Here is a 56,936-nt window from a genome sequence, read left to right as displayed (position 1 = left end):
GGCCACCCGCAGCATGACCATCTTCATAATCAGCACGCCCGGCGGCCACAGCGCCCGCTGATGCTTTGCAAGCGCCGCGATCAGCACGACCGCGAACAAGCCGCGCACCAGCATGATCTGACCGAAATTCATCTCGGCCGAGACAGCCTTGGTGATCGCGTCATTAATTGTGAAAGCGGCCATGGCCGAAGCCATCAGCAGGCTTCCGCGAATGTTCAGGGAAAGGGTCAAATCGGTCTTCCAGGTCGGATCACTTCGCGGCTGTCTCTCCAGACGACCGCCGTTAACGGTAACCCAGCTGAGGTCCTTCCTGCTAGAAAAGAATACGGTCGATCGTATTGACATGTAATTTTGTAGATCCTACGCTGGCATGTGAGTTCAACAATCTCCGGGAGAGCCGACCATGACGGCAACGACTGTGTTGAGAACCGCAGCCACCAAGTTGGACATCGCAGCGATCGCGGAGCGCTATGCTGCCGCCTGGATAGCCCACGATCCGGCTGCCATCCTCGCACTGCATGCGCCGCAATCCACGTTTCAGGCGCACGGCCGGACCGGCGCGATTCGTGGAATCGACGCATTGCGCACCGAGTTCACCAAAGTCTTCGAGCGCTACCCCGGTTTCGGCGTCGAGACGCATCGTCTCCTGCTCGGCGAACGGCACTGGACACTCGATTGGACGCTGACATTCGAACCACCCGGCAAGACTCGCCGCCAATTTCGCGCGCTCGACGTTGTCGAGGTGGACGATAACGGGCTCGTCACACGCAAGGACACGTTCTTCGATTTTGCCCAGGTCAAGGCAGCGCACGAAGCAGCATGATGGAGGCGAACATGACGAACGCAAACGCTCTCGGCGCCGTGCAGAAGAAGCCGCTGTTCGATCGGACGCTGATCGATGCGTTGCCGGTCGAGCATCTGTGCGATCTCAGCATCGACCTGGAGCTCGGCCAGGTGATCCCGACTCCCCTCGGCACTCGTTTGACCTATGTCGTGAAAGGCGGCCGCTTCGAAGGTCCGCGCTTCCGCGGCGAAATGCTTCCGGGCGGCGGCGACTGGGTCTCGCTCGGCGCCGACGGCACCAGTCGCATGGATGTTCGGGCAACCATGCGCACCCATGATGGAGTCCTGATCCGCTACGAGTCGCATGGCGTCCTCAGATTCCCGGGAGATGGCCGCCAACGTCTGGCCCGCGGCGAGCGGGTGTCCTTCGACGAAAGCTATGTGCGGCCGACGCCCAGGTTCGAGACCTCGGACGAGCGCTATGCGTGGCTTTGTGGAATCGTCACCGTCGGCTACGGCGAGTACGGTCCGGGCCGCATCGATCATCGGATGTTTAGCATCCTCTGAGCCTTGGAATGACGCGGCACGGTGCTTGGGCACATCGGCCTCGAATGTACCATTAGGAGATTTGTGCTAGAATTATGCAATGCGGGCGCCACGCTCACCAAAAGTCAAACCCATGCGCAGTCCATTGACGTTGAGCCCGGCCACCTCGGGCCAGCGGCCTGTCGACGAGACCATGGACAAGCGGCTGCTTCGCGGCGTGCGCTCGCGAAAGTTGGTGCTGGACCGCGCCGTCGATATCGCGTCCCTGGAAAACCTGGACGGCTTGAGTTTCGGGCGGCTTGCGACCGAAACCGGAATGAGCAAGGCCGGCATTCAGGCCCTGTTCGAAACCAAGCAGGCTCTTCAGAAAGATACCTTCGCCCATGCCCTCGATATGTTCCGCGACTTCGTCGTTCGTCCCGCCGAAGCTAAACCGCAAGGCGTAGCTAGATTTCGGGAGTTGATCGATCGATGGCTGCAATATGCCGAACGGCCCCTTTTCGCCGGCGGTTGTTTTTTTGCAGCCAATCTGACCCAATTCGACTCCCACCCGGGGCCGCTACGCGACCTGGTGGCCGGCGCTCAAAGAGCGTGGATCACTCGACTTTCCACCGAGTTGAAGCATGCGATCAAGCACGGGGACATCGTCAACTCCGATCCCGAGCTCTCCGCGTTCCAGATCGAAGCCGTGCTCCGTTCGGCGAACACCGCGTTGCGGCTCGGCGAGCCGGCCGTTACGCGGAAGGTGTGGCGCGTCGTTGATAGCTTCTTGACCGCCGCCGACAAGTAACGGGTTGTTCTGCGGTGCGCTGAATACCGGGCCGCCGATCTTCAGGACCTCGCTAGATCAACCGCATCCCGCGCAGGCTCGCATGCCCGCTCTTGCCGACGATGATGTGGTCGTGCACAGCGATGCCGAGCGGCTTGGCGATGTCGATGATCGCCTTGGTCATCTGGATATCGGCCTGCGAGGGCGAGGGATCGCCGCTGGGATGGTTGTGCACGAGGATCAGCGCGGTCGCGGATAATTCCAGCGCGCGCTTGATCACCTCGCGCGGATAGACCGGGGTGTGGTCGACGGTGCCGGTCTGCTGCACCTCGTCCGCGATCAGCTGGTTGCGCTTGTCGAGGAACAGCAGGCGGAACTGCTCCTTCTCGGCAAACGCCATGCTGGTGCGGCAATAGTCGATCACCTCATTCCAGGACGACAATGCGTTGCGGCTGTTGACCTCGCCCTTGGCGACGCGATGCGCCGCCGCGGCGATCAGCTTGAGCTGGTGGACTGCGGCCTCCCCGATGCCCTCGACCTCGCGCAACCGAGCCACCGGCGCGTGCACGACCTCGGCAAACGAGCCGAAAATCTTGATCAGCGTCTTTGCCAGCGGCTTGGTGTCGCGCCGCGGCAGCGCCGGAAACAGGGCCATCTCGAGCAACTCGTAATCGCTCAGCGCATCCGCCCCGGCGCTGTAGAAGCGCTCCCGCAGCCGCTCGCGATGGCCGAGATAGTGCGGCGCGTCCTCGGGCTTGTTCTTGTCGTGGTTGGCTTTGGCGGGCATCGGCCGCCAGCATTGCCGGGGAACCTCGGTTTTGCAACCGTCAATTGCGGCCGCAAATCCGGTTCTGGCAAGGCCGGGACCCCTGGAAAATCACCCGATCTGCTTCTCGCCGTGTCTTTCCGACAGCGTGAAAATCTCGACGCCCGTTGCAGTCACGCCGACCGAATGCTCGAACTGCGCCGACAGCGAGCGGTCGCGGGTCACCGCGGTCCAGCCGTCGGACAGGATCTTCACGTGCGGCTTGCCGAGATTGATCATCGGCTCGATGGTGAAGAACATGCCGGGCTTGAGCTGCACGCCTTCGCCAGGCCGGCCGATATGAATGATGTTCGGCTCGTCGTGGAACATGCGGCCGAGGCCATGGCCGCAGAAATCGCGCACCACGCTCATGGCTTGCGGCTCCACAAAACTCTGGATGGCGTGGCCGATGTCGCCGGTGGTGGCGCCGGGTTTTACGGCGGCGATGCCGCGCATCATCGCCTCATAGGTCACCTCGATCAGGCGCTCCGCCTTGCGGGCGATCGGGCCGACCGCATACATCCGGCTGGAATCGCCGTACCAGCCGTCGACGATGAAGGTGACGTCGATGTTGACGATGTCGCCCTCTTTCAGCGGACGGTCGCCGGGCATGCCGTGGCAGACCACGTGGTTGAGCGAGGTGCAGGTCGAATAGCGATAGCCGCGATACATCAGCGTCGCCGGATAGGCATTGTTGCTGAAGGCAAAATCGCGGACGAACTGGTCGATGCGCTCGGTCGGCACGCCGGGCCCGACGATGTCGGTGAGCTCGTCGAGGCACTTCGCCACCAGCGCGCCCGCCTTGCGCATGCCGGCAAAGGCGCTCGGCCCATGCAGCTTGATCTGTCCGGTCTTGCGCAGGGAGGTGTCGGAGGCTTCAACGTAGCTCATACGGGGCGCAATCTTCTAAGGGTGGCTCTACATCGCGGAAAGGCTTGATTTCAGGCCCAATTTAATGATTGCGGGCCTTCATGCAAGCCGAGGTGCCAGCCTTGCGCCCCAAAGCGGCCTAATTCGGGACTTCTACGGCGGTTTCCACCGGCAGGGCGCCGCCGCGGATGCGGATCTCGCGGACGGGATAGGGAACCCGGATGCCCTCGCGCTTGAAGGCGTCCCATAGCGCCAGCATGACGTCGCTCTTGACGGCATCCATGCCGTCGGGGTCTGCGATCCAGAAGGTCAGCGAGAACTTCATCCCGGCTTCTGCGAACTCGGTCAAAATGCTGTTCGGCGGCTTGCCCTTCTGCGCGCGGGGATGGGCGGCGGCGGTTTCGGCCGCGAGCCTGCAGACCAGCCGCGGGTCGGCGTCGTAATTGGTGCCGAAAGCGATCTTCACCAGCGTGTTCTTGTCGGTATAGGTCCAGTTGACGACCTTCTGCGTCACGAGATCCTCGTTCGGCACCAGGAATTCGCGGCCGTCGCCGGCAGCGACGGAAATATAGCGCGTCTTCATCGCGCTGATGCGTCCGGTGTTGTCGCCGATGGTGACGAGATCACCGGGCTTCACCGATTTGTCGGCGAGCAGGATGATCCCTGAGATGAAATTGGCGACGATCTTCTGCAGGCCGATACCGATGCCGACGCCGACCGCGCCGGAGAATACCGCAAGCGCCGAGAGATCGATGCCGACCGCGCCGAGCGCGATCACGATGGCGACCGCAAGCAGGCCGATGCGGATGATTTTCACCAGCAGCACCTGCACCGACGGCGTCAGATCGGTGGTCGAGTTGATCCGGCTCTCGGCGAAATTGCTGGCGATATTGGTGGCCCACAGCGCGATGAGCAGCAGCGCGCCGGCCTTGATCACCAGCAGCGGCGTCAGCCGCAGGCCGCCGAGCACGATGGCGAAGGAATCGAGCAGCTCCACCGTCGCATCGAGCTGGCCGAGGATGGACAACGCGGCGACGAACCAGGCCGTGATCGACACCAGCTTGACGATGAAGGCGTTGCGCAGCACCGAGGTCACGAGCCGGATCACGAGCCAGGCGAAGCCCAGCTTGGCAGCGACCATCAGAAGATAGGAGCGGCTCGGCCAGGTGGCGTGATACATCACCACGCGGGAGACGATTACGAGCAGCGTGAACACGGCCGTCGAGGCGCTGGAGACCATCACCCGGGCGAAGTGCCGGAGCGGCAGCGGCCAGCGTATCGCCAGCGACGTCATGTCGATGCGGTTGCGAACGGCGGCCTCCGCGGCATAGGCGATGCCGGCCGCGGCCAGGATCAGGCCGAATTGCAGGTAGAACCAGGGTGAGGAGATTTCCGCTCCGACGCTGCGCGCGGTCGTCTGCACGAACTCCATGAAATCTTTGAGGTCCATGTCCATCGGTCTCGTCGGGAAGCGGGCGGGAGCAATTGATTCGAAGGAGCCGCAGAATCCCACAAAGGCAGCGGCCCGGCCATCGATACACCGCGAAGTGAAGCGCGTTAAGGCCGCAAAACACGGCCAGATTGCCGCGAGCGGGAGAAAATGGGTTGGCGCGGGAGTCCGCCGACGATAAGGATGCGAATTCCAGCAATTTGTACCCGGAAGGTGGATGGCCTCCCTCGACTCTGTCAGCCTCGCCATATTGCTCGGCGCCGTCCTCGTCATGGCCGGTATCCTGTCGAGCCTGCTCGCGCTGCGCTTCGGCGCCCCCTTGCTGCTCGTCTTCCTCGTCATCGGCATGCTCGCGGGCGATTCCGGCCCCGGGCAGCTCCAGTTCGACGACGTCCGCACCACCTATCTGGTCGGTTCGGTGGCGCTCGCCCTGATCCTGTTCGACGGCGGCCTGAAGACGCGCTTTGCCAGCATCCGCACCGTGCTCGCGCCGTCCGTCGTTCTCGCCACCGTCGGCGTGCTGCTGACCGCGCTGATCACGGCGCCGTTCGCCAAATACGCGCTCGACCTCAACTGGACGGAGTCGCTGCTGGTCGGCGCCGTCGTGGCCTCGACCGACGCCGCCGCCGTGTTCCTGCTGGTGCACACCCAGGGCCTGCGCCTGCGGCCGCGCGTCGGCGCGACGCTGGAGGCCGAATCCGGCACCAACGATCCCTTCGCCATCTTCCTCACCTTGATGCTGGTCGAATACATCACGCTCGGATCGAGCTCGGCCGGACACGTGGCGATGGAGTTCATCCAGGAGGCGGTGCTGGGCGCGGTCGTCGGCGTGATCGGGGGGCGTCTCGTCGTCATCGCGCTCAACCAGGTTGCGCTGCCGCAGGGCCTGCATGCGCCGTTCGTGACCACGGGGGCGCTCGTGATCTTCGGCGGCTCGCAGATCATGCACGCCTCCGGCTTCCTCGCGGTCTATCTTGCCGGCATCATCATCGGCAACCGGCCGACGCGCGCGCATAATTCGGTGGTGGCGTTCCTCGATGCGGCGACCTGGCTGGCGCAGATCGTGATGTTCGTGCTGCTCGGCCTCCTGGTCTCGCCGAGCCGGCTCGGCGCCAGCGTGCTGCCGGCGGTCGGGATCGCATTCGTCCTGATGCTGGTGGCGCGGCCGATCGCCGTGTTCGTGTGCCTGGCGCCGTTCCGCTTCAACTGGCGCGAGAAGATCTTCATTGCCTGGACCGGCCTGCGCGGCGCGGTCGCGATCTTCCTGGCGTCGATCCCGATGCTGGTCGGGCTGTCGAAGGCCTATCTCTATTTCGACGTCGCCTTCGTCGTCGTCATCATCTCGCTTTTGCTGCAGGGCTGGACGCTGGCGCCCGCCGCGCGGAAGCTGCACGTCGCGCTGCCGCGCGCCGAGCGCGGCCCGCGCCGCGTCGAGCTCGATCTGCCCGGCCAGCTCGAGCAGCAGCTCGTCGGCTATCCGGTGCGGCCCAAGAGCCTGTATTTCCGGCGCGGCCTGATCCCGTCCTGGTCCAAGCCGACCCTGGTGATCCGCAACGAGAACATTTTGACGCCGGCGGAGGCCGATCCGGTCGCGCCGGGCGACTACATCTATTTGCTGGCGCCGCCGGAAAAGGCCGAGTCGCTCGACCGCTTCTTCGTCGACATGCAGCCGAGCACCGCGCCCGACCCGCATCTGCTCGGCGACTTCATGGTCTCCGGCGATCACACGCTGGCTGAGCTCGCCGAGATCTATGGCGTCAGGGTGAGCGAGGACGAGGGCAAGCTGACGCTCGCCGACTATTTCGACGTCCATCTCGATCGCGCGCCGAAGGAGGGTGCCGAGCTTGCGCTTGGCGAGATCGTGCTGGTCGCGCGCTCGATCTCCGGCGGCCGCGTCAACCTCGTCGGTCTGCGCCTGCCGGAAGACGAGGAGAAGCCCGCGCCGCTGACGCGCGGCCAAGCGCTGCGGCGCAAGCTGGCGGATTTGTGGACATCGGTGGCGGGTGTTTAGGCGCTGCGCTCGCGACAACGGAGTTTGTTGAAGCGCTATACCTCAAGAGCGCGAGCATGGCCCTCGGGAACGGAACAGCGGGCGCCAGACAACCGCCACCAAATCGCCGCAACCGCCGAAGATTTGCGCGGCTTCGTGACTTCTGCATTCGGAACGCTCCGCCGCGCTGCTCGTTTTCAGCCGCGTAATAGTCAACGCATCTGACAGGAGCAGCCCATGCGGAAACTCATCTTGCCCGCCATCGTCGCCATCGGCTTGGGATCGGCGGCGCCGGCCATGGCCTACGACACCGGTGATCAGATCTCGATGCAGGCCGCGCTCGACGTCGCGACCGATCTTGGTGTCGTCACGGTTTCGCACACGAACTTCCTTGGCGATGAATGGCAGATCGAGGGCCGTGACCGTGTCGGGCGCTGGATGGAAGTCGACGTCGACGCCCGAACCGGCGAAGTGCGCAACGTCGATCGCGGCTGGTAGCTCTGATGATCGCGTGATGGCCCGCTCACGTCAGCACCTTCACTCCGCCGAACGACGTCACCCGTCCCTGGCGCAGCATCACGATCTGCGTTGCGAGCTGCCGCAGCTCGGCGGCGTCGTGGCTGACATAGACCATCGGGACATTGGCCTCGTCCCGCAGCCGCACCAGATAGGGCAGGATCTCGAGCTTGCGGCCCTCGTCGAGGGCGCCGAGCGGCTCGTCGAGCAGCAACAGGCGCGGCCGGGACAGCAGCGCGCGCCCGAGCGCCACGCGTTGGCGCTCGCCGCCGGAGAGCTTTCCGGGGCGGCGGCCAAGCAGCGCGCCGATGTCGAGCAGGTCGATGACGCGCGAGTGCTGGGCGGGATCGGGCGCGAGGCCGTTCATCCGTCTTCCATAGTCGAGATTCTGCGCGACATTGAGATGCGGAAACAGTCGCGCGTCCTGGAACACATAGCCGATGCGGCGGCGCCAGGCCGGCACGTGGATGCCGGCCGCGGTGTCGTCGACCGTCTCGCCGTCGATCACGATGGTGCCGCGGTCGGGCCGCAAGAGCCCTGCGATCATGTTGACCAGCGAGGTCTTGCCGGCGCCCGAGGCGCCGAACAGGCCGATGACACGGCCCTCGCTGCTGAAGGACGCGGACAGCGAGAATTCGCCGAGCTGTTTTTCGACGTCAACCCGCAGCATGGTCAATTCCCGTGCAGGCGTTGCGTGGCGCGGCGGGCGAACCATTCGGCGGCGATCAGCGCGCCCAGCGCCAGCACGATTGAGACGATCACGAGCCGGCCCGCGGCGGCGTCGCCGTCGGGCGTCTGGATCAGCGAATAAATCGCCGAGGAAATCGTCTGGGTCTCGCCGGGAATGTTGGAGACGAAGGTGATGGTGGCGCCGAACTCGCCGATCGCCTTGGCAAAGCCGAGCACCATGCCGGCGAGCACGCCGGGCAGCGCCAGCGGCAGCGTCACCGTGACGAACACTTTCCACGGCGCGGCGCCGAGTGTCTCGGCCGCCTGCTCGAGCCGCCGGTCGATCGCCTCGATCGACAGTCGTATCGGCCGCACCAGCAGCGGAAACGACATGATGCCGCAGGCGAGCGCCGCGCCGGTCCATCGGAATGAGAAGACGATGCCGAGATGATCGGCGAGGAATCCGCCGACTAGGCCGCGGCGGCCGAAGCTGAGCAGCAGAAGATAGCCGGTGACGACCGGCGGCAGCACCAGCGGCAGATGCACCAGCGCGTCGAGCACCGACTTGCCCCAGAAGTCACGCCGCGCCAGCAGCCACGCCAGCGCGATGCCGAATGGCGCTGCCACCAGCGTTGCAACGACGGCGACCTTGAGCGAGAGCAGGATCGCGGTCCATTCGGCCGGAGAAACCTCGGACATCACGTTGCAAGCATCAAGTTGTCGGGCTGACCAGGAACTTGAAGCCGTGCTTTTCCAAAATGGTCTTGGCGGCGGTCGAGCGCAGGAAGGCGAGATAGTCGCCGGCTTCGGGCTTTGCGGTCGTGGTCGCGGCAACGGGATAGATGATCGCGGGATGGGAGTCCGCCGGGAAGGTGCCGACGATCTTCACGCCGGGCTCGACCCTGGCGTCGGTAGAATAGACGATACCGAGCGGGGCCTCGCCGCGGGTCACCAGCGTCAGCGCGGCGCGCACGCTCTCGGCCATGGCGAATTTCGGCTCGGCGGCCTGCCACGCACCCAGCTTCTCCAGCGCGGCCTTGGCATATTTGCCGGCCGGCACGGACTTCACGTCCCCGGTCGCGATCCTGCCATCACCGGCGAGCCTGGCGAGGTCAAAACCCTCCGCGATGGCGACGTTGTCGATCCTCGAATCCTTCGGCGCGATCAGCACAATGCTGTTGCCGAGCAGATTGACCCGGGTCGGCTCGTTGATGGTCTTCCTGGAGATCGCATAGTCCATCCAGTCGGTGTCGGCGGAGACGAACACGTCGGCCGGCGCGCCTTGCCCGATCTGCCTGGCGAGCACCGAGCTTGCGGCATAGCTGACGCTGAACTTGACGCCGGTCCTGGCGGTGTAGGCGCCATCGACCTCGTCCAGCGCGTTCTTCATCGAGGCAGCCGCGAACACGGTGATGCTCTTGTCCTCGGCGACGGCCGGCGAGAGCGCCGCGCTCGCGAGGAGGACGAACGCAGTGAAAAGTCCGGCGATACGAATCATGGATGCGCTCCGTGCGAGCTCGCGCGCACACATGCACGCGCAAATCTGGCGTTGGGTTAAGTCAGGCCTGCGACGGGCGGAAGCGCTGTTCCACGGGGCCTTGCGACGGCTTACGGCCGGCACGGCTATCGCAGCTGCGAAGATAGCAGGCCGGCGCTCCAGGTCAAAGGGCGACGCGTCAACGAGGTCGGAGCCCCCTCGTTCGTCATCCCGGACTCGCTTCGCGCCCCCGGGGACGACACTGGCCGGCAGGCGGCAGCACACCTTACGGCTTCGCGTCGCCTGCGTGCAGCACCACCTTGCAGGCGGCCGGCATCTGCGCCAGCGTCATCGGCGGTTTCGGCTTGGGCGGCTCCGGTGGCGGCTTCGGGTGCAGCACCGCATCGCTGAACCAGTAGGCGAGATCGGAATCCTTGCAGCCCTCGTCCTCGGACTGCGACGGCTGTCCCTCGCATTCGCTCGCACCCGTCGGGCAGTGCATGCGGATGTGGAAGTGATAGTCGTGGCCCCACCACGGCCGGATCTTCGACAGCCAGGAGCGGTCGCCCCTGGCCTCGCGGCACAGCGCCTTCTTGATCGCGGCGTTGACGAAGATGCGCTGCACCGCCGGCTCCTGCGCCGCATCGCGCAGCACCAGCACATGGCCAGGCGTGAACACTTTCGGATCGATGTCGAGCCGGTCCTGCCGCACCATCATCACCGCCGACATCTCCTCGCGCTCCTCGCGCGAGAGGCGATGATCCGGCATCGGCGTCAGCCAGATGTCCGCGTCGAGGCCGATCTGATGGCTGGCATGGCCCGACAGTGCCGGCCCGCCGCGCGGTTGCGCGATGTCGCCGACCAGGATACCCGGCCATCCCGCGTCCTTGTGCGCCCTGGCCGCAAGGCGCTTGATCAGCGCGATCATCGCGGGGTGACCGTAGCTGCGGTTGCGCGACAGCCGCATCACCTGCCAATTGTCGCCGTTGAGCGGCATCTGCACGGCGCCGCCGATGCAGCCCTTGGTGTAGGAGCCGACGACATGCGCCGTTCCCTTCGACGGCAGCAGTTTTCGTGCGAACAGCTCCTTGGCGCCGAGGCTGGGATCGTTGGGATTGGCGAGCGGCGGCAGCGCTTTTGGGGTGACGCTGCCCTTGTCCTGGGCCAGCACGCCGCCTGCGGACAGGAGCGTCACGAAAAGCAGGAGGGGGGCGATGCGGCGGCGACTCATGCTGATCTCCTTATAGCCCAACACCGCCTCAGGGGTAAGAATCAGGCTTTCATGGCGGCGCTACCTCGCGGCGTCTTGACAGGCCGTTGCCTCACGGGATCGGCCGCTTTCTTAACGGCGCGATAACCGTGTCCTGCGTTGACCAAAATTCGTGCGTGGAACGAGCTTCGTCTCCAGCCTGCATGCAATCGGACGCGTTTACGGAATTGATTCATGGGGAACGCGCGCTTTTGCATCGCCTTCGTTTCCGATTGCGCCACGACACCAGGTTTGCCGCGCCCTTTCAGGCCTCGGCGCCTCCCAAACGGGCAAAGCCATCCGGCTCACGGCCGCCGCAGGACGCAGCCTCGGCCGGCGAGACCACCAGGATTACTTTTTTTTCAGACACTTGCTCCAAAACTTGCGGTCCTGGGCACGGCTAGGACGAGTGAAGTTGAGTTTGGGGTCTCGAAGAACAACGAAGCGAAAACGAAGCGTGCTCGCCCGAGCCGGCCGACAGCCGCGCAAGCCGCGCTTCGCGAGCGCGCCTCATCCGGCCACCGAGCGCAACCAGCTCGTGCAGAGCCGTGCGGAAACCGAGGCGGCCGTCGCCGAGGCGCGCAAATCGCATGAGCGGCTGCGGCAGGCCGTCGACATGCTTCCGCAAGGCATCGTGATCCTCGATCCCGAGGGCCGCTACGTGCTCTGGAACAAGCAATATGCCGAGATCTACAGCAAGACCGCCGATCTGTTCGAAGAAGGCGCGCGGCTGGAAGACACGCTGCGCGTCGGCGTTGCGCGCGGCGACTATCCGGAATCCGCCGGCCATGAGGACGAGTGGATCGCCGAGCGGCTGAAGCGGCTGTACGAGCCGGGCAAGCGGCACGAGCAGAGGCTGTCGGACGGCCGCGTCATCCTGATCGAGGAACGCCGCACCGACGACGGCGGCGTGGTCGGCCTGCGCGTCGACATTACCGAGTTGAAGCAGCGCGAGGCCTCGTTCCGTCTGCTGTTCGACGGCAATCCCGTGCCCATGATCATCTGCGCGCTGGACGACGAGCGCATCCTCGGCGTCAACGATGCCGCGATCGCGCATTACGGCTATAGCCGCGCCGAATTCGAGCGACTGAAGATACGCTCGTTGCAGGCCTTCGACAGCGAGCCGCCCTGGACCATCGATCGGTCCAGCGACGAGCAGGCCGGGCGCACATGGAAGCACGTCAAGGCCGACGGCGCGCTGATCGACCTTGCGATCTATTCGCGCGAACTGACCTATGCCGATCGGCCCGCGGTGCTGCTGGCGCTGATGGACATCACCGAGCGCAAGCGCGCCGAGGCGCGGCTCGCCTTCATGGCCCAGCATGACGGGCTGACCGGCCTGCCCAACCGCAATCTGCTGCGCCAGCAGGTCGACGAGATGCTGCTGCACACGCGGCGCAGCTCCGACAAGGTCGCGCTGCTGATGCTGGGGCTGGACAATTTCAAGGCGGTCAACGACACGCTGGGGCACGCGGTCGGCGACAAGCTGCTGCGCGGCGTCGCCAAGCGGCTGCGCTCGACCTTGCGCGAGGACGACGCGCTGGCGCGACTCAATTCCGACGAGTTCGCCATCGTGCAGAGCGGCCTGGCACGTCCCGAGGACGCGGTGCTGCTGGCCAAACGCCTGCTGGAAGCCATCGCCGATCCCTATCTGCTCGACGGCCATTCCGTGGTGATCGGCGCCTCGATCGGCATTGCGATGGCGCCTGGCGACGGTGATGATTCCGAAAAGCTGCTCAAGAGCGCCGACATGGCGCTGTCGCGCGCCAAGCTGGACGCCCGCGGCACCTTCGCCTTCTTCGAGGCGGCGCTGGATGCGAAAGCGCAGAGCCGCCGCAAGATCGAGGTCGAGCTGCGCGACGCGATCCAGAACGACGTGCTGCGGCCCTATTACCAGCCGCTGGTCGACCTCCAGAGCGGCCGCATCACCGGCTTCGAGGCGCTGGTGCGCTGGCCGCATGCCGAGCGCGGTATGGTCTCGCCGGCCGAATTCATTCCGATCGCGGAGGAAACCGGCCTGATCAATCCGCTCGGCGGGTTGATGCTGCGCCGGGCCTGCCTGGACGCGGCGACCTGGCCGGACGACGTCCGCGTCGCCGTCAATCTGTCACCGCTCCAGTTCCGCAGCGGCAATCTGCTCTCGGTGGTGACGGACGCGTTGAAACATTCCGGCCTGCCGGCGCGGCGGCTCGAGCTCGAGATCACCGAGACGCTGCTGCTCGAGAAGAGCGCCCAGGTGCTGGCGACGCTGCACGCGCTGCGCGCGCTCGGCGTCCGTGTCTCGATGGACGATTTCGGCACCGGCTATTCCAGCCTCAGCTACTTGCGCAGCTTCCCGTTCGACAAGATCAAGATCGACCAGTCCTTCGTGCGCGATCTGGGGGCCAACCGCGAGGCCCAGGCGATCATCCGCTCCATCGTCAGCCTCGGCAAGGGCCTTGGCGTCACCATCACCGCCGAAGGCGTCGAGACCGAGGCCGAGCTGAGCTGCCTGCGGGCCGAAGGCTGCGATGAAGGCCAGGGGTTTCTGTTCAGCAAGGCCCGGCCGAATTTCGAGATCATCAGCCTGCTGAAGGCGCAGCGCGGCATCGACGGCGATGACGACGCCGCCGCACTGGTGGCCTAGGGTACGGATGCAGCTTGCGGCTTGAGTTGCGCACAGTCGAAAGCTCAGCGACCGACAAGTGTTACTTGCTCCTCGGCAGAAGCGTTCTCATTGGCCCGCACGAATACAAACCGGGATGCTGCGGGAATCTGTGCGTCGGCGCCGCCATCCTGGCCGATGAGAATGAGTCCCGCTCCGCCATTGGCTACATTCAAGATGACAGGGGCGCCCTGCCAGGTCCTGATTGGCTCCATTCCGATGATGAGAAATTCGCCGATCGGCTGGTCAAAGTATTGAAGCCTCAATTGTGGTCCGACTTCTGCCGCCGCCAGGCCGAAACCCAACTGTCTGGCGCGCGCATAAATGTCTGCCAGCAACGCATTATCGGTTTGAAAACCCAGTTCGGCTGCCGACACCGCAAGAAGCTCGACGCTTTTTTTCGTGGAGCTAAGGGTAAAGGCCGGTCGCGCGAGGATTTCGCCGGCCGAGCTTCCGATGCCGCAACCTGCCGCATGCAACGCGTTAGCGAGGGCGAAGAAATTTGCAAACGTCCCGATCTCGATCGTCTTCCACGTGGGGAGGTCGACGGCGGATTTGATCGGGATTGGCGCCCTGTCGGCGTGAGCTTGCTTGAGCTTCAGGTGATTCCGCAGGGCGTCTCGCGCCGAGCATTGGGCCACGGCTTCGCCCGCAAATAGCAGAGTGCATGCGGTGCAGATGATGGCAATCGTGAGAATGCCAGGATGGCGCCATCCCGGGGAATGACGCTGGATGGCAGGACAATTGACCTTTTTGCCAGCTGTTCGGCCCATAACGGACCTCCCTTGCGCAAATGCAGCGCGCTGAAATCAATCCTCAACTGTCACTTCACAATGGTCGGCTCGGTTCACAGCGGAAAAGCTGTCGTTCCTGTCGCTATAGAAATTGGTCCGGGAAAACCTGGAAAGGTTCAGCGACGATGACGCCGGATGCTGACCTCAATATAGGTCAGCGTGGGTGCACTTCTGGCAACTTGTCGACGTCAGCGATCCCCTGAAAGGATCATCTTGCCCAGATCCTCGTAATGCGTATCCCGCGCCTGGATCTGCTGCGCGATCGCGTGCATGTCGCGAAACCGCCGCTCGAACGGATGGCTGCGGAATACGGCTGTCGCGCCGGCCATGTGATAGGCGGTGTCGACCACGCGTGCCGATTGATGGATGGTCCAGGTCGCGGCGAGGCGCACTGCGCTCCGATGCGCCGCGCTGAACTCGCCGGTGGCGCTGAGATCGCGCCACATCGCATTCACTGTGGCATAGAGATAGGCGCGAGCGGCCCGCAAATCGCCCTCGGTGCGGCCGATCAGGCCCTGAATGGCGGCATTGTCGCGCATCGCGCCGGCCGCAAGCGACTGGTGCTTTGCGCGTGCCAGCGCGATCGCCGCTTCCAGCATGGCTCGCGCGACACCGAGCGACACCGCGGCAAAGCCAAGGCTGAAGGTCGAGCCGGTCCCGATCCTGTAGAGCGGACCCTTCTCGACCAGCGCCGACGGCACGTCTCGAAACGCCGTGAACCGCTCGGGGATGAAGAGGTCGCTGACTTCATACGAGTCCGTGCCGGTGCCCGCGAGCCCAATTGCCTGCCAGACGTCGTGCAGCACGGCCCTGTGGGCTGGAAACAGAATGGTGCGCACCTCCGGCGATCCGTCGGCAGTCTTGCGTGGCGTCCCGTCGGCATTAGTGATCCGCACATGCGCCTCGAGCCAGCTCGCCTCCCGCGAGCCCGAGGCAAAATCCCAGCGCGCGGTGACGCGATAGCCGCCCTCGACCGCGCGCGCCTCATGCGCAATCGCGCCCCAGGCGAGGATGCCGGGCGGCGTGTTGAAGATCTCATGCGCGGTGTCGTGACCGAGCGAGGCCGCAATCGTCGCGCAGACGCTGCATTGGCCAAGGCACCAGGCGGTCGAGGCATCGGCCTTGGCGATCTCCTCCAGCATCTGCATGAAGCTTTCGGGGGGAGCTTCCGTGCCGCCAAGACTTTGCGGCAGCAGCGCGCGGTAGAGCCCGTTCTCGATCAGCGCGGAGACGACGGCCGGCGTCAGCCGCCGCGTCCGCTCGATCTCGTCAGACTCGGCCGCAATCAGCGGTGCGATCGCGAGCGCTCGTTCGACCAAGCCAACTCCGGGGGTTGCGTTCATGCGCGTTTCCTCGCCCCTTCTGCCGTGAGCGGTAAGAGGGGGCGATGGTGGTCTATCCGGCGGAGAGGATCAAGATGCCTTCCCGACACTTCATCCGGGCCGGCTACTTGGGGGAATCGTGGAGCAATCGCTCCATGATGATCGTGCGCTCGTCACCGTGATAGCTGCCGCGAACGGCACTGAACCCAATCCCGACGTAGAACGTCTCGGCCGTGACCGAGGAAGAAAGGGTCAACCAGCGGATGTTGCGCTCGCGCGCGGTACGCTCGATCTCGGCCATCAGCAGCTTGCCGATGCCGCACGCCTGAACGTCGGGAGCGACGAAGACGGTGCGGACGACGTTTCCGTCCAGACTTGCGGTCGCAACGACGCGGCCGCGGATGGTGGCGACGAGGCGGTGCGTTGTCCGATCAGCTGCCGTACGGCATCCGGGCTGAAGCTATGCGCGATCCTTTCGATGATCTCGTCCGCATAGTCTCTCGCGTTCGTTTCCCGCAGCGGCCGCAAGATCACCGCGCTGATGTCATCGGCATCATCTGCGAGTGCGGGCCGGATTGCGCATTCCATGGGACGCTCCAGCCGTCGATGGGAACGAAGGCACATCGCCCTGAACCACCAATCTCTGCCAGGGGCGACACGTCGCAATGGAATGCTTCGTCAGCGAGTGCCGGCAAGTTCAATGGACCTGAAATGTCGACGTACGATTGGCATGGCTCAGTTGCATACTTCTCTCGTGCGGCCAGCCATCGGGGAGGTCTGATCGCTGACGGGTGCGGCCTCTACTCTGCATCCCTTGCCGACAGGACGGCAGCCGGCGGAATTACAGAATAGTTGGCCCGAGGCTTGCGGCTTGTTGGATGGTGCGGCTTCTATCGGTCTCCGCTCCCCGTCCCGCTTTCTTGTATCATCGCGCGTCGCAACAGGCTTCTTGTCAGGTATTCTCTCGCACTCGTTGCCATCGCTCAAACGATACCCCGCGCGGCAGGTTATCTTCACGCAGGCGTCACCGTCAGGCTTGGAACCGTGCTCGCAGACGAGCGGGCAGACGCGGTTTGGCTTGGCTCTGATCGCATCGAGCACGTCGAGGCTCGCCAGCTTCGCGTCGAATTTCGTCCCGGCATACTTGTTGAACAGCGTCAGCGAGCGTTCCGACGAAGCATTCCAATGGCGATCTGCCGAGATGGTCAGGCAGCCGACGCGGCGGAGCTCCGAGTGCACCAGCTTCGTCATCTCCTGAGGCGACATGGTCGGCAAGGTCGATGTGGGTGCGACAACGGCGACCTTCTGCTCCGTGTTGGCGGCTTGCTTCTCTGCAGCCTGCCTTCCAGCCGGTTCGGCAGTCGCCCTATCGTTCGCGGTCTTCTCGGCAAGCGCCTTCTCGGTGGCTTGTTTGTCGGTGATTGCCTTTGCGGCGGCCGCCTCAGCTTCCCTCCGCCGCTGCTCGGCTGCGGTCGCCTTGGCCTCCTCCATCTGCTTGGCTTTCTCCGCCGCCATCCGGGCGTCCTCGGCCGCCTTGGCAGCAACCGCCGCCTTCTCCTGCTCGATCTTCTTGGCTCGGTCAGCCACCAGCCGCGCCTTCTCCTCCTCGGCCTGGCGAGCCTTCTCGGCTGCGGCTGCCCGTGCCTCCTCGGCCGCGATCTTGCTCAACTGACCTTTGGCGAGATCGGCATAGAAGCCGCCGGGATATCGGTTGAGAAAGGCTGTCCATCCTTCACGCGTGCCGAGCTGAAGAGCCAATTCGTAGTCGCGTCGAATGTCGCTGTCGGGGTTTGGCTGCGGTCCGGTGACGACGGGCTTCGCAGGAACCAGAGGCACATCAGCGCCGCCCAGTGAGCCGTAAACATACGGCTCCTGCTTGTACCCGGTGTTCTTCAGGACATCGTCGCGTACAAAGCCGAAGGCCTTGCGAAGATCGAGGCCTGGCGTGGGGAGGCGATCGACAAGAGCCACCGCGAAGGGACTGTTTTTCGCGTCTCCGTCAAAAGCGGTAGAGCCCGCCTTCGCCGCGAAGGCGATCATGGTGTTTGGGCTGGTTAGCTCAACCTTGGCGAGCCCGCGACCGATCGCACGGGACGCCACGGTGCGCTTCATCGACTTTGCGAACGGATTGTCGCGGCAGGCGTCCAGAATGACGAGGCGCAGCTGCTTGGCCGGCTCAATGGCAAAAAGTACCCGGTCGAGCGGAAACGCCTCGTCGAGGACATCAGTATCCGTCTCCAGCGCAGCGTCGGTGGGAATCAGATAGTTGTTGCCATCCAGCTCGATGCCGTGGCCGGCGTAGTAAATGACGGCGACGTCGGCCTCGCGCGCCCTGGTGCCGAATTCGCGCAGCGCTTTGCGCATATCGACCACACTCAGATCAAGCTTCGTATCGACGACGTCGAAGCCGGCCTTCTTGAACATGCCGCCTACGAGCGTGGCATCGTTCGCGGGGTTGGCAAGCCGCGGCACGCTCTTGTAGCTGGAGTTTCCGATGACCAGCGCGACGCGGCGCTCGGCATGGGCCGAACCGCAGGCCAGGCCAAGGAAAAAGATCAATGAAAACCAGCGAAGCGCGCCCATCATAACCCCAGAATAACGTATGCGCAGCGTAGGCAGAGCCTGCCGAAAGGCAAGCGTCAGCTCTGTGATGCCGGTCACTCTGGACAACGACCAGTTCGGGCCGGGAAGCGATCTTGGAGGAGAGGCGCTTGACGATCGGTTTACGGCTCGAAGCCGCCGCAACCCGATCCTGCGGCGCTTGATCGCAACATGACCGAGTGCGGGCCGGGACATCCCATCCCCGTGTTCGGCTTAGCGGCCTCCAGCCCCTTATGGTCGAAAGAAGATGGTCCAGATCGCCACCAAGATGATCGCCGAGATCGCAAGGCTGGCAAGCAGCAATACGAGCACGCTTGGACCTGGCTCTGCTTGCCGCGCTTCGTTGGGAGTCTCCGCGACCGGCCTCTCGCGTGTGCTTGCCATTCCCTTCCTCCATCACAGCAAGCAAACCTCGGCGCCGGCGTTGGTTCCTTGGAAGGAACGGTCAGGAGCTCAACGCGTTTGAGGTAGCGGAAGGACAACTGCATGACCGGGAAATTCGATCCGGCACCGCCGGACAAGAACACGGAAGATCTCAAGCGCGGCATCCGGCGTGACGAGGCCAAGGATGACGAACTGGACAAGGGATTGAAGGACAGTTTCCCGGCGTCGGACCCGGTGAGCAGCACTCAGGCGTCCAAGGCAACGCCGGACGCATGACGGAGGACAAGAGATGGGCCTCGCAGCCTATGATGTTGTTGGCCGGGACGGCGCCTGGCACGTCGAACACGATGGCGCAATCCGGAACACCTACCAGACCAAGGAAGCCGCGTTCGAGGCGGCTGTGGCGGCGGCATCGCTCGCCATGCGGCAGGGTCACTCTGTCCGGCTGACGGTGCCCGAAAGCGAGAACGCCATCGGCGCGGGAAACTCGGGGTGATGACCTTGGAGGATATTCCGGTTCTACACGGCCGCCAGCAAATGGGCGGGCGCAAACGGCTTGCGCAAAAAGGTCGTATTGGGCGGCAGCGGGGCCATCACCGTCCCGGACATCAGCACGATGTTGAGCCCCGGATGGGTACTGTGCGCGTACTCTGCCAGCTCGAGCCCGGTCATTCTCCCCGCGAGATTGTGGTCGGTGATCAGCGCCCGCAATTCCTTGCCCGTCGAGGCGACGATGAGCTCCGCCGCTTCTGCGGTGGCACATTCGACGACTTCGAACCCTTCGTCCTTGAGAAGGTCGGATAGAACTTCGCGCTGGAGCGAGTCGTCCTCGACCAGCAGCATGACGAAATTCGACATGCGGTCATTCCCAACTTATCGATGTTAATGCGCTTCTTCGAAGATTGTTCGGAGGCGCCGAAGCGGGATTCGAGCAGGAGCGGCAATGGCAATCGTCTTCATCACGGGCAGCACGGACGGTTTGGGCCGCGCGGCCGCCCAGTCTCTCCTCGAACAGGGCCACCAGGTCGTCCTGCGCGCGATCGGCGGAACGTGCGGCGGCAGTCGCCGGGCTCGACACGCATTCCGCACGGATCGCGATTGGCGACCTCAAGAGCGCCGCCCAGACGAGAAGCGTGGCAGATCAGGTCAACGCCATCGGTCGCCTGGACGCGGTCATCCACAACGCCGGGGTCTATACGGAGCGCAGCCGGGGCCCGACGCCCGAAGGCCACGCCACCACGCTGGCGGTCAACACGCTCGCGCCCTACCTGCTCACCGCCCTGATGAAACGCCCCGATCGGCTGGTGTATCTCAGCAGCGGCCTTCACCGCGGCGGGGAGGGATCGCTAGTCGATCTCGACTGGACGAGGCGAACCTGGGATCCGGCCAAGGCGTACGCGGAGAGCAAGCTGCACATGATCGCACTGGCCTTTGCCTTGGCGCGGCGTTGGCCGCAGGTGCTGAGCAACGCCGTCGATCCCGGCTGGGCACGCACCAAGATGGGCGGTGCCGGAGCGCCGGTCGACGTGGGCACCGGACAACGGACGCAGACCTGGCTGGCGGTGAGTGATGATCCCGCCGCCTTGGTCAGCGGGCGTTACTGGCATGACCTCCGGCAACAAGAGCCGGCCCACGAAGCGACCGATCCCGATTTTCAGGACAGACTTCTCGGCAGATTGGCCGAATTGACCGGGGTCACGCTTTCACCGGCGTAGAAGCAGTTTCGCCTGAAGGGCAGGATGGGTAGAGCGGAAGACTTGCGGCTTGTTCATGCGCCACCTCGTCAGGCCGCCGCGCGGCCAAGGTCGAGCGTTTGCCGGCGTCTGGTCGGAAAACTCAGCGCCACCGCGACGGCGGCAAGCCCGATCGCGAAGGAGCCGGCGTGCAGCCAGGTGTATTGCTGGAAATTGTCGAACACGAGCCCGCCGGCCCAGGGCCCGAGCGCCATGCCGAGGCTGGCGAAGGCCGACACCGCGCCGAACACGGTCCCCATGATGCGCGCGCCGAAGAATTCGCGGACCAGCACCGCATAGAGTGGCATCACGCCGCCATAGGCGAGGCCGAACACGACCGAGAGCGCATAGAATTCGCCGAGCTGGCCCACCGCGAGATAGGTCGCGATGCACATCGCCTGAACAAGGAGGCCGCTGACCAGCACGGGTTTTGCGCCGATGCGATCGGCAGCCGCGCCCAGCAGCAGGCGTCCGCCGAGGCCTGACACTCCGGCGACGCCATAGACCGTCACCGCCGTGAGCGGGGCGATGCCGCAGACCATCGCGTAGGACACCATGTGAAAGATCGGACCGGAATGCGCGGCGCAGCAGGCGAAATGCGCGGCTGCAAGCGCGATGAATTGCGGCGTGCGCAGCGCCTGTGCTGCGGTCAGCTCGATCGCCGGCGCGGCGTCGGTGCTTGCCGGGCTGTCCGCGGCCGGCGCCGGCCGCACCAGGAAGCTGGCGGGGATCAGCAGCGCCCACGCGGCGATGCCGATCACCAGCATCGCGGTGCGCCAGTCATAGGCCGTGATCAGCCAGCTGGCGGTCGGTGCGATCGTCACCGGCGACACGCCCATGCCGGCGGAGACCAGCGCCACCGCGAGGCTGCGGTTCTTGTCGATCCAGGCGCTGGCGAGCGCCATCATCGGCGCGTAGAAGCTGCCGGCGGCAATGCCGATCAGCGTGCCAAAGAAAAGCTGGAATTGCCACAAGCTTGCCGCCTGGCTCGCGGCCACGAGACCGAGGCCCAGCAAAATGCTTCCTGAGAGGACGACGATGCGGGTGCCAAATCGGTCCGACAGCGTGCCCCAGAAGAACGCGGCAACGCCCATGCAGAGGAAATCCAGCGTCGCCGCCGCCGACACACCGGCGCGCGACCAGCCCATCGTTTCAGAGATCGGCTGCAGGAACACTGCAAGCGACAGCATGGTGCCGAAGCCGACACAGGTCATCAGCGCACCCGCGGCGACAACGACCCAGCCATAGTCGAAGGCTGATGGCTTGCTCATGCGTTTCCTCGCGCTTTTGGTCTTGTTAGCGGTGCGCGGCCGGGATGGTGGCCCATCTGGCGCGTGGGGGCAAGGCGGGCTGCTATGTCGTTTGCTTGCGCGGCAGAGAACTTGTCATTCCGGGCTCGCGCCAAGCGCCCCGAAATGACAGGGATACAGCCATCCACTTTCAGCGCGGCCGAAGCGGTCCTACGGTTACAATTTGCTCTCTCGCCCGCCCGTTTACGCGTGCAAACTCTTCCATGATGCGTCTGAACAATCCCGAATCAATGGACGTGATCACACCATGATCAGGCGCATCCAGATCGGGAAAGTAGTCCTTATGGATCGGAAGCGCGTGTGTCGATGAAGAACGCGGAGTTGTTCTTGTTCTGGCGCGCCCTGTCCAGTGGCACCTGAATAATCCCGATCGGCAGGTTGTCACCGAACTTCGTGACCCGAGACGAGGTGTAAACTGCGACGGCGGCGCCTACGCTGGCACCGGGCCCCGCGAGCCTGGAGGCGTCGATTGCAGAAAAGGCGCCGACGATTATCGCCGCATGTCGCGTCCGCGCCGGCATGTCGGGAGTCTCAGCGAAGGGAAAGTAACTCCAGACCATGTCGCCGCGTCGGAAAGGCGGAGCCATTCAGGCCTCACTGGAAAAGTGAGCGCCTGAATGTGTAGTCCTCATCGCTTTCGTCGGCGTCGCGATGGAGTTCATAATTCTCCAGCGAGAGCGGCGGCATCTTCGAAAAATCCTGCACCACCTCGACGTAATCGAGATGGCGGCGCATGACATCCTCGACGAGTTCCTTCACGCTCAGATGTCGGCCATGACAGGTTCCGGTGCCAAGACGGATGAATCTATCTGATTATATAACCGCTTCGCCGCCATATGAAAGGCGCCAGCCCCGTTGCCGGTGGTCAACGGCTGCCAAGGGGCCGTCGATCGCACGCGCCGGGATGATGGCATCATGCCCCTGTTTTGCCCGACAGGTCAAACGAATTTCGGTAAAACAAAAATTCTAATGCAAACAAGGCCCTGGCTACTGTGCATGGGGTTGTTTTCGCGTTCTTGTTGTTTGGTCCCAAACGTCTCAGACCGGCCCCATTGCGTCTTGCTTGCGGCCGCCCGCGCCTTAGCCTCAGCTATCCACCTTCAGCGCGGCGATGAAGGCTTCCTGCGGGATGTCGACCTTGCCGAACTGCCGCATCTTCTTCTTGCCTTCCTTCTGCTTCTCCAGAAGTTTGCGCTTACGGGTGATGTCGCCGCCGTAGCACTTTGCAGTGACGTCCTTGCGCAGCGCGCGCACCGTCTCGCGGGCGATCACCTTGCCGCCGATCGCTGCCTGGATCGGGATCTGGAACATGTGCGGCGGGATCAAATCCTTCATCTTCTCGACCATGGCACGGCCGCGGCCTTCGGCGCGGGTGCGATGCACCAGCATCGAGAGCGCGTCGACCGGTTCGTTGTTGACCAGGATCTGCATCTTGACGAGATCGGCCGGCTTGTAGTCGGTCAGATGATAGTCGAACGAGGCGTAGCCCTTGGAGACCGACTTGAGGCGATCGTAGAAGTCGAACACGACCTCGTTAAGCGGCAGATCGTATTTCACCATGGCGCGGGAGCCGACATAGGTCAGCTCCTTCTGCGAGCCGCGGCGGTCCTGGCACAGCTTCAGCACGCTGCCGAGATATTCGTCGGGGGTGAGGATCGTGGCCTCGATCCAGGGCTCCTGGATCTCCGCGATCTTGACCACGTCGGGCATGTCGATGGGATTGTGGATCTCGATCTCGGTGCCGTCGTTGAGCTTCATCTTGTAAATGACGCTCGGTGCGGTTGCGATCAGGTTGAGATCGAATTCGCGCGACAGTCGCTCCTGGATGATCTCCAGATGCAGCAGGCCGAGGAAGCCGCAGCGGAAGCCGAAGCCGAGGGCCGCGGAGGTCTCCATCTCGAACGAGAAGCTGGCGTCGTTCAGGCGAAGCTTGCCCATGGCCGCGCGCAGCGTCTCGAAGTCGTCGGCATCGACCGGGAACAGGCCGCAGAACACCACGGGGATGGCCGGCTTGAAGCCGGGCAGCATCTCGGTGACAGGCTTCCTGTCGTCGGTGATGGTGTCGCCGACGCGGGTGTCGGCCACTTCCTTGATCGCGGCGGTGATGAAGCCGATCTCGCCGGGACCGAGCTCGTCGACCTGCGTCATCTTCGGCGTGAAGAAGCCGACGCGCTCGATGTCGTAGGCCGCACCCGTGCCCATCATGCGGACGCGGCTGCCCTTCTTCATGACGCCGTCGACGACGCGAATGAGAACGACGACGCCGAGATAGACGTCGTACCAGCTGTCGACCAGCAGCGCCTTCAACGTCGCCTCGCGGTCGCCGTTCGGCGGCGGCAGGCGGGTGACGATGGCTTCGAGCACATCGGCGACGCCGAGGCCGGTCTTGGCCGAGATCATCACCGCGTCGGAGGCGTCGATGCCGATCACGTCCTCGATCTGCTGCTTGACCTTCTCGGGCTCGGCGGCGGGCAGATCGACCTTGTTCAGGACCGGGACGATCTCGTGATTGTTGTCGAGCGCCTGATAGACGTTGGCGAGCGTCTGCGCTTCGACGCCCTGGCTGGCGTCGACCACCAGCAGGGAACCCTCGCACGCCGCCAGCGACCGCGAGACTTCGTAGGCGAAGTCGACATGGCCGGGCGTGTCCATCAGGTTGAAGATGTAATCCTTGCCGTCCTTGGCGCGATAGGCGAGGCGGACCGTCTGCGCCTTGATCGTGATGCCGCGCTCGCGCTCGATGTCCATGGAATCGAGCACCTGCTCCTTGCCGGCCATTTCACGGTCGGTGAGGCCGCCGGTCATCTGGATCAGACGGTCGGCCAGCGTCGATTTGCCATGGTCGATATGGGCGACGATGGAGAAATTGCGGATGTTCGAAATGGGGACGGTCGTCATGGGCGCGGGATACCACTCACATCCCCGTGCGGCAACCATATTGCTGTAATTTCAGGGGCTTTCTTCAAGCCAAGCTGATTCCACGGCGGACCAAAACGCGCTACGCAACGGCCATGTCGACCACTTCGATCCCCTCCTCCAAAACACCCGCCAAGACACCCGCGAAGTCCCGGGTGAGTTATGACCGTTTCCGGGCCTGGCTGGTTGCCAGCGCGACCCGACCGCGGGCGCGCCTTTGGCTGGTGATCCAGTTCGCGATTCTGCATGCGGTGATCTGGACCCTCATCCTGATCAATCTCAAGGCGGCGCAGGACGTTCATATGGACGTCGCAGAAGCCTGGGGCTGGGGCCAGAAGTTCCTGTGGGGCTACGGCAAGCACCCGCCGCTGTCGGGCTGGGTCGCCGGCGTCTGGTTCAAGGTGTTCCCGGCCGCGGACTGGGCGACCTATGCGCTGGCAATGGCGACCGTCGGCGTCGGCATGGTGATCTGCTGGCTGGTTGCGCTACGCGTGGTGGACGCGCGGCGCGCGTTCCTGGTCGTGGTGATGATCGCGCTCTACCCGATCTTCAATTTCAAGGGTTTCAAGTATAATCCGGACCTGCTCCAGCTCGTCACGCTGCCGCTGCTCGTGCTCGCCTATCTCAACGCCTTCGAGAAGCGGAGCTGGCAGTCCGGCATCTGGTTCGGGCTCGCCGGCGCGCTGGCGCTGATGACCAAATACTGGGTGCTGACCATGATCGGCGCGATCGGCCTTGCCGCGCTGATCCATCCGGAGCGCGTGAAATTCCTGGTGTCACCGGCGCCATGGGTGGCGATCGCGACGATGGTGGTGGCGATGATCCCGCACATCGTCTGGCTGGCGGATGCGCATTTCGTGCCGCTGACCTATGCCGGTGACACCTACAGCCTTGAGGACGCCGGCCTCGTGCATCAGCTCGTCGCCGGCTATGCCCTGCATAATTTCGCGCTGCTGGCGCTGCCGGTGGCGCTCGCCGCGCTGGCGATGGCGCTGGTGCCGCATTGGCTCACGCTGCTCATGCGCGCGCCGTCGCGCATCGTCACGCGCGCCTGGGGGCGCGGCGCCAATCCTGGCGTCAACGTCTCGCAGGCGCTGAATGTCTGGATCATCCAGATCATCGTCGCGGTCGGACCGCCGCTGGGCGCGCTGGCCTTCAGCATCTACATGAAGACCGATTGGGGCATCTCGCTGTTCTTCTTGGTGCCCTTGGCGCTGGTTGCGATCCCCGCGCTGCGCGTGCAGAGCGCGGTGCTGTTCAACATCGCCGCGATCTGGCTCGTGCTCAGCGCCGCGACGCTTGCCGCCTCGCCCTGGATCGCCACGCGCGAGATGGCGGCCAATTCCGGCAACACGTCGACCTATGGCGCGCGCTCGGAGCTCGCACGCGAATTGACGCAGGCCTGGCACGCGCGCTTCGCCTCGCGCTGGGCAGTCGTCGCCGGCACGATGGAGTCGATCCAGCCGATCGTGTTCTACAGCCCGGATCATCCGGCCGCACTGATGCCGCTCGAAGCCTGGGATTCCGGGCTGACCTCGCGCGAGGACGCCAGGACATACGGTTTCATCGGCGTGTTCGATCCGACCGACGGCCGCCTACCGGCGTTCGAGAAATGGGTGTCCGAGACAGCACCGAACGCCGAGCGCATCGTGATGACGACGCGCCGCTTCACCCACGGCAAGGCCGGTCCGTCGATGAGCTGGAACGTCTACATCGCGCCGCCGGCGAAGTGAGCGCTAAATCCCCTCCTCGTTGAACTTGCTTTCAACGAGTTCGGTGATCGCCGCGAGCGCGGCTTCCGCTTCAGTGCCTGCGGCAGCGACCGTGATCGTCGTGCCCGGACCCGCCGCGAGCATCATCAGGCCCATGATCGAGGTGCCGCCGACGGTCTCACCACCGCGCGTCACCCAGACCTGTGCGTCGAAGCGCTCGACGGCCTGGACGAATTTTGCGGAAGCGCGGGCGTGCAGGCCGCGCTTGTTGATGATCAGGAGGTCTTTGGAGATCGCGCCCGCGGGCACGCCCGTCCCGGCTTGTGGCGCCTCGTCGCTCATTTGCCCGCGAGCACGCGACTGGCGATGGTGACGTATTTGCGGCCCGCTTCCTGGGCCATGGCGATCGCGTCGGGCAGCGGACGCTCCTCGCGCACCTTGGCAAGCTTCACCAGCATGGGCAGGTTGATGCCCGCGAGCACCTCGACCTTGGGCCGGCTCATGCAGGATATTGCCAGGTTCGACGGCGTGCCGCCGAACATGTCGGTGAGGATCGCAACGCCGTCGCCGGAATCGACGCGGTTAACCGCCTCGATGATGTCGCTTCGACAGAGATCGGAATCATCTTCAGCGCCGATCGTGATCGCTTCGATTTGCTTTTGTGGGCCCATGACATGCTCAAGCGCTGCCTTGAATTCGTCGGCAAGGCGCCCGTGGGTCACAAGTACTAGACCAATCATCGGAAAAACTCCTCGCGGGCGCTTTTGGTGCACCGCACGAACGCGCCACTTTGACCATCCAGAGCCCCCGCGCAAGGGGGGATGTTGCGTATCTCCCTGAACCTAGACGGATGGATAAGGGGAGCTGCGCCGGTCTATTCGGTCGCGATAGTGGGGTTCATATGGTTACCATTTCCCTTCAAACAATCGCCGGAAGGGTTAACCGAAGATGAACTCTTGGTAGTGGTCAAGGCCGCAACAACCAGTGGGAGGGGCGAATAGTCGCGGCTAACAGGGATTCGCGGTATTTCGACACCTAGAATGCTTGTTTTCAGAGATTCGGCCGGCGGCAGCCGTTCGGCGTCCGCGGCGTCCAGATCGACGACGAGACCGACGGTCGCATGCTCCACGAAGTCGCAGCGACGGATTCCGAGGCCCCGGATCTCGATCAGACCGGCGAGCACGGCCGCCGGGCGGACTTCAATTTCATCGCCGACTGTCGCCAGATGGACACGGTCGTCACCGACCAGAACGGCCCTTTCGATCACGCCTGAGCGTCCCGCCATGATCAAATCGAAGGCAAGGCGCGACTTGCCGGAGCCCGAGGGCCCTCGGATCAGCACGGCCTGAGTGCCGACCTTGACCGCGGAGGCGTGAACGCTGGGGCCGACGTCGCTCATAGCGCCGGCAGCCTCACCACGAAGCGTGCGCCGGCAACCGCCGGAACGCCTTCGTCGTCCGGTGGGCCTGTGCGGTTCTCGGCCCAGATGCGTCCGCCATGGGCGTCGACGATCTGCTTGGAGATCGAAAGTCCGAGGCCGGAGTTCTGGCCAAAACCCTGATGCGGACGGTCGGTGTAGAAGCGCTCGAAGATGCGCTCGAGCGCGTCGTCGCGGATGCCGGGGCCATCATCGTCGACCACGATCTCGATCTCGGAGCGGACGCGGCGGCAGGTGAGGCGCACCTTGCTGCCGGGCTCGGAGAAGGACTGCGCGTTGGAGAGCAGGTTGGAGACGATCTGCCCGAGCCGCGAATCGTGGCCGGTCACGGCGAACGTGTCGGTCGGGCTGCGGCCCTCGAAGCGGGTCTCGACCGCGACGTCGTGGCCGAGCTTGGTTTCATTGGCGACGGATACCAGCGTCGTCAGCAAGCGGCGCAGATCGACCGGCATCGCATCCTGGCGCTGCAGTTCGGCATCGAGGCGGCTGGCGTCGGAGATGTCCGAGATCAGCCGGTCGAGCCGCTTGACGTCGTGCTCGATCACCTCGAGCAGGCGGGCGCGGCTGTTTTCGTTTCGCGCCAGCGGCAGCGTTTCGACCGCGGAGCGCAGCGAGGTCAGCGGATTCTTCAGTTCGTGCGCGACATCGGCGGCGAACATCTCGATCGCCTCGATACGGCTGTAGAGCGCGCTGGTCATGTCGCGCAGCGCGCCCGAGAGGTGACCGATCTCGTCGCGGCGGCGGGTGAAGTCGGGGATCTCGATGCGGGCCTTGATGCGGCGCCGGACGCTCTCGGCGCCGTCGGCGAGCCGGCGCACGGGACCGGCGATCGTGCTCGCGAGCAGCAGCGACAGCATGATCATGACAGCGGCGGCGACGCCGCCGACCTTCAGGATGGCGAGGCGCTCTGCGGTGACCATCTGGTCGATGTCGTCGCCCTGGGTCGACAGCATCAGCGCGCCGTGGATGGCGCGCGAGCGCAGCACGGGCACTGCGACCGAGACGATCACCTCGCCGCGCGCATTGACCCGCACCATCGAACGCTTCTGGCCCTGGAGCGCGTCGGCGACTTCGGCATAGCCATTGCCATTCTCGCGGCCGAGCTCGCGATACAGCGGCAGGTCACCGCGGTTGATCCAGAGGCGCACCGCGGTCAAGCCGCGCTCGATCACGCCGGGCTGCTGCGATGGTGGCGGCAAGGGGAAGATCAGCACGTTCTCGAGGTCGCGGCTGTCGAGCAATACCGTCCCGTTAGGGTCGAAGATCCGCGCGCGGGTCTTGGTCGGCGAGATCAGCGTGCGCAGCACGGGGGCCACGCGCTCCGGGCTGATCGGGAAATTCAGCGCCGAATAATCGTCGGATTCGCCGTAGCTGTCGCCCAGTTTCAGATCGAGCAGCCGGTCCGGATCGACCGTGATCGCGTTGGTCTGCACGGTCGCCGACGCGCCGATCGCACCGGCGATGATCTCGGCCTGCACCAGCAGGCTCTGCGCTCGGGCGTCGATCAGGCCGGCGCGGAACTGCGAGAGGTAGAGAATGCTCGCGACCAGCGCGACGAGGCCGGCGAGGTTGAGCGAGACGATGCGGCGGGTCAGGCTCGAGAACGAGAGCGCGAAGAAATACTGACCGGCACGCGTCAGCCAGGACAGCGGCCGCCAGCGTTGCGTCGCCGGCTTGTCCTCGGCAACGTGCTCCGGAACGCCGTAGGGCGCGATAGCCCCGGCGTTCTGGTTCTCGTCAGGGTGCGTTCGGTCAAGCAATGCTCACGCCCGCGTTAGGACATCTCGTGCGAAGGATCCCCGCATCCTAGAGCCATCCCGGTCCCGATGGAACGAGAACCGGCGATGCTCCCAGTCTTTCGTGAAGGCGTCTGCCGCCTCAGGCTTCCTTGAAACGGTAGCCGACGCCGTAGAGCGTCTCGATCATTTCGAACTCGTTGTCGACCACCTTGAACTTCTTGCGCAGCCGCTTGATGTGGCTGTCGATGGTGCGATCGTCGACATAGACCTGGTCATCATAGGCGGCGTCCATCAGCGCGTTGCGGCTCTTGACCACGCCGGGCCGGGTCGCGAGCGCCTGGAGGATCAGGAATTCGGTGACGGTCAGCGTCACCGGCTCGTTCTTCCAGGTGCAGGTATGGCGCTCCGGATCCATGCGCAGCAGGCCGCGATCGAGCGCCTTGGCATCGTTTTCCTTCGGCGCGACGGTCGGGTCCTTCGGTGCCGAGCGGCGCAGCACGGCCTTGACGCGCTCGACCAGCAGGCGCTGCGAAAACGGTTTGCGGATGAAGTCGTCGGCGCCCATCTTGAGGCCGAACAGCTCGTCGATCTCTTCGTCCTTGGAGGTCAGGAAGATCACCGGCAGATCGGATTTCTGCCGCAGACGGCGCAGCGTCTCCATGCCGTCCATGCGCGGCATCTTGATGTCGAGAATGGCGAGGTCGGGTTGAGTGGTGCGGAAACCATCGAGCGCGGAGGCGCCGTCGGTGTACGTCATGATGCGATAGCCTTCGGCCTCCAGCGCGATCGAGACGGATGTGAGAATGTTGCGGTCGTCGTCGACCAAAGCGATTGTGGGCATGAGCCTCTGCTTTCTGCTTTCCGTTTGGGTCGTGGCTTGAAACGGCGAGCAATCCACTGATGCGCCGCATAGATGGGTGCCGAGTTGGCGTTCGAACCTTGTCACCGAGCAATGCAAGCTGGGCTGAAGTGTGACCAAGTTCCACGAAACGCGGCAGATTCGCCGCGTTTCGACCCATAACCTGACCCCCGTTTACCCGAAAAAAGGCCCTCCTTGCAACCACCTGACCCGAGAAAGCCGATGCAACCGACCCCTGACTTCGACCCCGGAAAGCTTGCCAAATCGCTGCTGAGGCGCTCGCGCCAGGGGGCGCTGGCGACGCTGATGGCCGGCAGCGGCAATCCCTATTGCTCCCTGGTCAATCTGACGAGCCACCCCGACGGCTCGCCAATCCTGCTGATCTCGGCCCTGGCCGTGCACACTAGGAATATCTTGGCCGACAGCCGGGTCTCGCTGATGCTGGACGAGCGGGCGGCCGGCGACCCCTTGGAGGGCGCCCGGATCATGCTGTCGGGACGGGCGGAACAGGCCGGCGCTGACAGGGAGCTGATCCAGCGGCGGTATCTCAGTGCCCATCCGTCGGCTGAAGCCTTTGTTTCTTTTAAGGATTTCTCCTTTTTTCGGCTCGTGCCCACGGGAACCCATCTGGTCGCCGGTTTTGGCCGCATCGTCGATCTCAAACCCGAGCAGTTCCTCACGGATCTCACCGGCGCCGAAGACCTGCTGGCGGCGGAGCAGGAGGCCGTCGATCACATGAATGCCGACCACCGCGACGCCATGGGACTCTATGCAACGAGGCTCCTGGGCGCAGCGGCGGGCGACTGGCGCTGCACCGGCTGCGATCCTGAGGGTCTCGACATGCAGGACGGCCAGACCGCGCTGCGGTTGGATTTCCCGCAGCGCGTGACGAACGGTACGGCGCTGCGCAAGATGCTGGTCCGCCTCGCTGGCGAAGCGCGCACGAAGGTGGACTGAAGCGCAACCATTTGAACGCTGCTCCCCATCGCCGCGACCCAACACCGTAATGGTTTGAGTCGGCAGCGAGAGGGTTCATGGCGCGTCGTCATTTGGCATTGGTTGCGGGTTTGGCGCTGGCGCTCACCGCATCGCTTGCCACGCCCGGTCTTGCCCAGAAGGGCGATGTCTCCGCGCAGAGCGCGCGGATCAACGCGCTCAGAAGCGCCGGCAAATATTCGGAAGCACTGCCGCTGGCGCAGGCCATGGTGGCGTCACTCGAGAAGACTACGAGCAATCGCGATCTCGCCGGCGCGCTCAACAACCTCGCGCAGATTTACGGGGATCAGGGCCACGACGACCAGGCCGAGCCGCTCTACAAGCGCGCCATCGCGCTGATGGAGAAGGGGACGGGTCTCGACAGCGTCGAGGTCGCGCCGGTGCTGAACAACCTTGCGGCGCTCTATCAGCGGCAGATGCGCTTCGCCGAGGCCGAGCCGCTGTTCAAGCGCGCGCTCGCCGTCCGCGAGAAGGCGCTGTCGCGCGAACATCCCGATGTCGGTCAGTCCCTCAACAATCTCGGCACGCTCTATGTCAAGCAGCAGCATTATGCGGACGCCGAGCCGATGTTTCAGCGGGCGCTTGCGATCTACCAGAAGGTCGGCGGCCCCGAGCATCCGGCGGTCGCGACGCTCCTGAACAATCTCGGCCAGGTCCATCGCGACCTCAATCGCGACGCGGATGCCGAGGCGCCGATCAAGCGCTCGCTCGCGATCCGCGAAAAGGTGCTGGGAGCTGATCATCCCGACGTCGCGCGCTCGCTGAACAATCTCGCCGGTCTGTACGAGCATCAGCAGCGCTATGCCGATGCCGAGCCGCTCTATCGCCGCGCGCTTGGCATCCGCGAACGCGCGCTCGGTCCCGACCATCCCGAGGTCGCGACCTCGACCAGCAATCTGGCCTATTTCCTCTACGTCTCCGGGCGGAACGCGGACGCGCTGCCGCTTGCGGAAAAGACGCTTCGGGGCGGCCGCGCGCAGCTGCGTGTCGTGCTGCCGGTCCTGTTCGCCGCACGACAGCAATATCTGCTGCCTGACGACAAGGCCGTGGACGAAGCGCTGGCCGCGATCCAGCGCGGCACCCAATCCTCCGCCGCCTCTGCCGTGAACAAGCTGGCCGTACGCCTCGCTGCCGGCAGCGACAGGCTCGCCGAGCTGGTGCGGCGGGATCAGGATCTCGCGGCCGAGTCCGAAGCGCTCGACAAGGCGATCATCACCGCGGTGTCGAAGCAGTCGGCCCAGCGTGATCTCGCATCCGAGCGGCGCAGCCGTTTGCGGATCGGGACGATTGCGAACCAGCGCGCGGAATTGCAGAAGACGCTCGCCATCGAATTCGCCGATTATGCCTCGCTTTCCAATCCGCTGCCGCTTGCCGCAAAGGACATCCAGCCGCTGCTGTCCGCGGACGAGGCGATGGTGATCTATTCCGTCGTCGACAAGCGGAGCTATGTCATCGCCATCACGCGCGAAGGCGTCGACTGGAAAGAGATTTCGCTCGGTGCGGACGCGCTGGCGCAGAAGGTGACTGCATTCCGCAAGGGGCTCGACGTCGGCAAGGTGCGCGATGCTTCCGGCAAATCCGGATTGTTCGATCTCGCGCTCGCCAATGAGCTTTATGTCGCCCTGCTCGGGCCGGTCGAGGCGCTGACAAAGGACAAGCGCAATCTGCTGGTGGTGCCCTCGGCGGCGCTGACGGCACTGCCGTTTCATCTGCTGGTCACGGAACAGCCGCAGGCGGCGATCCCGGATACGCTCGAAGGTTATCGCAGCGCCGCCTGGTTGCTGCGGCGCCAAGCCGTCTCTGTGCTGCCCTCCGTGGTCAGCCTGAAATCGCTGCGTGCGTTCGCGCGTCGGGATCGAGGCGCAAAGCCGATGACCGGCTTTGGCGATCCCGTGTTCAGCCCTGCGCTGGAAGGACCTGGCGATCGTCGCGCCGCCCGCGGCAAGGTGGCGGCGCGCAGCATTGCGACGATTGCCTATACCGACTTCTGGCGCGGTGCCGGCGTCGATCGCGCGCGGCTTGCGCAGGCGCTGCCGCAACTGCCCGATACCGCCGACGAGCTAAGCGCCGTGGCCAGGGACGTCGGCGCGACCGATGCCGATATCCATCTCGGCCGTGATGCCAGTGAAACGACGCTGAAGCGTGCAGCGCTTGCTCAATACAGCATCATCTATTTTGCCACTCACGGCCTCGTTGCCGGCGATATCAAGGGACTGGGGGAGCCATCGCTCGCGCTCTCCATTCCCGATCAGCCCACGGAGCTGGACGATGGACTGCTCACGGCAAGCGAAGTTGCCCAGCTCAAGCTCAATGCGGATTGGGTTGTGCTATCGGCCTGCAACACCATTGCGGGTGACAAGCCCGGCGCCGAGGCTCTGTCGGGCCTGGCGCGCTCATTCTTCTATGCCGGCGCTCGCGCGCTGCTGGTCTCGCATTGGGCGGTGGATTCGGAAGCTGCCACCCGCTTGACCACCGCCACCTTCGATCTGCTCAAAAACGAACCAAAAATCGGCCGTGCCGAAGCTTTGCGCCGCGCGATGCTAACGTATGTTGACGACACCTCGTCACCGCGCAACGCCTATCCAGCGATGTGGGGACCGTTCGCGCTGATTGGCGAAGGCGAGGGACGATAGCCCGTCTCGGGGATTGTGCGTCGCAATAACCCTTGGAAACGCTGAATCGCGCATTTGGTTGCGCGATCATTCGCGATTCTTTTGATGCGACTGCTCAGAGCTGACATGCGCGGCATTTGGCGCGGTCCTTGAATAACCAAATCCTGCGGGATCGGCTTGGCAACGCCAGCGTTCACCATTATTAGGTCGTCCAACCGAGGCCGACGGCCTGTAATTCACGGTGACTGCGACGGCGCCAAATCTTGGTCGCGCTGAGTGTCGCGGGTTCTAGGAGGGTTTTTCGTGCAAGAGACGGGCGTGCGCAACGGTGCCTTCGGCGCCGACAAATTCGGCCTCAAAAATCTCAAACAGGTTCACTGGAACTTCGGCGCGCCGCAACTCTATCAATACGCGCTCTCTGCGGGCGAGGCAGTGCTGTCCGCCGACGGCGCGCTCTGTGCCGACACCGGCGAGTTCACCGGCCGCAGTCCGAAGGACAAGTTCACGGTGCGTGACGCCACCACCGACAAGAAGATGTGGTGGGCCGGCAACCAGTCGATCACCGCCGAGCAGTTCGAGACGCTCTACCAGGACTTGCTCAAGCACGCCGAAGGCAAGAGCCTGTTCGCGCAGGATCTCTATGGCGGCGCCGATCCGGCCTACCGGATCAAGACCCGCGTCTTCACCGAGCTCGCCTGGCACTCGCTGTTCATCCGCACGCTCTTGATCCGCCCCGAGGCGGTCGAGCTGTCGAGCTTCACGCCCGAGCTCACCATCATCGACATGCCGAGCTTCCGCGCCGATCCGAAGCGCCATGGCTGCAAGTCGGAGAACGTTGTTGCGATCGACTTCGCCCGCAAAATCGTGCTGATCGGCGGCTCCTATTATGCCGGCGAGATGAAGAAGTCGGTCTTCACCACGCTCAACTACTACCTGCCCGAGCGCGGCGTGATGCCGATGCACTGCTCGGCCAATGTCGGCGCCAAGGGCGATACCGCGATCTTCTTCGGGCTATCAGGCACCGGCAAGACCACCCTGTCGGCCGACCCGAACCGCACGCTGATCGGTGACGACGAGCACGGCTGGGGCCCGAACGGCGTCTTCAATTTCGAAGGCGGCTGTTACGCCAAGTGCATCAAGCTCTCGCAGGAAGCCGAGCCCGAGATCTACGCGGCCTCCACGCGGTTCGGCGCGGTGCTCGAGAACTGCGTGCTCGACGAAGATACCCGCATTGTCGATTTCGACGACGGCTCCAAGACCGAGAACACGCGCTCGGCCTATCCGCTCGACTTCATCCCGAATGCTTCGCGCACCGGCCGCGCGCCGCAGCCGAAGAACGTGGTGATGCTCGCCGCCGACGCCTTCGGCGTGCTGCCGCCGATCGCAAAGCTCTCGCCGGCGCAGGCGATGTACCACTTCCTGTCCGGCTACACCGCCAAGGTCGCCGGTACCGAGCGCGGTCTCGGCAACGAGCCGCAGCCGGAATTCTCCACCTGCTTCGGCTCGCCCTTCCTGCCGCTCGATCCATCCGTCTACGGCAACATGCTGCGTGACCTGATCGCCCAGCACAATGTCGACTGCTGGCTGGTCAACACCGGGTGGACCGGCGGCAAGTACGGCACGGGCTCGCGCATGCCGATCAAGGTGACCCGCGCGCTGCTCACCGCCGCGCTCGACGGCAGCTTGCGCAACGTCGAATTCCGCACCGACAAATATTTCGGCTTCGCCGTCCCGACGGCGCTGCCCGGCGTGCCCGCCGAGATCCTCAACCCGGTCAACACCTGGAAGGATAAGGACGAGTTCGACAAGACGGCCCGCGCGCTGGTCGGCATGTTCCAGAAGAACTTTGCCAAATTCGAAGCCCAGGTCGACGCCGATGTCCGCGCCGCCGCGCCGGACGTGAAGCTCGCGGCGGAGTAATCTCCCGCAATGTCTTGAATGAAAAGGGCGGCCGAGAAGGCCGCCCTTTTTGTTTGTGGACGCCAGCGCGAACCACATACCGGTGTCGTCCCCGCGAACGCGCGGACCCATACCGCGTGATCTATCGAGAGAGTGTAGTGCGAGTACCGGCGAAGAAAAGATCACTCCGAATCTTCGCCAAACTTCTCCCTGTGGTTATGGGTCCCAGCGTTCGCGGGGACGACGTTGGGGAGAAAGCTCACGCCTTGAAATACGCGATCTGCGTGCTCGTCGCGAGCAGCCGTCCGTTCGGCGACCACAGTTCGGCGTTCTGGTCGCCATAGCTTTTGTGGAAGATCTTCGCATCCGCCGTCGCGAGCACGCGCGTGATGTCCTCGGCGGCGAGCTCTTCGCTGTCGGTGTGGAAATACGTCGTCAGCGACACCGTGCCAAACGGCACCAGCTCGCGCCGTACGTGGAAGATGCGGCCGAAGAAGGCGTCCGACATCGACATCAGCGACAGCATGTCGAGCTTGCGCGAGGTGCGGTCGCTGATCCAGATCTTCGAATAGGTGCTGGCAAGCTCGGCCTGCGGCGGGCCGATCCGCATCTCGCCCTCGACGAAACGGAATTCGTACTGGTTGGCCCAGGACGCCGAAATCTTCGGGAAAGGCATCGTCTCTTCGAACGGTTTTGCGTCTGGATATTGCGCCACCCTGTGCTCCCAGGACGGCCGCCGCTCGGCGAACACGGCGGTGGCGAGCGTTGCGACCTCGCCGCCGCCCTGCGACAGTTCGACGCTCCAGTGCTGGCTGGAGCGGTTGGCCTTCACCAGCCGCACGTCGAGATCGAACGGGCCCTTGGCGATCGGCGCGCAGTAATTGACGGTGAGCGCCAGCGGATCCCCGGCGCGCTCCGGATGCTCGATCAGCGCGCGCAGGATGGTGGCGGCGGTGACGCCGCCGAACGGGCCGACGAAGGCCCAGTAATCGTCGCTGGTATGCCCCTGCCAACTGCTGTCACCGGCAGTGATGCGGGTGGCGTCGTCGAACGGGTGCGGGAGCTTGGCGTGCATTGGACTAGACCTTCACTACGCTTCCGTCCCAAAGACGAAATTCCATCGTCTCATCGTCGGGACCATATTTTTGCGAGCCGGAGAGATCGTCCGCCGGATCGTCCGTGACCCAGACATCCGCCACCGAGCCATTTATGCGCTTCAGCGCAATGATGCTCTTGCCGCTGGTCAGATCGGCCACGAAGTCGTCGATGGCAGTTTCCTGGTCCTTCCCCGAAAGACTCGCAAGGATGCTGCCGTGCGTGTGCCAGGGGAAACCGTCGAAACCCAGCGTCCAGTCCCCGTCGGGACATATGACCAGCAATCGAAGCTGCCCATCCGGGCTGACATATTCGCCGATAGGCACGATCTTCTCCGGCCAGAAAAAGCTCAAGCCGCAATATGATGGTTATCCTGCCAAATCAATAACCTTGCAGGTAACCCCGATTTCACGTCGCGGAAAAATCAGCCCGCGACGTCGCGCAAGCCAGGCAGCAGCGGCGTGGTCGGATTGACCGGCACGTTCCAGATCTCCTCGGCATATTCGCGGATGGTGCGGTCCGAGGAGAACCACGCCATGCGCGCGACGTTGAGGATGGAAGCGCGTGTCCAGGCCGGCGCCACCTGCCAGCGCGCATCGACGCTGCGTTGCGCCGCGTAGTAGGAATCGAAATCGGCGCTGACCATGTAGTGGTCGAGATAACGCAGCGCGTGCGCGATGGATTCGAAGCGACCGGGATCGCCGGGCGAGAACTCGCCGGCACCGATCGCATTGATGGCGCGCTGGAGCTTCGGCGATCTGCGGATCACGTCGGAAGCATCCAGTCCCTGCTTGCGGCGGATCATCACGTCGCCGGCTTCCATGCCGAAGATCGCGATGTTCTCGTTGCCGACATGGTCGCGGATCTCGATGTTGGCGCCGTCGAGCGTGCCGATGGTGAGGGCGCCGTTCAGCGACAGTTTCATGTTGCCGGTGCCGGAAGCTTCCATGCCGGCGGTCGAAATCTGCTCGGACAAATCGGCCGCGGGAATGATGATTTCGGCGAGGCTGACATTGTAGTCGGGCAGGAAGACGACCTTGAGCTTGCCGCCGATCGCGGGGTCGTTGTTGACGACCTCCGCGACGTCGTTGATCAGCTTGATGATCAGTTTTGCGTAGCGATAGCTCGCTGCCGCCTTGCCGGCAAAGATCTTCACCCGCGGCACCCAATTGCCGCTCGGATCGTCCTTGATCGACTGGTACAGCGCGACGGTCTCGATGACGTTGAGGAGCTGGCGCTTGTACTCGTGGATCCGCTTGATCTGCACGTCGAACAGCGCGCTAGGGTCGACCTTGATGCCGAGCCGCTCGCCGATCAGCCGCGCCAGGGCCATCTTGTTGTGATGCTTGACGGCGCGGAACTTCTTCTGGAATTCGACGTCGCTGGCGCGCGCCTCGATGAGGCTGAGCTGGGTGGGATCGTCGAGCACGGCCTCGCCGCAGGTCTCGCGCAACAAATCGGTCAGCTTCGGATTGGCCAGCATCAGCCAGCGGCGGAAGGTGATGCCGTTGGTCTTGTTGGTGATGCGGCCGGGATAGAGATGGTTGAGATCGTGGAACACGGTCTCGCGCATCAGGTCCGAATGCATCGCCGAGACGCCGTTGATGCGGTGCGAGCCGACGAAGGCAAGCTGGCCCATGCGTACGCGGCGGCCGCTCCTCTCGTCGATCAGCGAGACCGAGGCGCGGAAATCGATGTCGCCGGGGGCGCGCGCTTCGGCCAGCGCGAGATGCTGGACGTTGATGCGGTAGATGATCTCCAGATGCCGCGGCAGCAGCCGCTCGAACAGCTCGACCGGCCAGGTCTCCAGCGCTTCCGGCAGCAGCGTGTGGTTGGTGTAGGAGAGGGTGGCAACCGTGATCTTCCAGGCCTCGTCCCAGCGGAAGTTATGCAGGTCGACCAGGATGCGCATCAGCTCGGTGACGGCGAGGCTCGGATGGGTGTCGTTGAGCTGCACCGCGACCTTGGACGACAGGCTGCGGAGCTGGCCATCGGACGACAGGTGCCGCTTGATGAGGTCCTGAAGCGAGGCCGAGACGAAGAAATATTCCTGGCGCAGGCGCAGCTCGCGGCCCGCCGGGCTCTCGTCGTTCGGATAGAGGAATTTGCAGATCGCTTCCGCGCGCGACTGCTCGGCGCTGGCGCTGACATAGTCGCCCTTGTTGAAAGCGTCGAGCTTCAGCGGATCGGGCGAACGCGCCGACCACAGCCGGAGCGCATTGACGTGCTGGCCCCGCCAGCCGACGATCGGCGTGTCATAGGCGATTGCCTGCACCGTCTCGCCGGGATGCCAGATCGCGCGGTCGCGGCCCTTGTCGTCGACATGCTCGACGCCGCCGCCGAAGTTGATGTCGTAGATCACCTCGGGCCGCTGCAATTCCCAGGGATTGCCGAAGCCGAGCCATTCGTCTGGATATTCCTGCTGCCAGCCCTGATTGATGATCTGGCGGAACAGGCCGTAATCGTAGCGGATGCCGTAGCCGATCGCGGGGATCGACAGCGTGGCCATGCTCTCCATGAAGCAGGCGGCAAGCCGTCCGAGGCCACCATTGCCGAGCGCCGCATCCGGCTCGCATTTGCGCAGCTCAGGCAGCGACACGCCGAGATCGCCGAGCGCGACCTCGAAGATCTTGAGCAGCCCCATATTGTTCAGCGCGTCGGTGAAGAGACGACCGATCAGGAATTCGAGCGAGAGATAATAGACGCGCTTGCGCCCGGCATCGTAGCTGTGCTTCTCGGCCGTGAGCCAGCGATGCACGATGCGATCGCGCAGCGCGAGCGCGGCGGCCTGATACCAGTCGTGCTTGGTCGCCATCCCGGCGTCCTTGCCGATGGCCAGGCGCAGCTTCGCCAGGATCGCGCCCTTGATCTCAGTCAGCGCGAGTTCGTCGATGGGCTGGCCGGGGGCCGGAAAATTTGGCTGGAACGATTGATCTTGCAAGGCCGTCACTTCCTGGTCGCGAGAACACCACTAACCCTACGCGTCTTGCCCTTGCACCGGAACCACCGCTGGTGCGGCCGTGCGCTGCGCTGGCGCGGATTTATGCAAGGAACGGGCCGATTTGGGAACCCGGAAGCCTACGGAGGGATGCGGATTTGGTGCTAGATTGACGGCAGATTCAGCCATCACTGTGGAGGAGACGCCCCATGAGACTGCTGATCGAGATCGCCGCGGCAGCCCTGTTCGTTGTCTGCATCACCGCCTCGAACGCCGCCTTTGCCGCCGGGAAGATGGGCCGCAGCGCCGATGGCCTCAGCTGCGGCTTCAGCGTCCCGCAAAATGCCTCACCCGCCGCGCGTTGCGCCGCCATCAAGCGCCAATGCGGCGGCAAGTTCTACGCGAATGCGTGTGGCGGCAGGCTGGTGTCGGCGGCGAATTGACGAGCAGGCCGCAGGCTTCGCTGCGCGTGATAGCGCGAGGCGCTATCTGACCACGCCCGATGTAAACCCGGCCTTGCGGCGGGGCGGCTTGATTTCCTTTTTCAGGAAGCAGCGCGCTTCACGCCCGGTGTAGCCGGGACGGGCATAGGTGAAGGCGCGGCACTTGTTGTCGGCCGTGCAGGCGGCCTTGCAGGCTTCCTCGCCTTCGCCCTGCTTGAGCTCGAAATTGCGCAAGTCTCCGCCGGGTCGGTCGATCGACGTTTCCACGCCCTCGACCCTCGGCTCGATAACACCGGCGCCGCGCACACCGGAGATGCAGCAATTGCCCGGAATGCGCGCCGGCACTGTGTTCTTGAGCCAGCACACCGCCGAACCGCCTTCGACGTCCGGATAGTTGAAGCTCCAGGAGCGGCAGCGGCGGTCGCGCTCGCAGAGCAGCGCACAATCCTCGGGGTCACCTGATGTGACCGGCGTGTTGAAATAGTCGCCGCCGGGTCGGTCGAATGCCGTCTGGGCGTGCGCGGGTGCGCTCGCAAACACGAGCGACAGCAGCACAGCGCAGGCCATAGCGGCCCCAGGCAGGCGGCCTTTCCCCATCGGAACAGCTTTCGAGTTATTGACGGCGCTCGGGTTTTTTCAGCCGGTCATTTGATCGCCGCAAACCTGTATGGGCGATGAACGGCTTAAGTCCTGCTCGTCGGTCTACCCAACTAGAACGCGTATTCCGCGTAGGCTGGTTCCACCGAGCCGTTCCAGGCGCCGTTGAACTTCTCCAGCATCTCCTCGGCCGGCGTCCGGCCGGAATCAACGATGCGATCCAGCGGCTCCAGATGCCGGCTCTCGTCGCGGCCGAGCTGGTCGATCCGGCCGCGCCGGCGCAGACCGGCATGTGCCAGAACGAGGCATTCCCTGGCGATCTCGAAGAGATAGCGGTCCTTGATCCGCGCCTTGAAGCCGAAGCGCGGCACGTCGTCGCGCAGGCCCTGGCGCTCATGCGCGGTCCAGTGCTTCACCAGATCCCACGCGGCGTCGAGCGACACATCATCGTAAAGCAGCCCGGCCCAGAACGCCGACAACGCCGGCAGACGGCCCCACGGGCCGCCGTCGGAGCCGCGCATCTCGAGATAACGCTTGAGCCGTACCTCCGGGAAGATCGTCGAAAGATGGTTGGCCCAGTCCGACAGCGTCGGGCGCTCGCCGGGCAGATTGTTATTGCGGCCATCGAAGAAGGCGCGGAACGAGGAGCCCGAGACGTCGATGTAGTCCTCGCCGCGCTTGACGAAATACATGGGCACGTCGAGCGCGTAATCGACATAGCGCTCGAAACCCATGCCGTCCTCGAATGCCCACGGCATCATGCCTGCGCGCGCATTGTCGGTGTCGCGCCAGATCTCGGAGCGGAAGGAGAGGAAGCCGTTCGGCTTGCCCTCGGTGAACGGCGAATTGGCGAACAGGGCGGTCGCGACCGGCTGAAGCGCAAGCGAGACACGCAGCTTCTTGACCATGTCGGCTTCGGAGGAGAAGTCGAGATTGGTCTGCACCGTGCAGGTCCGGTACATCATGTCGAGGCCGTATTGGCCGACCTTCGGCATGTAATTGGTCATGATCTTGTAGCGGCCCTTGGGCATCACCGGGATGTCGGCGCGCGACCAGGACGGCGTCATGCCGAGGCCAAGGAAGCCGATGCCGAGCGGGGTCGCGATCTCGCGTACCTGCGCAAGATGCGCCATCAGTTCGCTCTGGGTCTGGTGTACGTTCTCGACGGGGGCGCCCGAAAGCTCGAACTGTCCGCCGGGCTCGAGCGAGATCGCGCCGCCACCAGTGACGTCGTAGAGGCCGATGATGTTGCCCTTCTCCATGATCGGCTCCCAGCCGAGCAGGAGCTTCATGCCTTCGAGCAGCGCACCGATGCCGCGCGCGCCCTCGTAAGGCACCGGACGGTGGCCTTCCAGCGTGAAGGGCGTCTTCTCATGCTCGGTGCCCATGCGGAATTCGGACGGGGCCTTGCAGCCGGCCTCGAACCACGCGACGAGCTCATCGCGCGACTGCAGCGGCGTCATGTCGATCTGGTCTCGCGCCATATCAAACTCTAATCAAAAGGCGCTTCGACCGAACGCGCGCGGGTGAGGGGATGGTCCGCGAACCCACCGGGTGCACGGACGAACTGGTGTGCCGCGCGATCATCGCGACGGCGTGGATTCGCTGACGTGGACGGCGGGCGGCAGTTTCATCTCGCCGCACGAGCAGCCCAGGCGATCGAGCAGACCGCTGAGCTTGACGGCATCCGCATCCGAGAGCTTCGAGCCGACATACTTTTCGATCGCAGCCGAATAGGCGCCCCACATCCGTTTCTGCAACTCGCGGCCCGCTTCCGTGATCTCCACGAACTGGCCGCGCTTGTCGATCTTGCATTCACGGCGGGAGGCGAGCCCCTCGTCGACCAGACGGTCGATCAGCCGCGAGGTGGAGTATTGCGGGATCAACATCTGCCGCTCGAGTTCCACCGGTCGAAGCTCGCCGGAAGGTGCGCGCGACAGTTCGAGCAGTGCATCGTACCAGGCCAGCGGGGGGAAGCCGGCCTTCTTCAGGTCCTGCTCGACGCAGTCGAGCACACGGCTCTGCACCCGCATCAGGCGGATCCAGGCGGAAGTCGCCTCGGTCGATGGTTTGCGTTTCATGGTCCCGCTCAAAGTCGTCGCCAGCTCTTACCTCATTCGATGCAGCTGCATCAATCCCGACTATTCCATGCAAGCGCATGTAGTCGTTCTTTCACCCCGGCCAAGCGTCAAGAGGAGGAAATTCCATGAAGCTGTACTATTCGCCCGGCGCCTGCTCCCTGTCCCCCTATTGCACTCCTGGAAGCGGCCTGCCCTATGGGCTGGTCAAGGTCGATATCCGTGCCAAGAAGCTCGAAAATGGTGAGGATTATCTAAAAGCTAGATCCCAAGGGTCAGATTCTCCGCGCTGGGCCTCGACAGCGGCGAGATCGTGACCGAAGGCCCGGCCATTGTCCAGATGATCGCCGATCAGCTTCGGGCCAAGGCGACGGCCCGCGACAGTTCGGAGCGCTGCAGGAGGCGCGAAAGCGAACTCATCCCGCGCCGGATCATCGTACCTGTAATGAGACTTATGAACTATTGTTGGCTAAATGTAAGTGGTGCTGTCTTGTCAGTACCCGCAAAGCGGGCGAGCTTGGCGTGATTGTAGAGGATTATTTGGACTCTCATTGGAGTTGAAATTGTCGATTGCCTTCGTCCTGATCGTCGCAAGTGCGTTGGTCGGAATAGCGACAGGTTACGGCTTCAGGATCTGGGCGCTGGTATTGATCTCGCCGCCAATCGCAGTTTGCTCGGCGATAATTCTTCGCGTTTACGAATTCGGGATGATGGCGGGCGTGACCGTCATCGCGATCTGTCTTGCCGTCTGCCAGCTCGCCTACTTCGCCACAGCCTATCTGCTGCACGCCCGCGCGATCTCATCCCATGACGAACTCGACGGCGAGCCAAGCGAGACAAGCGAGCAAAAAATCCGCCGCCAGCACAAGTAGCGCCAAGCCGGCCCAAAGCACTGGTCCCTTGCGGCGCAGGCGTGCCGGCTTCTGTCGCAGCGAGAGGCGGGCCGTCGCGGGCGCAACAGCATATTTCGCGGTGAGATCGCGACCAAGCGCGGTCTTCCGCAGCACCAAAGAGCTCATCAAGGACACTTTCTTGTTCGTCTTCAACTTGCCGATGGGCCGGCAAGTGTCCCAACCGGGTTTGTGACCCTGACCCGGAGCAAGACTAGTGCCAAGGCCGAGCAAAAGAACGGCGCCGCTTTGACGCGCCTATGGCAATTGCGCGACCCGCGGGGGACTCTGACACGGTTCCTACGCGGATTCCGTGATTGGTTCCACAACCCCGGAACGTTCTGACGCAACCGTGATGAGGCCTGCAAAGGCGAAGGCCGGATCGATGATCCGGCCTCTGTTGTCTTCGGATGAGCGGGTAGCCGGATAGAGCGCAACTAGGCTGCCGCCTTCTTCGGTGCGAAGCGGCCGTAGAAGGTTTCGCCCTTTGCCGCCATCTCCTCGAGCAATTTCGGCGGCGTGAAGCGCGAGCCGTACTTCGCTTCCAGCTTGTGGCAGAGCTCGACGAACTTCTTCGTTCCCATGAAGTCGATGTAGGACAGCGTGCCGCCGGTGAACGGCGCGAAGCCGAAGCCGAGGATCGAGCCGACATCCGCCTCGCGCGGATCGGTGATGACGTGGTCCTCGACCGTGCGCGCGGCTTCCACCGCTTGCACCACCAGGAAGCGCTGCTTCAGCTCCTCGATGTCGAGCGTATCAGGGTCAAGCTGCTTCGGCTGCAGCGCCGAGAGGCCCGGCCACAGGCTCTTCTGACCCTTGCCCTTCTCGGGATAGTCGTAGAAGCCCTTGCTGTTCTTGCGGCCGAGGCGGCCCTGCTTCTCGACCATCTCCACCATCAGCTTCTTCTGATCGGGGTTGATGGCGTTGGGACCGAGATCGGCTTCGGTCGCCTTCATGATCTTGAGGCCGAGGTCGAGCGCGACTTCGTCCGAGAGCGAGAGCGGGCCGACCGGCATGCCGGCCATCTTGGCGCAGTTCTCGATCATTGCCGGCGGCACACCCTCGAGGAACATCTCGTTGCCTTCGGCGACGTAGCGGCCGACGCAGCGATTGGCGAAGAAGCCGCGGCTGTCGTTGACCACGATCGGCGTCTTGCCGATCTGCCGGACGTAATCGAGCGCGGTCGCGAGCGCGACATCGCCGGTGTTCTTGCCCTTGATGATCTCCACCAGCATCATCTTCTCGACCGGGGAGAAGAAGTGGATGCCGACGAACTTGCCCTGGTCCTTGAAGCTCTCGGCGAGCGAGGTGATCGGCAGCGTCGAGGTGTTGGAGGCGAAGATCACGCCCGGCTTCATGTGTTCCTGCGCCTTGGCGAAGGTGTCAGCCTTGACCTTGCGATCCTCGAACACAGCCTCGATGACCAGGTCGACGTCCTTCAGCGCGGCATAGTCGGCGGTCGGCGTGATGCGTGCGAGCAGGGCTTCGGCGTCATCAGGCTTGGCGCGGCCCTTTTTGATCTGCTCCTCGATCACCTTCTGCGCATGCGCCTTGCCCTTGTCGGCGCTCTCCTGGTCGCGGTCGATCAGGACGACGTCGAGGCCGGCCCGGGCCGAGACGTAGCCGACGCTCGCGCCCATGAAGCCGGCGCCGATCACGGCGATCTTCTTGACCTTGGTCGCCGGCACGTCCTTCGGCCGACGCGCGCCCTTGTTCAATTCCTGCATCGACAGGAACAGGCTGCGGATCATCGCGGCCGCTTCCTTCGAGCGCAGCACCGAGGTGAAATAGCGTGACTCCACCCGCAGCGCGGCGTCGATCGGCAGCTGGAGGCCTTCATAGACGCAGCTCATGATGGCGCGCGCCGCCGGATAGTTGTCGTAGGTCTCGCGGCGGTAGATCGCATTGCCCGCCGGGAACATCATCATGCCGGCCTTGGAGAAGACCGGACCACCGGGCAGCTTGAAACCCTTCTCGTCCCAGGGTGCGACGGCCTTGCCACCGCCCTTGATCCAGTCCTTCGCCGCCTTGATGAGCTCGGCTGCGGGGACGATGGCGTGGATCAGATTGAGCTGCTTGGCCTTGTCGACGGTAACGGAATCGCCCTTGAGCAGGATCGTCATCGCGTCCTGCGGCGGCACCAGGCGCGGCACGCGCTGCGTGCCGCCGGCGCCGGGGAACAGGCCAACCTTGACCTCGGGCAACCCGAGCCGCGTCTTGGGGTTTTCGGCCGCGACGCGATAATGGCAGCACAGCGTGATCTCGAAACCGCCGCCGAGCGCGAGGCCGTTGATCGCGGCTGCCCACGGTTTGCCTGACGTTTCGATCGAGCGCAGCACCTGCGAGAAGCGGCGGCTCTGCTCGAACAGCATCTGGTTCGCTGCGGTCTCGCCCTGCTCCTTGAAGACCTTGGCGTAGGCTTGATTCATGCCTTCGAGCATCGACAGGTCGGCGCCGGCGCAGAACGCTTCCTTGGCGGAGGTGATGACGACGCCCTTCACTGCGGCATCGGCCGTGGTTTGCTTGACGATCGCGTCGAGCTCGTTGGTCGAGGTCTCGTCGAGCACGTTCATCGAACGGGCCGGGATGTCCCAGGTGACGAGCGCGATGCCGTCGGCGTCGGTCTCAACCTTGAAATTCTTGTAAGCCATACTGGTTGCTCCCCTTAGACCCGCTCGATGATGGTGGCGGTGCCCATGCCGCCGCCGATGCACAACGTGACCAGGGCGGTGGACTTGTTGGTGCGCTCGAGCTCATCGAGCACGGTGCCGAGGATCATCGCGCCGGTGGCGCCGAGCGGGTGGCCGAGCGCGATGGCGCCGCCGTTGACGTTGATCCTGGCATTGTCGATGTCGAAGGCCTGGATGTAGCGCAGCACGACCGAGGCAAACGCCTCGTTGAGCTCGAACAGATCGATGTCCGACTTCGTCATGCCCGAACGCGCGAACAGTTTTTCGGTGACGTCGACCGGACCGGTCAGCATCATCGCGGGCTCGGAGCCGATGTTGGCGAAAGCGCGGATTTTGGCGCGCGGCTTCAGGCCATATTTGCTGCCCGCTTCCTTGCTGCCGAGCAGAACGGCGCCGGCGCCGTCGACGATGCCCGACGAATTGCCGGCGTGGTGCACGTAGTTGACGCGCTCGATCTCCGGATGCGACTGCACCGCGACGCCGTCGAAGCCACCCATCTGCGCCATCATGGTGAATGACGGCTGGAGCTGGGCCAGCGACTGCATCGTCGTCGAGGGACGCATGTGCTCGTCCTTGGCGAGGATGGTGAGGCCGTTGATGTCCTTCACCGGCACGACCGATTTGTTGAAACGGCCCTCGTCCCAGGCTTTGGCCGCACGCTGCTGGCTCTGCACCGCATAGGCGTCGACATCGTCGCGCGAGAAGCCGTATTTGGTGGCGATCAGGTCCGCCGAGACGCCCTGCGGCATGAAATAGGAAGGTACCGCCATGGACGGGTCCATCGGCCAGGCGCCCCCGGAGGCGCCGATGCCGACGCGGCTCATCGATTCGGCGCCGCCGCCGATCACGAGCTCGTGCTGGCCGCTCATCACCTGGGCTGCGGCAAAGTTCACGGCATCGAGGCCGGAGGCGCAGAAGCGGCTGATCTGTACGCCGGGCACGGCTTCGCCGAGACCTGCCTTGAGCGCCGCAAAGCGCGCGATGTCGCTGCCAGCTTCGCCGACGGGATCGACCACGCCGAGGATGACGTCGTCGACGGAATCTTCCGGCAGGTTGTTGCGGTCCTTCAGCGTCTTCAGCGGCACGGTGGCGAGCGCGAGCGCCGTAACTTCGTGCAGCGCGCCGTCCGCCTTGCCGCGGCCGCGCGGGGTGCGGACGTGATCGTAGATATAGGCATCTGCCATGGGAGCCTCCTGATTGCAGTTATTGGTGACGACCGCTGCGCGGTCGCGATCATTCGTGGGGCGAAATCCTCAGAAGGCTTCCGCCGGCAGTTCCATGATGGTGGCGCAGCCGGACTGGATGCGCGCAAGATTGGCCACGGTCTCCGGCAGCATGCGCTCCATGAAGAAGCGGCCGGTGACGAGCTTGGTCGAGAGATAGGGCGTCGCCCCGCCCTCGGCAATCTTGGCCTGGGTGACCTTGGCCATCTTCGCCCACATGTAGCCGAGCGCGACGAAGCCGAAGAGATGCAGGTAATCGGTTGCGGCGGCTCCGGCATTGTCCGGCTTCGCCATCGCGTTCTGCATCAGCCACGTCGTAGCCTGCTGGAGATGGCCGAGCGAGGCCGAGAGCGGCGCAATGAAAGGCTTCATCGCCTCGTCGCCGCCGTTCTCCTTGGCGAAGGCCATGACCTCGCCGAAGAAGGCCATGATGGCGCGGCCGCCGTCGCGCGGCAGCTTGCGGCCGACCAGATCGAGCGCCTGGATGCCGTTGGCGCCCTCATAGATCATGGCGATGCGGGCATCGCGCACGAACTGCTCCATGCCCTGCTCGGCGATATAGCCGTGGCCGCCATACATCTGCTGCGCCTGCACCGCGTTGGCGAAGCCGTAATCGGTGAGGAAGCCCTTCAGCACCGGCGTCATCAGGCCCATGTGGTCGTCGGCGGCCTGACGGTCCTTGGGATCCTCCGAGCGGTGGGCGACGTCGCTCTTCAGCGCAGTCCACATCACGAAGGCGCGCGCGGCCTCGTTGAAGGCGCGGATCGAGAGTAGCGTGCGGCGCACGTCGGGATGCACGATGATCGGATCGGCTTGCTTGTCCGGTGCCTTCGCGCCGGTGAGCGACCGACCCTGGATGCGGTCGCGGGCATAGGCGACGGCGTTCTGATAGGCGACTTCGGACTGCGCGAGACCCTGAACGGCGACGCCGAGGCGGGCCTCGTTCATCATCACGAACATGCCCTGCATGCCTTTGTTCTCTTCGCCGATCAGCCAGCCGGTGGCGTTGTCGTAGTTCATCACGCAGGTGGAATTGCCGTGGATGCCCATCTTGTGCTCGATCGAGCCGCAGACGACGCCGTTGCGTGCACCAACCGACCCGTCGGCATTCACCAGGAATTTCGGCACCACGAACAGCGAGACGCCCTTGATGCCGGCGGGTGCGCCCTCGACGCGGGCCAGCACGAGGTGAATGATGTTGGGGGCGAGGTCGTGCTCACCGGCCGAGATGAAGATCTTGGTCCCGGTGATCTTGAAGCTGCCGTCGGCCTGGCGGACGGCCTTGGTGCGGAGCATGCCGAGATCGGTGCCGCAATGCGGCTCGGTCAGGTTCATGGTGCCGGTCCACTCGCCGGCCACCATTTTCGGCACGTAGGTCTGCTTCTGCTCGGGCGAGCCGTGCACGATCAGCGCCGCGGTCGCGCCCATGGTGAGACCGCCATACATCGAGAATGCCATGTTGGCGGAGATCTGGAATTCGTTGACCGCCTGGGAGAGCGTCACCGGCAGGCCCTGGCCGCCGAACTCGGTTGGTGCCGACAGGCCGAGCCAGCCGCCCTCGGCGACCTGCTTGAACGCATCCTTGAAACCCTTCGGCGTGGTGACGCTGCCGTCGTCATTGCGCTTGCAGCCTTCGAGGTCGCCGATGCGATTGAGCGGCTGCAGCACTTCTTCGGCGAGCTTGGCGGCTTCGCCGAGAATGGCTTCGCGCACGTCGCTCGAGGCATCGGAGAAGCCGGGCAGATTGTCGTAGCGGTCGATCTGGAAGACGTCGTTGAGCAGGAAGTTCACGTCTTCGACGGGGGCTTTATAGATCGGCATGATGGTCTCCCGGCAAACCTTGAAGTGATATGGGCCTGAGGTGATGATGTTGGCTTATGATTGGCCGGCGGCAAGCTGCTCCGCCATCAGGCGATGCAGCATGTTGATCGCCTTGATCGGACGCACCAGCACCTTGAAATGCGTGATGCGTCCCTCGGTGTCGAAAGTGATGATGTCGACGCCGTTGATCTCGATGCCGTCGATGACGTTCTTGAATTCGAGCACGGCGCCATTGGCGCTCCGCCACTCGCCGACATAGGTGAAGCCGGGACCACCGAGCACCTTCTCGGCGCTGGACAGATATTTGAAGGTGATGTCGCGGCCGCGCTGGGGCGAATGCACCACAGGGCTTTCGAACACGGCGTCGGGATGCAGGAGGTCCCAGAGCGCGGCGCGGTCATGGGACTTCATATAGCCGTACCAGGACTCGAGGCCGGTCATCTCAGGTGCCTCCCTAGGGCAAGGGCAAAAACGCGAAAACAACCCCATGCACAGTAGCGAGAAGGTTGATTCCGCTAAATTTTTTCGGTCGGGTCGTTGGCCCGCCCGCAAGCCGCCTCATATGCGCATTGACGCATATGCGCCGATGCGCATAAAGTCAAGCGGATTGGTTAAGGTCGAAGAAGGGAGGCCGGTGCCATGGCGCTCGGCGACGCAATCCTCGCATGCCTGACGGAACGTCCGATGACGGGCTACGAGCTCGCCAAGACGTTCGACTCCTCGATCGGCTTCTTCTGGAAGGCCGACCACCAGCAGATTTACCGCGAGCTCTCCAAACTGCGCGACCGCGGCTACATTCAGGGCCGCGAGGTCGTGCAATCCGGCAAGCCCAATAAACTCATCTATACGCTCACTCCGGAGGGCCGAACAGCGCTGCGGCACTGGGCCGCGCGGCCCAGCACGCCGCCCTCGATCAAGGATGACCTCCTGGTGCGGCTGCATGCGCTCGACAGCATTGATATCGAGCCGATCCGCACCGACCTGATGGCCCGGCTGGAGCACCACCGCGACCGCCACGAGAACTATGAGCGCATCCTGAAGAAGCGTTTTCCGGACGGCACGGCGGAGGGCCGGCTCGACCTCGGAAACCTGCTGCTGCTCCGCCTCGGCGCCCGCCACGAGCAGATGGTGGCGGACTTCTGCGAGGAGACGCTCGAGGCGCTCTCGGCGATGAGCGGCAAGGGTACGGTGGTGCCGCTCGAGGAAGGCAAGCGCGAGGGCAAGGGCTGAGGTTCTCCCACGCGGCTTCGTCAGGCACGATAGCGGTGTCCCGCCGGGTTCCCGCCGCCCAACTTTAAGACACCGTCAACGGGTTCCTTAACCCGTTATTTACCGTAACAGACAAAAGTCGGTTTTCGAGGCAGACGACCCGCGCCAAATCCGATTGTCTTTGCAACCGGCACGCGAGGGGAGACTGGACGCGCCGGGTGGGGCGCCGGAGTCGGAACCGGACAGAGTCATGAATTCGCGCGTATCGTGGAGTGTTGACGGCATCGATCCATCCGTCCGGGAGCGGGCCGAAGCTGCTGCGCGCAGAGCCGGCATGTCACTCAACGATTGGCTGAACTCCACGCTCGGCGAGACTGCCCCGCCAAATTTTCGCGGACCTCACGATCAGCGTCTTGATCCGCGGCAGCATCCTGATCCGCGGCAGCAAATGCCGAGCCAGGAGAGCCGCGAAGTCGCCGACATCCACCAGCGGCTCGACGCGATCACCCAGCAGATCGAACGAATTTCGAAGCCCGCCCCGCGTCAGGACTCCTCGCGTGAAAAGGACTCCTCGCGTGAAAAAGACGTCTCGCGCGAGCAGGGCGTCGCGCGCCAGCTCAATGACGCCATTTCGCGGCTCGACGCGCGGCTGTCGCAGATCTCCCGTCCGCAATCGCAGCCGCCTCAGGCTCCGCGGCCCGCACCGGTTGAAACGCGCCAGCGCCAGGCCGATGCGGTCGAGCGCGCGGCCGCCCAGGTCTATCGCAGCTCACCGCCGCTAAGCCCCGCGTCGTTCGACGTGGCCGTCGCCGAGATCACGGCACGGCAGAGCGAGCTCGACGGCTTTGCGCCGCGGCAAATGCCGCCGCGCGCGGCGCCATCGATTGCACCCACCGCCGCGCCTTACACACCTGCGATGGCGCAGCCCGCGCCGGCCTCCGCTCCCCCGCCACCGCAGCCGGGGCCGGATTTCTCGTCGCTCGAGCGCCATTTGCTCAAGATCACCTGCCAGATCGAGTCGCTCCAGCGCCCCGACAACACCGAGCAGGCGATCAACGCTTTCCGCAGCGAGCTTGCCGAAATTCGCCACGCCATCACCGAGGCGATGCCGCGCCGCGCGATCGAATCGATCGAGAACGAAATCCGCTCGCTGCACCGGCGCATCGACGAGACCCGCTCGTCCGGCACTGACGGTCAGGTGCTGTCCGGCATCGAGCACGCGCTGTCCGACATCAAGCAGGTGCTGCGCACGCTGACGCCGGCCGAGCAGCTCACCGGGTATGACGAGGCGATCCGCAATCTCGGCGCCAAGCTCGACCTGATCCTGCGCGCCAATGACGATCCGTCGACGGTGCGGCAGCTCGAAGACGCGATCGCCGCGTTGCGCGGCATCGTTTCCAACGTCGCCTCCAACGAAGCACTGGCACGGCTTTCCGACGACGTGCAGCTGCTGTCTTCCAAGGTCGACCAGATCACCCGCTCCTCCGGGCCCGGCGACAGCTTCGCAGTTCTGGAGCAGCGCATCGCGGCGCTCACGGCCGCGCTGGAAGCGCGCGAGCGGCCGCAGCCTGCCGAGAGCAGCGAGCATCTCGAAGCCGCAATCCGTGCGCTGTCGGACCGTTTCGACCGCATGCAGGTCGGCAGTGATTCCGCGTCGACATTTGCGCATCTCGAACAGCGGGTCTCGTATTTGCTGGAGCGGATCGAAGCCGCCTCCGACCCGCGCAACGGCAATCTGAGCCGCGTCGAGGACGGACTGCACGACATCCTCAGGCATCTGGACCGGCAGCAGGCAACGTATTCTGCGCTGGCCGAGAGCCGCAATTCGGCGCCGCCTGCCGATTCCGGCGTGGTGGACGTCGTCAAGCGCGAACTGTCCGACATCCGCTTCAGCCAGGCCGAGACCAACCGCAGCACCCAGGATTCGCTCGAAGCGGTTCACAACGCGCTCGGTCACGTCGTCGATCGCCTCTCCATGATCGAAGGCGATCTGCGCGCGGTGCGCACCGCGCCGCCGGCTCCTGCGCCGCAGCCGATGCCCATGCCGGCGTCCATGGCGATGCCGATGGAGCCCGCACCGATGGCGCGCGAGCCGCGGCAGCAGCACGCACAGCAGCAGCCGAAATACGATCCGAAGCCCGAGCTGCCGAACCCGGCCGCCGCGCAACATCAACAGGCGCAGGCTGCCTTCGTCGCGGCGCCGCGCGAATTCCACGCCTCTGCGGCACCGGGCGCGCCGCCGCCGGTGCCGCCAGCCACGCCACCCCTGCCGCCGCGTGCGATCAGCGAGATCCTGGAGCCGCACACGGCACCGCCGCGCGCCGCGATGGCGCCAGGACTGCCGCCGGACCATCCGCTCGAGCCGGGCACACGGCCCGGCGGTCGCGTCGCCACGCCATCCGAGCGCATCGCCGCCTCCGAGAGCGCCATCAGCGAAATCCCCGCAGCGCCAAAGGAGCCGGTATCCTCGTCGAGCTTCATCGCCGCCGCGCGCCGCGCCGCGCAGGCCGCCGCCGCGCAGCCGCCCGAGAAGCCGGCCCGTGGCGCCAAGGCCGCAATCGCCCGCGCCAAAGACAAGGGCCAGGAAGGCGCCTCGACCATCACCTCGAAGATCCGCTCGCTGCTGGTCGGGGCGAGCGTGGTCGTGATCGTGCTCGGCACCTTCAAGATGGCGATGAACCTGCTCGATGGCGGCACCCCGCCGCCGGCGCCGCAGGCCATGGAGAATTCGTCGAGCGCGCCGGCACCGCAGGCCTCGCCCCCGCCGGCCGAGAGCAAGCCCGCCACGCCCGAGCAGGTTACGCCGTCGATGACCTCGCCGACTCCGATCGGCCGGCAGTCGCAGAACAGCGCCGCACCGGCCCCGGTGAACAATTCCGGCAGCACGGCTTCGGTCGAAATCCCGCCGGTTCCGGTAACGCCGCCCGCGGCGAGCAGCGACGTCACCGGCGCGCTGTCGGGCAGCGGCCGTGCCAAGCTCGGCCTCGTCCAGGTGCCGCCGAGCGAAAAACTGCCTGACGGCATCGGCGGTCCGGGCTTGCGCGCCGCCGCGATGAAGGGCGATCCGACCGCGGCCTACGAGATCGGCGTGCGCTTCGCCGAAGGCAAGGGTGTCGCTTCGAATTACGACGAAGCCGCCAAATGGTACGACCGCGCGGCGCAGGCCGGCGTGGTGCCCGCGACCTTCCGCCTCGGCACGCTCTACGAGAAGGGCTTGGGCGTAAAGAAGGACGCTGACATCGCCCGCCGCTACTACACGCAGGCCGCCGAGCGCGGCAACGCCAAGGCGATGCACAATCTCGCTGTGCTCGATGCCGATGGCGGCGGACGCGGCGCCAACTACAAGAGCGCGGCGCAGTGGTTCCGGAAAGCGGCCGATCGCGGCGTCGCCGACAGTCAGTTCAACCTCGGCATCCTCTATGCCCGCGGCATCGGCGTCGAGCAGAACCTCGCCGAGTCCTACAAATGGTTCACCCTCGCGGCCGGGCAGGGCGATGCGGATGCGGCGGGCAAGCGCGACGACGTCGCCAAGCGTCTCGACCCGCAGTCGCTCGCGGCCGCCAAGCTCGCGATCCAGACTTTTAGCGCCGAGCCGCAGCCCGACGACGCCGTCAATGTCCAGGCGCCCGCCGGCGGCTGGGACAGCGCGCCGCAGGCAAGCGTCAAGCCTGCACCGAAGGCAGTCGCCACCAAGCGCGCGGCCTCGGCGGTGCGTTGATCGGTCTAGTACAGTCTCCCTCCTCTTGTCGTCGCCCGGCTTGACCGGGCGACCCAGTATTCCAGAGGCCGGCGTTAGAGAGCTCGCTCTCACAACAACGGGGACGGCGTACTGGATGCCCCGGACAAGCCGGGGCATGACAGCGGGGAAGGTGGCAAGATCGCGCAATGAAGCAGCCATCTGATCCCTCTTCGCCCATTCACCACGCCCGAAATTCCTGGTCCCTCGCGGCTCCGAATTCCGCTATTGAAGGGCGCGGCAATCGTTTCGTTCCTCCCGCGAGCATTCCGCGCTAGTCGATTCGTCTCGCCGGTGCGTGATTCAATGCAGCTCTATCTTCCGATTGCCGATTTGCCGGTCAACGTCTTCCTGGTGCTCGCCATGGGCGCTGCGGTCGGCTTCGTCTCCGGCATGTTCGGGATCGGCGGCGGCTTTCTGATGACGCCGCTGCTGATCTTCATCGGGATCACGCCGGCGGTCGCGGTGGCGTCGGTTGCGAGCCACATCGCGGCCTCGTCCTTTTCCGGCGCGTTGTCCTATTGGCGGCGGCGTGCGATCGATCCGGCGCTGGCGAGCGTGTTGCTCTGCGGCGGCGTGACCGGCACGGCGCTGGGCGTGTGGACCTTCACGCAGCTGCGTGCGCTCGGGCAGCTCGATCTGATGATCGCGCTCTCCTACGTCGTGCTGCTCACCACGGTCGGCTGCCTGATGTTCTCCGAGGGACTGCGCGCCTTGATGCGGACCCGGCGCGGCGCGGTGCCGCCGCGGCGCACGCACAACTGGATCCACGGCCTGCCGCTGAAGATGCGGTTCAAGCGCTCGAAGATCTATCTCTCGGTGATTCCCGTGGTGGTCGTCGGCACCGTGATCGGCTTCATCGGCGCCATCATGGGCATCGGCGGCGGCTTCATCCTGGTGCCGATCATGATCTATCTGTTGCGGGTGCCGACCTCGACGGTGATCGGGACCTCGATGGTTCTCACCCTGGTCACGATGCTGTTCGCGACCATGCTGCATGCGGTGACAAATCACCTGGTCGACGCCGTGCTGGCGCTGATCCTGATGGTCGGCGGCGTCACCGGCGCGCAGTTCGGCGCCCGTGCCGGGCAGAAGATCCGCGGCGAGCAGCTAAGGCTGCTGCTCGGCCTGTTGATCCTCTCCGTCGGCGTCCGCTTCGCCATCGAGCTGGTGATCCGGCCCGATGATCTCTTCACCATCCGCGAGCTCGGGGTCAACGGATGATGCGCGCGCTCGCCATTCTCCCCTTCCTGTTGCTCGGCTCGGCCGCGCACGCCGAACGGCTGATCGTGTCGGTCTCGAACCACCGCGTCACGGTGACGCCGAACTATTCCGGCGAAGAGCTGGTGCTGTTCGGCTCGGTGGAGAAGGACGCCACGACGCCGGCCGACCGCACGGCTTACGATCTCGTCGTCACCGTGATGGGGCCGCGCGCCGACATGGTGACCCGGCGCAAGGAGCGCGTCTTCGGAATCTGGATCAACACCGACTACCGGCAATTCCTGGAAGTGCCGAGCTATCTGGCGCTGTTCGCCAACCGCCCCTTCGATGTCATCACCTCGCCCGAGATCGCACGGCGCCAGCAGGTAGGGCTCAACAACGTGCTGCTGACGCAGCGCGTCAGCGGCGACTATGCCGATGTGGTGCCGAACGACGCGTTCCGCTCGGCCTTCATCCGCCTGCGCACCCAGCGCGGTCTCTATCGCGAGGACTCGAGTGCGGTGACGTTCCTGACGCCGACGCTGTTCCGGACCGGCATTCCGCTGCCGGCTGAGGTGCCGATCGGCACCTATGAGGTCGAGATCAAATTGTTCGCCAACGGCGCGTTCATCGGCAAGACCGAGACCGCGTTCGAGATCGTCAAGGTCGGCTTCGAGCAGTTCGTCGCGACCAGCGCGCGGCAGAACGGCCTCATCTACGGCCTCGCCACCGCGGCCATGGCGCTGATGACGGGATGGATGGCCTCGATCGTGTTCCGGAAGGATTGAGGAGCTACGCTCTTTCCTCTCGTCGTCGCCCGGCTTGACCGGGCGACCCAGTATTCCAGAGGCCTGCGTTAAAGCGGGATGAGTTTAGTCTGAATCGATTTGGGATTCCCAAATCAGTGTATTTCTGATTCACCATGCTGGCTGG

General features: G+C 64.5%; 50 protein-coding genes and 2 pseudogenes (1 of these 52 running past the window's edge). 20 read left to right on the top strand and 32 right to left on the bottom strand.

Features of this window, described 5'->3' with window-relative positions; translation table 11 throughout:
• Nucleotides 1-231, bottom strand: the start of a protein-coding gene (locus QSV46_RS25215) for a DMT family transporter (RefSeq protein ID WP_314957946.1). The gene continues 681 nt to the left of window position 1, outside the view; only the first 231 of its 912 coding nucleotides appear in the window; the start codon lies at nt 229-231; its stop codon lies off the left edge, out of view.
• Nucleotides 232-403: 172 nt separating this feature from the next.
• On the opposite strand from QSV46_RS25215, the gene QSV46_RS25210 reads away from it, so the two are divergent.
• From QSV46_RS25210 to QSV46_RS25200, 3 genes are all read left to right on the top strand, one after another.
• A complete protein-coding gene (locus QSV46_RS25210; protein WP_314957944.1) occupies nt 404-823 on the top strand; it encodes a nuclear transport factor 2 family protein in 420 nt (139 codons plus the stop codon).
• An 11-nt stretch (nt 824-834) separates the two neighbouring features.
• Nucleotides 835-1,350 (top strand): DUF3237 domain-containing protein, encoded by a 516-nt coding sequence (locus QSV46_RS25205; protein WP_314957943.1) that lies wholly within the window; start codon nt 835-837, stop codon nt 1,348-1,350.
• A gap of 172 nt (nt 1,351-1,522) precedes the next feature.
• Complete coding sequence (locus QSV46_RS25200) at nt 1,523-2,119, top strand: TetR family transcriptional regulator C-terminal domain-containing protein (protein WP_314957942.1); 597 nt, start codon at nt 1,523-1,525, stop codon at nt 2,117-2,119.
• A gap of 52 nt (nt 2,120-2,171) precedes the next feature.
• Here QSV46_RS25200 and radC read toward each other — a convergent pair whose 3' ends face one another.
• From radC to QSV46_RS25185, 3 genes are all read right to left on the bottom strand, one after another.
• Nucleotides 2,172-2,885 (bottom strand): RadC family protein, encoded by a 714-nt coding sequence (radC, locus tag QSV46_RS25195; protein ID WP_314957941.1) that lies wholly within the window; start codon nt 2,883-2,885, stop codon nt 2,172-2,174.
• Between the two features lie 90 nt (nt 2,886-2,975).
• Nucleotides 2,976-3,794 carry a type I methionyl aminopeptidase gene (map, locus tag QSV46_RS25190; RefSeq protein WP_007597786.1) on the bottom strand — a complete coding sequence of 273 codons (819 nt, stop codon included), beginning with the start codon at nt 3,792-3,794 and terminating at the stop codon, nt 2,976-2,978.
• A gap of 118 nt (nt 3,795-3,912) precedes the next feature.
• Complete coding sequence (locus QSV46_RS25185; protein WP_314957940.1) at nt 3,913-5,229, bottom strand: mechanosensitive ion channel family protein; 1,317 nt, start codon at nt 5,227-5,229, stop codon at nt 3,913-3,915.
• A gap of 211 nt (nt 5,230-5,440) precedes the next feature.
• On the opposite strand from QSV46_RS25185, the gene QSV46_RS25180 reads away from it, so the two are divergent.
• Both QSV46_RS25180 and QSV46_RS25175 read left to right on the top strand, forming a co-directional pair.
• Nucleotides 5,441-7,234 carry a potassium/proton antiporter gene (locus tag QSV46_RS25180; RefSeq protein WP_314957939.1) on the top strand — a complete coding sequence of 598 codons (1,794 nt, stop codon included), beginning with the start codon at nt 5,441-5,443 and terminating at the stop codon, nt 7,232-7,234.
• A 216-nt stretch (nt 7,235-7,450) separates the two neighbouring features.
• Nucleotides 7,451-7,711: a hypothetical protein gene (locus tag QSV46_RS25175; protein WP_314957938.1), complete on the top strand. Its 261-nt coding sequence runs from the start codon at nt 7,451-7,453 to the stop codon at nt 7,709-7,711.
• 25 nt (nt 7,712-7,736) lie between these two features.
• Here the strand turns inward: QSV46_RS25175 and modC are convergent, their stop codons facing one another.
• The 4 genes from modC to mepA all read right to left on the bottom strand — a co-directional run bounded on the left by modC (nt 7,737) and on the right by mepA (nt 11,106).
• Nucleotides 7,737-8,399 carry a molybdenum ABC transporter ATP-binding protein gene (gene modC, locus QSV46_RS25170; RefSeq protein WP_314957936.1) on the bottom strand — a complete coding sequence of 221 codons (663 nt, stop codon included), beginning with the start codon at nt 8,397-8,399 and terminating at the stop codon, nt 7,737-7,739.
• 2 nt (nt 8,400-8,401) lie between these two features.
• Entirely contained in the window at nt 8,402-9,097 is a 696-nt protein-coding gene (gene modB / locus QSV46_RS25165) for a molybdate ABC transporter permease subunit (protein ID WP_314957935.1), read from the bottom strand.
• A 13-nt stretch (nt 9,098-9,110) separates the two neighbouring features.
• Nucleotides 9,111-9,896, bottom strand: a complete 786-nt coding sequence (gene modA / locus QSV46_RS25160; RefSeq protein ID WP_314957934.1) for a molybdate ABC transporter substrate-binding protein — start codon at nt 9,894-9,896, stop codon at nt 9,111-9,113.
• Between the two features lie 265 nt (nt 9,897-10,161).
• Nucleotides 10,162-11,106: a penicillin-insensitive murein endopeptidase gene (gene mepA / locus QSV46_RS25155; protein ID WP_314957932.1), complete on the bottom strand. Its 945-nt coding sequence runs from the start codon at nt 11,104-11,106 to the stop codon at nt 10,162-10,164.
• Nucleotides 11,107-11,581: 475 nt separating this feature from the next.
• On the opposite strand from mepA, the gene QSV46_RS25150 reads away from it, so the two are divergent.
• Complete coding sequence (locus QSV46_RS25150) at nt 11,582-13,750, top strand: putative bifunctional diguanylate cyclase/phosphodiesterase (RefSeq protein ID WP_314957930.1); 2,169 nt, start codon at nt 11,582-11,584, stop codon at nt 13,748-13,750.
• A 44-nt stretch (nt 13,751-13,794) separates the two neighbouring features.
• Here the strand turns inward: QSV46_RS25150 and QSV46_RS25145 are convergent, their stop codons facing one another.
• The 4 genes from QSV46_RS25145 to QSV46_RS25130 form a co-directional block, all read right to left on the bottom strand.
• Nucleotides 13,795-14,541, bottom strand: a complete 747-nt coding sequence (locus tag QSV46_RS25145) for a hypothetical protein (protein WP_314957928.1) — start codon at nt 14,539-14,541, stop codon at nt 13,795-13,797.
• 209 nt (nt 14,542-14,750) lie between these two features.
• Nucleotides 14,751-15,905: an acyl-CoA dehydrogenase family protein gene (locus tag QSV46_RS25140; protein WP_314957925.1), complete on the bottom strand. Its 1,155-nt coding sequence runs from the start codon at nt 15,903-15,905 to the stop codon at nt 14,751-14,753.
• 103 nt (nt 15,906-16,008) lie between these two features.
• Nucleotides 16,009-16,257 (bottom strand): GNAT family N-acetyltransferase, encoded by a 249-nt coding sequence (locus QSV46_RS25135; RefSeq protein WP_314958199.1) that lies wholly within the window; start codon nt 16,255-16,257, stop codon nt 16,009-16,011.
• Between the two features lie 362 nt (nt 16,258-16,619).
• Nucleotides 16,620-18,467: a caspase domain-containing protein gene (locus tag QSV46_RS25130; RefSeq protein ID WP_314958198.1), complete on the bottom strand. Its 1,848-nt coding sequence runs from the start codon at nt 18,465-18,467 to the stop codon at nt 16,620-16,622.
• A 504-nt stretch (nt 18,468-18,971) separates the two neighbouring features.
• Here QSV46_RS25130 and QSV46_RS25125 point away from each other — a divergent pair.
• Together QSV46_RS25125 and QSV46_RS25120 are read left to right on the top strand one after the other, a co-directional pair.
• Nucleotides 18,972-19,145 (top strand): hypothetical protein, encoded by a 174-nt coding sequence (locus QSV46_RS25125; RefSeq protein ID WP_314957924.1) that lies wholly within the window; start codon nt 18,972-18,974, stop codon nt 19,143-19,145.
• 13 nt (nt 19,146-19,158) lie between these two features.
• Entirely contained in the window at nt 19,159-19,365 is a 207-nt protein-coding gene (locus QSV46_RS25120; protein WP_314957922.1) for a hypothetical protein, read from the top strand.
• Between the two features lie 23 nt (nt 19,366-19,388).
• Here the strand turns inward: QSV46_RS25120 and QSV46_RS25115 are convergent, their stop codons facing one another.
• The gene (locus tag QSV46_RS25115; RefSeq protein WP_314957921.1) at nt 19,389-19,727 is read right to left on the bottom strand and encodes a response regulator; all 339 of its coding nucleotides are present in this window, start codon (nt 19,725-19,727) and stop codon (nt 19,389-19,391) included.
• An 85-nt stretch (nt 19,728-19,812) separates the two neighbouring features.
• Between QSV46_RS25115 and QSV46_RS25110 the strand changes: the two are divergent.
• A pseudogene (locus tag QSV46_RS25110) lies at nt 19,813-20,584 on the top strand (SDR family NAD(P)-dependent oxidoreductase).
• A gap of 68 nt (nt 20,585-20,652) precedes the next feature.
• Here QSV46_RS25110 and QSV46_RS25105 read toward each other — a convergent pair.
• From QSV46_RS25105 to lepA, 4 genes are all read right to left on the bottom strand, one after another.
• Entirely contained in the window at nt 20,653-21,873 is a 1,221-nt protein-coding gene (locus tag QSV46_RS25105; RefSeq protein WP_314957919.1) for an MFS transporter, read from the bottom strand.
• 320 nt (nt 21,874-22,193) lie between these two features.
• Complete coding sequence (locus tag QSV46_RS25100) at nt 22,194-22,499, bottom strand: hypothetical protein (RefSeq protein WP_314957917.1); 306 nt, start codon at nt 22,497-22,499, stop codon at nt 22,194-22,196.
• Between the two features lie 7 nt (nt 22,500-22,506).
• Nucleotides 22,507-22,671: a hypothetical protein gene (locus QSV46_RS25095; protein ID WP_314957915.1), complete on the bottom strand. Its 165-nt coding sequence runs from the start codon at nt 22,669-22,671 to the stop codon at nt 22,507-22,509.
• A gap of 327 nt (nt 22,672-22,998) precedes the next feature.
• Entirely contained in the window at nt 22,999-24,810 is a 1,812-nt protein-coding gene (gene lepA / locus QSV46_RS25090; protein WP_314957913.1) for a translation elongation factor 4, read from the bottom strand.
• A gap of 113 nt (nt 24,811-24,923) precedes the next feature.
• Between lepA and QSV46_RS25085 the strand changes: the two genes are divergently transcribed.
• The gene (locus tag QSV46_RS25085) at nt 24,924-26,561 is read left to right on the top strand and encodes a glycosyltransferase family 39 protein (protein WP_314957911.1); all 1,638 of its coding nucleotides are present in this window, start codon (nt 24,924-24,926) and stop codon (nt 26,559-26,561) included.
• A 3-nt stretch (nt 26,562-26,564) separates the two neighbouring features.
• Here the strand turns inward: QSV46_RS25085 and QSV46_RS25080 are convergent, their stop codons facing one another.
• The 5 genes from QSV46_RS25080 to QSV46_RS25060 form a co-directional block, all read right to left on the bottom strand.
• Nucleotides 26,565-26,882, bottom strand: a complete 318-nt coding sequence (locus QSV46_RS25080; RefSeq protein WP_314957910.1) for an HPr family phosphocarrier protein — start codon at nt 26,880-26,882, stop codon at nt 26,565-26,567.
• Nucleotides 26,879-27,280 carry a PTS sugar transporter subunit IIA gene (locus tag QSV46_RS25075; RefSeq protein ID WP_007597752.1) on the bottom strand — a complete coding sequence of 134 codons (402 nt, stop codon included), beginning with the start codon at nt 27,278-27,280 and terminating at the stop codon, nt 26,879-26,881. Before QSV46_RS25075 ends, QSV46_RS25080 begins: the two co-directional genes overlap by 4 nt.
• A 134-nt stretch (nt 27,281-27,414) precedes the next feature.
• Nucleotides 27,415-27,939, bottom strand: coding sequence for an HPr kinase/phosphatase C-terminal domain-containing protein (locus QSV46_RS25070; RefSeq protein ID WP_314957901.1), 525 nt, complete (start codon nt 27,937-27,939; stop codon nt 27,415-27,417).
• Entirely contained in the window at nt 27,936-29,738 is a 1,803-nt protein-coding gene (locus tag QSV46_RS25065) for a sensor histidine kinase (RefSeq protein WP_314957900.1), read from the bottom strand. The genes QSV46_RS25070 and QSV46_RS25065 overlap by 4 nt, the downstream gene beginning before the upstream one ends.
• Before the next feature lie 118 nt (nt 29,739-29,856).
• Nucleotides 29,857-30,558 carry a response regulator transcription factor gene (locus QSV46_RS25060; RefSeq protein ID WP_008542552.1) on the bottom strand — a complete coding sequence of 234 codons (702 nt, stop codon included), beginning with the start codon at nt 30,556-30,558 and terminating at the stop codon, nt 29,857-29,859.
• A gap of 240 nt (nt 30,559-30,798) precedes the next feature.
• Here QSV46_RS25060 and QSV46_RS25055 point away from each other — a divergent pair, with 240 nt between their 5' ends.
• The 3 genes from QSV46_RS25055 (at nt 30,799) to QSV46_RS25045 (ending at nt 36,104) form a co-directional block, all read left to right on the top strand.
• Nucleotides 30,799-31,533, top strand: a complete 735-nt coding sequence (locus tag QSV46_RS25055; protein WP_314957885.1) for a HugZ family protein — start codon at nt 30,799-30,801, stop codon at nt 31,531-31,533.
• Between the two features lie 77 nt (nt 31,534-31,610).
• Nucleotides 31,611-34,205: a CHAT domain-containing tetratricopeptide repeat protein gene (locus QSV46_RS25050; RefSeq protein WP_314957883.1), complete on the top strand. Its 2,595-nt coding sequence runs from the start codon at nt 31,611-31,613 to the stop codon at nt 34,203-34,205.
• A gap of 282 nt (nt 34,206-34,487) precedes the next feature.
• Nucleotides 34,488-36,104, top strand: coding sequence for a phosphoenolpyruvate carboxykinase (locus tag QSV46_RS25045; RefSeq protein ID WP_314957880.1), 1,617 nt, complete (start codon nt 34,488-34,490; stop codon nt 36,102-36,104).
• 238 nt (nt 36,105-36,342) lie between these two features.
• On the opposite strand, the gene QSV46_RS25040 is transcribed toward QSV46_RS25045, so the two are convergent.
• From QSV46_RS25040 to QSV46_RS25030, 3 genes are all read right to left on the bottom strand, one after another.
• Nucleotides 36,343-37,158 carry a thioesterase family protein gene (locus QSV46_RS25040; RefSeq protein WP_314957879.1) on the bottom strand — a complete coding sequence of 272 codons (816 nt, stop codon included), beginning with the start codon at nt 37,156-37,158 and terminating at the stop codon, nt 36,343-36,345.
• Between the two features lie 4 nt (nt 37,159-37,162).
• Complete coding sequence (locus tag QSV46_RS25035; RefSeq protein WP_314957878.1) at nt 37,163-37,504, bottom strand: hypothetical protein; 342 nt, start codon at nt 37,502-37,504, stop codon at nt 37,163-37,165.
• A 98-nt stretch (nt 37,505-37,602) separates the two neighbouring features.
• Entirely contained in the window at nt 37,603-40,119 is a 2,517-nt protein-coding gene (locus QSV46_RS25030; protein ID WP_314957877.1) for a glycogen/starch/alpha-glucan phosphorylase, read from the bottom strand.
• Between the two features lie 206 nt (nt 40,120-40,325).
• Between QSV46_RS25030 and QSV46_RS25025 the strand changes: the two genes are divergently transcribed.
• Nucleotides 40,326-40,559, top strand: coding sequence for a hypothetical protein (locus tag QSV46_RS25025; RefSeq protein ID WP_314957876.1), 234 nt, complete (start codon nt 40,326-40,328; stop codon nt 40,557-40,559).
• A gap of 42 nt (nt 40,560-40,601) precedes the next feature.
• On the opposite strand, the gene QSV46_RS25020 is transcribed toward QSV46_RS25025, so the two are convergent.
• The 3 genes from QSV46_RS25020 to QSV46_RS25010 form a co-directional block, all read right to left on the bottom strand.
• On the bottom strand, nt 40,602-41,156 hold the full coding sequence (locus QSV46_RS25020; RefSeq protein WP_314957875.1) for a PAN domain-containing protein: 555 nt from the start codon (nt 41,154-41,156) through the stop codon (nt 40,602-40,604).
• Between the two features lie 113 nt (nt 41,157-41,269).
• Nucleotides 41,270-42,640, bottom strand: a complete 1,371-nt coding sequence (locus QSV46_RS25015) for a glutamate--cysteine ligase (protein ID WP_314957873.1) — start codon at nt 42,638-42,640, stop codon at nt 41,270-41,272.
• Between the two features lie 99 nt (nt 42,641-42,739).
• A complete protein-coding gene (locus tag QSV46_RS25010) occupies nt 42,740-43,237 on the bottom strand; it encodes a MarR family winged helix-turn-helix transcriptional regulator (RefSeq protein ID WP_314957871.1) in 498 nt (165 codons plus the stop codon).
• A gap of 125 nt (nt 43,238-43,362) precedes the next feature.
• Between QSV46_RS25010 and QSV46_RS25005 the strand changes: the two are divergent.
• Together QSV46_RS25005 and QSV46_RS25000 are read left to right on the top strand one after the other, a co-directional pair.
• Nucleotides 43,363-43,643, top strand: a pseudogene (locus QSV46_RS25005) (glutathione transferase GstA); the annotation flags it as partial.
• Between the two features lie 154 nt (nt 43,644-43,797).
• Entirely contained in the window at nt 43,798-44,106 is a 309-nt protein-coding gene (locus QSV46_RS25000; protein WP_314957869.1) for a hypothetical protein, read from the top strand.
• A 455-nt stretch (nt 44,107-44,561) separates the two neighbouring features.
• Here the strand turns inward: QSV46_RS25000 and QSV46_RS24995 are convergent, their stop codons facing one another.
• From QSV46_RS24995 to QSV46_RS24980, 4 genes are all read right to left on the bottom strand, one after another.
• Complete coding sequence (locus QSV46_RS24995; protein ID WP_314957868.1) at nt 44,562-46,775, bottom strand: FAD-dependent oxidoreductase; 2,214 nt, start codon at nt 46,773-46,775, stop codon at nt 44,562-44,564.
• Between the two features lie 14 nt (nt 46,776-46,789).
• Entirely contained in the window at nt 46,790-47,998 is a 1,209-nt protein-coding gene (locus QSV46_RS24990) for an acetyl-CoA C-acetyltransferase (RefSeq protein WP_314957867.1), read from the bottom strand.
• 69 nt (nt 47,999-48,067) lie between these two features.
• Nucleotides 48,068-49,858, bottom strand: a complete 1,791-nt coding sequence (locus QSV46_RS24985) for an acyl-CoA dehydrogenase C-terminal domain-containing protein (protein ID WP_314957865.1) — start codon at nt 49,856-49,858, stop codon at nt 48,068-48,070.
• Nucleotides 49,859-49,912: 54 nt separating this feature from the next.
• Nucleotides 49,913-50,299, bottom strand: a complete 387-nt coding sequence (locus tag QSV46_RS24980) for a nuclear transport factor 2 family protein (protein ID WP_314957864.1) — start codon at nt 50,297-50,299, stop codon at nt 49,913-49,915.
• A 198-nt stretch (nt 50,300-50,497) separates the two neighbouring features.
• Here QSV46_RS24980 and QSV46_RS24975 point away from each other — a divergent pair, with 198 nt between their 5' ends.
• The 4 genes from QSV46_RS24975 to QSV46_RS24960 all read left to right on the top strand — a co-directional run bounded on the left by QSV46_RS24975 (nt 50,498) and on the right by QSV46_RS24960 (nt 56,791).
• Nucleotides 50,498-51,088: a PadR family transcriptional regulator gene (locus QSV46_RS24975; RefSeq protein WP_314957863.1), complete on the top strand. Its 591-nt coding sequence runs from the start codon at nt 50,498-50,500 to the stop codon at nt 51,086-51,088.
• Nucleotides 51,089-51,317: 229 nt separating this feature from the next.
• Nucleotides 51,318-54,785 carry a hypothetical protein gene (locus QSV46_RS24970; protein ID WP_314957861.1) on the top strand — a complete coding sequence of 1,156 codons (3,468 nt, stop codon included), beginning with the start codon at nt 51,318-51,320 and terminating at the stop codon, nt 54,783-54,785.
• 324 nt (nt 54,786-55,109) lie between these two features.
• The gene (locus tag QSV46_RS24965; RefSeq protein WP_314957860.1) at nt 55,110-56,027 is read left to right on the top strand and encodes a sulfite exporter TauE/SafE family protein; all 918 of its coding nucleotides are present in this window, start codon (nt 55,110-55,112) and stop codon (nt 56,025-56,027) included.
• On the top strand, nt 56,024-56,791 hold the full coding sequence (locus tag QSV46_RS24960; RefSeq protein ID WP_314957859.1) for a TIGR02186 family protein: 768 nt from the start codon (nt 56,024-56,026) through the stop codon (nt 56,789-56,791). Before QSV46_RS24965 ends, QSV46_RS24960 begins: the two co-directional genes overlap by 4 nt.
• The last annotated feature ends 145 nt before the right edge of the window (nt 56,792-56,936 follow it).

It is taken from the genome of Bradyrhizobium cosmicum, assembly GCF_032290525.1.
GTDB lineage: Bacteria > Pseudomonadota > Alphaproteobacteria > Rhizobiales > Xanthobacteraceae > Bradyrhizobium > Bradyrhizobium cosmicum_A.
The sequence above is the reverse complement of the archived record's forward strand: the minus strand, read 5'-3'. Positions and strand labels throughout refer to the sequence as shown.

Bases quoted from the DNA above. Each gene is read 5' to 3' on its own strand.
- QSV46_RS25210 (WP_314957944.1), top strand. From the start codon at position 404: ATGACGGCAACGACTGTGTTGAGAACCGCAGCCACCAAGTTGGACATC.
- QSV46_RS25205 (WP_314957943.1), top strand. From the start codon at position 835: ATGACGAACGCAAACGCTCTCGGCGCCGTGCAGAAGAAGCCGCTGTTC.
- QSV46_RS25200 (WP_314957942.1), top strand. From the start codon at position 1,523: ATGGACAAGCGGCTGCTTCGCGGCGTGCGCTCGCGAAAGTTGGTGCTG.
- radC (WP_314957941.1), bottom strand. From the start codon at position 2,885: ATGCCCGCCAAAGCCAACCACGACAAGAACAAGCCCGAGGACGCGCCG.
- map (WP_007597786.1), bottom strand. From the start codon at position 3,794: ATGAGCTACGTTGAAGCCTCCGACACCTCCCTGCGCAAGACCGGACAG.
- QSV46_RS25185 (WP_314957940.1), bottom strand. From the start codon at position 5,229: ATGGACATGGACCTCAAAGATTTCATGGAGTTCGTGCAGACGACCGCG.
- QSV46_RS25180 (WP_314957939.1), top strand. From the start codon at position 5,441: ATGGCCTCCCTCGACTCTGTCAGCCTCGCCATATTGCTCGGCGCCGTC.
- QSV46_RS25175 (WP_314957938.1), top strand. From the start codon at position 7,451: ATGCGGAAACTCATCTTGCCCGCCATCGTCGCCATCGGCTTGGGATCG.
- modC (WP_314957936.1), bottom strand. From the start codon at position 8,399: ATGCTGCGGGTTGACGTCGAAAAACAGCTCGGCGAATTCTCGCTGTCC.
- modB (WP_314957935.1), bottom strand. From the start codon at position 9,097: ATGTCCGAGGTTTCTCCGGCCGAATGGACCGCGATCCTGCTCTCGCTC.
- modA (WP_314957934.1), bottom strand. From the start codon at position 9,896: ATGATTCGTATCGCCGGACTTTTCACTGCGTTCGTCCTCCTCGCGAGC.
- mepA (WP_314957932.1), bottom strand. From the start codon at position 11,106: ATGAGTCGCCGCCGCATCGCCCCCCTCCTGCTTTTCGTGACGCTCCTG.
- QSV46_RS25145 (WP_314957928.1), bottom strand. From the start codon at position 14,541: ATGGGCCGAACAGCTGGCAAAAAGGTCAATTGTCCTGCCATCCAGCGT.
- QSV46_RS25140 (WP_314957925.1), bottom strand. From the start codon at position 15,905: ATGAACGCAACCCCCGGAGTTGGCTTGGTCGAACGAGCGCTCGCGATC.
- QSV46_RS25130 (WP_314958198.1), bottom strand. From the start codon at position 18,467: ATGGGCGCGCTTCGCTGGTTTTCATTGATCTTTTTCCTTGGCCTGGCC.
- QSV46_RS25125 (WP_314957924.1), top strand. From the start codon at position 18,972: ATGACCGGGAAATTCGATCCGGCACCGCCGGACAAGAACACGGAAGAT.
- QSV46_RS25120 (WP_314957922.1), top strand. From the start codon at position 19,159: ATGGGCCTCGCAGCCTATGATGTTGTTGGCCGGGACGGCGCCTGGCAC.
- QSV46_RS25115 (WP_314957921.1), bottom strand. From the start codon at position 19,727: ATGTCGAATTTCGTCATGCTGCTGGTCGAGGACGACTCGCTCCAGCGC.
- QSV46_RS25105 (WP_314957919.1), bottom strand. From the start codon at position 21,873: ATGAGCAAGCCATCAGCCTTCGACTATGGCTGGGTCGTTGTCGCCGCG.
- QSV46_RS25100 (WP_314957917.1), bottom strand. From the start codon at position 22,499: ATGGCTCCGCCTTTCCGACGCGGCGACATGGTCTGGAGTTACTTTCCC.
- lepA (WP_314957913.1), bottom strand. From the start codon at position 24,810: ATGACGACCGTCCCCATTTCGAACATCCGCAATTTCTCCATCGTCGCC.
- QSV46_RS25085 (WP_314957911.1), top strand. From the start codon at position 24,924: ATGTCGACCACTTCGATCCCCTCCTCCAAAACACCCGCCAAGACACCC.
- QSV46_RS25080 (WP_314957910.1), bottom strand. From the start codon at position 26,882: ATGAGCGACGAGGCGCCACAAGCCGGGACGGGCGTGCCCGCGGGCGCG.
- QSV46_RS25075 (WP_007597752.1), bottom strand. From the start codon at position 27,280: ATGATTGGTCTAGTACTTGTGACCCACGGGCGCCTTGCCGACGAATTC.
- QSV46_RS25070 (WP_314957901.1), bottom strand. From the start codon at position 27,939: ATGAGCGACGTCGGCCCCAGCGTTCACGCCTCCGCGGTCAAGGTCGGC.
- QSV46_RS25060 (WP_008542552.1), bottom strand. From the start codon at position 30,558: ATGCCCACAATCGCTTTGGTCGACGACGACCGCAACATTCTCACATCC.
- QSV46_RS25055 (WP_314957885.1), top strand. From the start codon at position 30,799: ATGCAACCGACCCCTGACTTCGACCCCGGAAAGCTTGCCAAATCGCTG.
- QSV46_RS25050 (WP_314957883.1), top strand. From the start codon at position 31,611: ATGGCGCGTCGTCATTTGGCATTGGTTGCGGGTTTGGCGCTGGCGCTC.
- QSV46_RS25040 (WP_314957879.1), bottom strand. From the start codon at position 37,158: ATGCACGCCAAGCTCCCGCACCCGTTCGACGACGCCACCCGCATCACT.
- QSV46_RS25025 (WP_314957876.1), top strand. From the start codon at position 40,326: ATGAGACTGCTGATCGAGATCGCCGCGGCAGCCCTGTTCGTTGTCTGC.
- QSV46_RS25020 (WP_314957875.1), bottom strand. From the start codon at position 41,156: ATGGGGAAAGGCCGCCTGCCTGGGGCCGCTATGGCCTGCGCTGTGCTG.
- QSV46_RS25015 (WP_314957873.1), bottom strand. From the start codon at position 42,640: ATGGCGCGAGACCAGATCGACATGACGCCGCTGCAGTCGCGCGATGAG.
- QSV46_RS25010 (WP_314957871.1), bottom strand. From the start codon at position 43,237: ATGAAACGCAAACCATCGACCGAGGCGACTTCCGCCTGGATCCGCCTG.
- QSV46_RS24995 (WP_314957868.1), bottom strand. From the start codon at position 46,775: ATGGCTTACAAGAATTTCAAGGTTGAGACCGACGCCGACGGCATCGCG.
- QSV46_RS24990 (WP_314957867.1), bottom strand. From the start codon at position 47,998: ATGGCAGATGCCTATATCTACGATCACGTCCGCACCCCGCGCGGCCGC.
- QSV46_RS24985 (WP_314957865.1), bottom strand. From the start codon at position 49,858: ATGCCGATCTATAAAGCCCCCGTCGAAGACGTGAACTTCCTGCTCAAC.
- QSV46_RS24980 (WP_314957864.1), bottom strand. From the start codon at position 50,299: ATGACCGGCCTCGAGTCCTGGTACGGCTATATGAAGTCCCATGACCGC.
- QSV46_RS24975 (WP_314957863.1), top strand. From the start codon at position 50,498: ATGGCGCTCGGCGACGCAATCCTCGCATGCCTGACGGAACGTCCGATG.
- QSV46_RS24970 (WP_314957861.1), top strand. From the start codon at position 51,318: ATGAATTCGCGCGTATCGTGGAGTGTTGACGGCATCGATCCATCCGTC.
- QSV46_RS24965 (WP_314957860.1), top strand. From the start codon at position 55,110: ATGCAGCTCTATCTTCCGATTGCCGATTTGCCGGTCAACGTCTTCCTG.
- QSV46_RS24960 (WP_314957859.1), top strand. From the start codon at position 56,024: ATGATGCGCGCGCTCGCCATTCTCCCCTTCCTGTTGCTCGGCTCGGCC.